Here is a 57,671-nt window from a genome sequence, read left to right as displayed (position 1 = left end):
TCGAGCCCGCCGCCGGCTTTTTCGGTGCGATACGGAACCGGAATATGTCTGCTCAGTGGAGGCTATCGTGCCGGGAAGAAATGCCGGCCTCGAGGACGAGCGGTCGCCCCCAATTTTGCCTCCGCTCCGGTTTCCTCCGCTCCAACAAAATCGGCTCCCCCACTCGCCGGCTCCGCCGGTCGCGTCCGCGCTCCTTGACCCCGTCATCTCTTCCCGCCCCGCCGTCTCGTCTTTCACGAACTCAAGGAGATGAGACGATGACCATCGAACAGCACATCGAGGAACTGCGCGCCGAATTGAGGAACGCCTGCTGCGCCGTCGAGCGGGCCCAGGTCGAAGCGGAGCTTCAGCTCGCCCTGGCCGATCTGGCCGTGGCGCTTGCCGAACAGGTCGGCACCATCGAAGCCGAGCCGCCTTTCTGAGGCGGCTCTCATTCTGCTGGAATATAAGCCTGTCGGCCGGATCGACCGGCCTCTCGGCTGTCAGGGATTTCACCCCTCAACGCTCCCCTCCGGCTCACGCCGGATACGGTCACGCCCCCTCTGGGACCGTGGGTCTCTTCTCTCTCTGACGTCCTATTTTACTCCAGCAAATCCGGCGTCAAGGACGGCGCGGTCTCCCCCAATTTTTCCGCCGCTTCGCTTCCCGGAAAAATCGGCTCCCCCGCTTGCGCGCCGCGTTCCGCGGTCCCTGACCCCTCTTTGCAACTGGAGTGGCCGATCTTCGTCATCAAGATGAAGGAGATCACACAATGACATCTGACCATAACCTTGCGCTCTACACCAAGCTTTCCGGTTTCCGGCTCGTCGTCCTGGCAAACCGCTTCGGCTGCGAAACCGAAATCTCGCGAAACCTCCATGAGCGACTGCTCGAAGGGCTCGAGGCGACTGCCGGTCGTATCCGGACCATCATGGCATTGGAGCGGAGCGTTCTTGCCGGCGACGACGACTATGCCGCATACCGGCTCGAAGGTGAGACCGAGATCTTCGGACGCTTCACCATCAATCTGCTGGATGAACTCGACATCGATTTCGACACGCACGAATACCGCGTCAATGGCGGCGATTGGTCCATTGCTTTGACGGCCGACCATACCGGCGTCGACATCGACTTTCCGGGGTTGATTGCGCTCACCGCCGACGAACTCGGCTCACTCGCGCCGATCATCAAGGATATCACGCGGGAAACCGGTATCGCGGTCAATGCTTCCCGGGTCAGCTACATCAGGTGCACAGGATCATAATCAATCCTGCGGCGGGCTCGATCATCCGGAAGGCGGCGAGAGCCGCCTTTCCATTGAGATGCCGACGAGACCATTGCGATCATGGTGAGAACGACCAGTTGAGCCTCTTCTTTTCGACCTGCCGTCATCTGTCATCGGGGATGTTGCAGCCCGTTCGTCACGACGCAACCTGCCGCCGCCAGAATTTTCCCCGCCGCTTTCTGCTGCTCCTCGCCGAACAAAATTCGGTCGCCGGCAGGTCCTCCACCCGTTCCGGCCCTTTGGGTGCGTCCCTCCTTTCCGGTCTGCCGCATATCCCCTGCGATAACCGCATTTCGAAAGGAGAAACGCCATGCAACAACTCGCCCAATTCCTCGCCGCCACCGGCCGTCGGCTCCGGACTCTCGGCAAGGTGATCAGCCACTTTTTCCGCAAGGGCAAGCTCGGCCTGAAGCTCGCGATCAAGATCCCGTTCTTCGTCGAGATCGAGGTATCGTTCGAGACCGATTGGAACCGGCGCCGATGAGGCGCCCTCTTGGCCCGCTTCGGCGGGCCTTTCTCAACTCGCCACGGAGGCGCGCGGGCGGTAACCGCGTTTTCGCTTCTGTCGGAGCAGATCGAGAAACAGTTCGACGGCCTCTTCTTCCCGTCCGAAATGATGGACCATCATCTGGCCTTTGGCTCCGATGCGGCCCCATTTACGCAGGAGACAGACGTCCCCGAACAGGTTGGGTTCGATCGAGATGGCGTAGTAGCGCGACATGTTCCTGGACGCGTCCGAGCGCTCGACATAGAGATGGTATGGTTGCGAGATCATGAGGTTAGGATCGCTGATCCCGGGAATCGCGTCCAACGACACTTATGAATCGGTCGGCACAGATCGATTCACATCGGTGATGATAGGTGAACGGTCATGACAGACTTGGGCGAGACGCCTTCGGCGCACGGCTCTACTCGCTTACGCTCCCCGAACCCGCGGGGCGGTTTCGGCCATCCGGCAACGATCCTCTCGCGGGTCCTCAACCGCACCATCCGTGTCTGGTACCGTCCCAGCGCCTGGCAAGGCCCTCGTTGACGAGAGTGTCTCCGAGCGAGTGTCCTGATCGCATTACGGTCCGGAGCTTGCGGCCATACTTGTCTTCGTCGCGCCAGCTGACCGCCAGTGAGAAGTTGCCGGCATTGAGCAGCGCCAGCAGGCGCACCTTCGCCGCCTCTCCTTTGATCCGTTCCGCCTCGCAACGCGGCGGGCTGAGCTCCGGCGTGTCGATATCCTCGATGCGGATTTTCTCGCCCTTGAACCAGAACGTGTCGCCGTCGACGACGCAATTCACATGACGGCCGTCGCCGCAGATTGAAAACGCGGCCGACGATGAGTCCGCTACCGGTGACTTGGCCACAGCCGGCAGTCCGGGGAGGTCGCCGGCGCCGCCGAAGGCGAGCCAGCCTGCCGCAGCAACGACGATAGCTGAGATGACTGCGATCAGTGATTTGCGCGGACGGTTCTGTCCCGTTCGAGGTTTTCCCTGCGGGCCACGGCGATCGATCTTGCCCCCGGATTTCCGCGACCTCCTGAGCGGAACCACATTCGATTTCACCATTTGCCCGCTCCTCTCCTGCTTTCCTCAACCTATCTCGGACTCGGTTTCATCTGCGTTTACGGATAGGCTCGGCCTCGACCTTCAGTCGGGCCGGCAGTATGGTGTGCGGGAGCGGGGCGCAGTCGGTCCCGCCTCCCCTTCGGGCCGCTATGCTGAGGCTCCTGCGGCTGCGCTATTTCCCGCTCTCGCACGACGAGAAATCCCGAAATCCCACCCCCTGGGTGGCCGCTATGCTGATTTCTCCAATACTCTTCATTGTTCCGGATCGGCCTTGCTCGCTGCGCTGCGCGCCGGCTCGATCCGAGAGGGGCCAGGCGTGTTTCCGAGCCTGTGAAACCTGTTCGTGCCAACACAAGCTTTCATATCGTCGCGCCGAAACCAGATCGCGCGGCCGCACCTGAGCGGCGCGTTGCCCGCCGTGAAGACGATCTGCTCGTCCGCGCGCATGCGCAGCACCTCATGTGGCTGGATCAACGGTCGAGCCGCGAGTTGCTTCGATCGCGTGCGCGACGATCCTCTCGCTTGGGAACTGCGGCTGATTTGGTCGATCTCGACCGTCGTCATGCCGCAGCGACGCGAGATGTAGTCCGCGGTTTCCGGATCGTTGATCGCCGCGAAACTGATCCAGCTCGCGCTCTCGAACCATTTGCTGGCGGCATCACGACCGCCATAGGTTTCGCGCATCTGCCCGATGGACTGGTAGATCATGATGAGAGTGATGCCGTACTTTCGGCCGGCGTCTCGAGCGGTTTCCAGGATCCGCATGTAGCCGAGCCTCGCCACCTCATCGAGGAGAAAGAGCGCCCTGCCCTTCATCAAGCCATCGCGATTGTAGATCGCGTTGAGGAACGAGCCGATGATGACGCGCGCCAGGCCCGCATGCGTCTCCAGTGTTTTCAGATCGATATTGATGAACACGTCCGTGTTGCCATCGGCAAGATCGCCCGTCGAAAACGTCTTGCTCGAAACCAGCGCGGCATAGTTTGGATACGACAGCCAGTGGGTTTCTTTGATCGCATTGGCGTAGACGCCGGAGAAGGTTTCCGGCGTCATGTTCACGAAAGCCGCGACATTCTCCTTCACGAAATCCGAGTCCGAATTGTCGTAGATTTCCTGCAGACGTTGGCGCAACTGCGGCTCCGGTTCAGAAAGATTGGCGCGAACCTGGCGAAGCGTCTGGCTTTCCTTCTCCGTATGGCCCGACAGGCAAACGTCGGCGATCATCGCCGTCAGCAACTGCAATGCCGAAGCCCGGAAGAAATCATCGCGCACACCGCGCGTGCCGCCGCTATCGCTCATGATCCATGAGGCGACGGACGCGATATCCTCTTCCTTGGTGCCGCCGAATTGCCCGATCCAGTCAAGCGCATTGAAGCCTGTCGCCGGGTTTTTGGGGTCAAGGACGAACAGGTCCCGGTTCGCGCTCGTCCGGTGGGCCGAGACCATCGGGGCCACTTCGTTCGACGGATCGAGCACGATCAGCGAGCCGCCCCATTTGAGCGCCGTCGGTATCGTCACCGACGTCGTTTTGAAGCCACCGGAGCCGGCGAACACAATGCCGTGCGACGAACCGAAGGATCCGTCGAAGCAAAGCAGCGGCGACTTGCCGCCGGCGCCCCATGTGTCCGGGTCGTCGGCCCGAAACGAGCGCGCCGCGGTGCTGTCCTTGTCGACGCGATATCGTTCGCCAATGACAATACCGCCGGTATCCGAAAACAGGTTTGCCGCTTCCGGCAGCTTCATCCACTCGGCCTCGCCATGCAGCGCCCGCTTGCCGCGGATGCGCTTTGGCTCGGCGCTGGCGAATGCCGCATTGCCGGCAAACGCGACACGCAGAGCAAAGCATGAAGCCATCGCCGCCGCCCCCGCTCCGATCATGGTTGCCGGATCGACATAGGAGAGAATGGACTTACCCGCCGAAACATTGTCTGCGAGTGCAGACAACCTGATCGTTTCGCGAATTGCGGCGATCAGGATCGTCGCCACACCGCCGGCGACGGCGCCCCAACCTGCTGTCTTGATTTTGATCGCGCCGGCGCTCGCAAACAGGAAGATGATCCCGGCGAGCGCCGCGGTGACATAGGGCAGAGCGATGCCGGCTCGGCCGAGCATCTGCCGTGCGGCATCCGTCTTTCCGAAACCGGACAGCCAGTGTTCGATCCCGGTCAATCCGATGGTGACCCCGATCATCAGTGCGGCTGGGGCGATGAAGAGCATGGTCCTATTCATCGGCTTTCCCGAAGGCCTCTGCGCCGATCGCCATCAGCCGCGAACGTTCCATCTCGTCGGTTCTAAGGCGCTGGCGTAACTCGATCAGCGCGCCCAGCAGAAGCGCCCGCTTCTCGAAGCGAAGACCGGCTTTGACGATCAAGCCTCCAAGCTCGATTTTCTCCCGCGTGTCCTTCTTGCGGGCATCGGATGTTGTCGCGCGCGCCATCCGTTCAAGCCTCAGCAGTCCCGCCCGCAGCAGCGCCAGACGCGTTCTGCGTGGGCGATGTGCTGCTTTCTCCCGCGTTCCCCCCCTTCTTCCCTCCGGTCGTAGCGGCCTTTCCTCCGCGAAACCGTGTCGCCAGTTCCTCGAAGGCCGCCTGCAGCTCTGTCTCGTCGACTTCAATCTCGCCGAGGCCGGCTTTGAGCGCGATCCGGCCGATGCGCTCCGCCTCACGGGTCTCGGCGGCCTTGAGCTGCTCCTGCAGCTTGGCGATTTCGTCTCGGATCTTTGAGGATGGCTTCTTCATTTCCCGATGTCTCCTTGGTGAGAATGCGCGTGATACGGAGCTCAGTCTTTCCGATCGCGGTGCGGGACGCACTAGGTGGATCATGCAATCGCCAGCGGCGATGCTTTGGTGAATGATCCCGGCCGTTCCGAAGGAGCGGATCCGAAGGGCGCAATTATACGTCGCTGACGCGACGCCCTTGCTCAAGGCCCCTGGCGGTCTGCCGCTCTCGACGAACCTGTTGATTTCGTTCGCAATCGGGAAAGAATTCCGCCGTGGCCGTCCCCCATTTCTCCGTCAGCGTCGTCGCCCGTGGCTCCGGCCGCAGCGCCGTGCTATCGGCGGCTTACCGGCACTGCGCCAAAATGGAGTTCGAGCGCGAGGCGCGGATAATCGACTACACGCGCAAGCAGGGATTGCTGCATGAAGAGTTCGTCATCCCCGCCGATGCGCCGGAATGGCTGCGCAAGATGATATCAGACCGCTCGGTTTCGGGCGTGTCCGAAGCCTTCTGGAACATGGTCGAAGATTTCGAGAAGCGCTCGGATGCGCAGCTCGCCAAGGATGTGACGATCGCCCTGCCGATCGAGTTGACCGCCGAGCAGAACATCGCGCTGGTGCGGGATTTCGTCGAGCGGCACATCACGTCGAAGGGGATGGTAGCGGACTGGGTTTATCACGACGCACCGGGCAATCCGCATGTGCATCTGATGACAACCTTGCGGCCGCTGACCGAGGACGGTTTTGGCGCCAAGAAGGTCGCGGTGCTTGGACCGGACGGCAACCTTATCCGCAACGACACCGGCAAGATCGTCTACGAGCTCTGGGCCGGCAGCATCTACGATTTCAACGCCTTTCGCGATGGCTGGTTCGCCTGCCAGAATCGGCATCTGGCGCTTGCCGGCCTCGACCTTCGCGTCGACGGACGGTCCTTCGAAAAGCAAGGGATCGATCTCGAACCGACTATCCATCTTGGTGTTGGGACCAAGGCGATCGAGCGAAAATCCGACCTTGCTTCAAAGCCGATCGAGCTCGAGCGCCTCGAATTGCAGGACGCACGAAGGGCCGAGAATGCGAGACGGATCGAGCGGAGCCCCAAACTTGTCCTAGACCTGATCATGCGCGAAAAGAGCGTCTTCGACGAGCGTGACGTCGCCAAGATCCTTCACCGCTACGTCGATGACGCGGGGCTGTTCCAAACCCTGATGGTTCGGATCATCCTCCACCCTGAAACCTTCCGCATCGAGCGCGAGCGGATCGACCTTGCCAGCGGTATCCGAGTGCCGGCCAAGTATACGACGCGCGACATGATCCGGATCGAATCCGAGATGGCCAATCGAGCGGTCTGGCTGTCCCAGCGGTCGTCACATGGCGTTCGCGACGCAGTGTTGGCCGCGACATTTGCGCGCCATGAGCGTCTGTCGGATGAGCAGAAGACGGCGATCGAGCATGTGGCCGGACCCGAGCGGATCGCCGCCGTGATCGGCCGCGCCGGCGCCGGCAAGACGACGATGATGAAGGCCGCGCGCGAGGCCTGGGAAGCGGCAGGCTATCGTGTTGTCGGTGCAGCACTTGCCGGCAAGGCCGCCGAGGGTCTGGAGAAAGAAGCGGGCATCATCTCTCGAACGCTTGCGTCCTGGGAGCTCCGATGGAACCAAGGCCGTGATCAGTTCGATAGCAAGACGGTTTTCGTCCTTGATGAAGCCGGCATGGTGTCGTCGCGGCAGATGGCGCTGTTCGTCGAAGCGGTGACGAAGGCCGGCGCCAAGCTCGTTCTCGTCGGCGATCCCGAGCAACTCCAACCGATCGAGGCAGGTGCTGCCTTCCGCGCCATTGCCGATCGCATCGGCTATGCGGAGCTCGAAACCATCTATCGCCAGCGCCAGCAATGGATGCGCGATGCCTCGCTCGATCTCGCGCGTGGCAAGGTCGGCAGGGCGGTCGATGCCTACCGCGCCAACGGCAAGATAATAGGATCGGATCTCAAGGCCGAGGCCGTCGACAACCTGATCACCGCCTGGGACCGCGATTACGATCCGGCGAAGACGTCGCTGATCCTCGCTCATCTGCGCCGGGACGTGCGCATGCTCAACCAGATGGCGCGCATCAAACTCATTGAACGCGGGGTTCTCGATCAGGGAACCATGTTCAAGACCGCGGACGGTGAACGCAACTTCGCCGTCGGCGACCAGATCATTTTCCTCAAGAACGAGGGATCACTGGGCGTCAAGAACGGCATGCTGGCCAAGGTCGTCGAAGCGAAGCCGGGACGGATCACCGCGCTGATCGGCGATGGGGAGAATGTCCGCCAGGTGCTGGTCGAACAGCGCTTCTACAACAACCTCGACCACGGTTATGCCACGACCATCCACAAGAGCCAGGGCGCGACCGTCGACCGGGTGAAAGTGCTCGCTTCGCTTTCGCTGGACCGCCATCTCACCTATGTCGCCATGACCCGTCATCGTGAGGACTTGGCCGTCTATTACGGTCGCAGATCCTTCGCCAAGAACGGCGGGTTGATCCCGATCCTGTCGCGGCGGAACGCGAAGGAAACGACTCTCGATTACAAGAAAAGTGACTTCTACCGTCAGGCGCTTCGTTTTGCCGAAGCCCGCGGTCTCAATCTCGTCAACGTCGCCCGAACTCTGCTTCGCGACCGGCTGGAATGGGTCGTCAGCCAAAAGCAAAAACTTGCCAATCTCGGCGCCCGCCTCGCCGCCGTCGCCGGCAAGCTCGGGCTCGTCCGCGGCGCCGCGCAGTCCCCAACCCAAAACAGTACCAAGGAGGCAAAGCCGATGGTCTCGGGCATCACAACCTTCGCCAAATCGGTCGACCAGGCGATCGAGGACAAGGTCGCCGCCGATCCAGGCTTGAAGAAGCAATGGGAGGAGGTCTCGACCCGCTTCCACATCGTCTACGCGCAGCCGGAAAGCGCCTTCAAGGCAATCAATGTCGACGCGATGCTGAAGGACGAGACCGTTGCGAAATCCACGTTGACCAAGCTCGGGTCGGAGCCCGAAAGCTTCGGCGCGCTCAAGGGCAAGACCGGGATCCTCGCCAGCCGCTCTCACAAGCAGGAGCGAGAAAAGGCACAAACGAATGCGCCGGCGCTTGCCCGCAACTTGGAGCGCTATCTGCGCCAGCGGGCGGAGGCGGAACGTAAGTTCGAGGTCGAAGAACGTGCTGCCCGCTTGAAGGTCTCGATCGACATTCCCGCACTGTCGCCAAACGCAAAACAAACATTGGAACGCGTTCGCGACGCGATCGACCGGAACGATCTGCCCGCCGGCCTCGAATTTGCGCTCGCCGACAAAATGGTGAAGGCGGAACTGGAAGGTTTCGCCAAGGCCGTATCGGAGCGGTTCGGCGAGCGAACCTTCCTGTCGCTTGCTGCGAAGGACCCGAGTGGGCAGACCTTCAACACCGTCACTTCGGGAATGACGGCCGTACAGAAAGCGGAGGTGCAATCGGCGTGGAATTCGATGCGGACGGTGCAGCAACTCGTCGCGCGCGAGCGCACGACCGAGGCGCTGAAGCAAGCGGAGACGCTGCGTCAGGCCAAGAGCCAGGGGCTCTCGCTCAAATGAAGACATCCGCGTTTGCGTTTGGGACGCGCCGCGCTCAAAGGGCGCATGCTGTCGTGCTCTTAGCCTTGGCGGCGTCCATCGTTGGCGGCGGCGTTGCTGCCGCAATCGTGGGCGGATATCGCATCAACCTGACACCGAGTGAACCGATCGGCCTCTGGCGTATCGTGGCGCTTGACCGGCCGGCGTCGACCGGCGATCTCGTGTTCATCTGCCCTCCGCAAACGCCTGTCATGCGCGAGGCGCGAGAGCGCGGCTATCTCCGTGTCGGCACCTGCCCTGGCGGCGTCGCGCCTCTCATCAAAACGGTCATTGCCATCGCCGGCCAGAGTGTTGAAATCGGCGCCCACGTGACGGTCGACGGGCGAAAGCTTCCCTTTTCGAGGCTGGCAGAGTGGGACGGCAAAGGTCGGCCAATGACGCCGTTTGCCGGCGGCGTCGTGCCGGCGGGAAGCCTCTTTCTCCACTCACCATTCGCTGGCTCCTATGACTCCCGCTATTTCGGTCCCCTGCCCGCTTCCGGTATCCTCGGTCTTGCGCAAGAGGTTCTCACCTATGCGCCATGACAAGGTGCGGGCAACGCTGTTGATTGCCGCATCCATCGTCGCCGGAACACTTGCGTGGAGTGGCTACATACTCCTTCTTCCGGTCGCTTTCACATTTCCGGTCCTCTGGGCGTTTGCGCGAACGAGGCTGACAGCCGCGGTTGTCTCAGCCGGCTATTTCCTGGCCGCTTCCCGGGGATTGCCGCAGGGCGTTGCGACCTTCTATTCCTCCGACCTCTGGCCGGGATTATTGCTTTGGCTCTGTGCGTCCGCCGGCTTCGTCATCGTGCATACCGTCCTCTGGACGAAGAAGACGGGTGCTCGTCCGCGCCGCTATCTCCTGGCAGCGGTTCTGATGGCCGTTCCGCCATTCGGCATCACCGGCTGGGCTCATCCGATCACCGCCGCGGGCGTGCTGTTTCCGGGATGGGGATGGTGGGGGCTGGTTGCTGCGACAGCCGGGATCATGGGCCTCGTAACCCGCATGTGGCCGGCTGTCGCGATTGTCCTGGTAGGCTTTTGGATGTGGTCCGCCGCAACTTGGGACGAACCGAACCTACCGGAATCCTGGCAAGGGGTCGACCTCCAAATGGGCGCGTCGCTGGGGCGCGACGCCAGCATTGAGCGTCACCGTGATCTGATTGCCACGGTGACGGATCGGGCATCCGGCGGCACCCGCACCATTGTTCTTCCCGAAAGCGCTCTGGGCTTCTGGACTCCGACCGTCGGGCGGCTCTGGGTAAAGTCTCTGCAGGGCACTGACATCTCCATTATCGCCGGCGCCGCAGTTGTCGGTGCGGGCGGATACGATAACGTTCTGATCGCCATCTCAGGCGACGGGGCTCGGCTCCTTTATCGCGAGCGCATGCCTGTGCCAGGCTCGATGTGGCAACCTTGGCGTCCCTTGCTTGGTGAGAGCGGCGGCGCGGGGGCGCACTTCTTCGCCAATCCGGTCGTGGCCGTTGCCGACAGTCGGGCAGCACCCCTTATCTGCTACGAGCAACTGATTGTCTGGCCCATTCTCCAATCCATGCTGCACGGTCCGGACGTCATCGTCGCCGTCGGCAATGGCTGGTGGACCAAGGGCACATCCATCGTGGCTATCCAGCGCGCGAGCACGCAAGCCTGGGCGCGTCTGTTCGACAAACCCATCATTTTTTCCTTCAACACATGAGTTCCAAGGAGCCCGCAATGCTCGATGCTGCTCTAATTCAACAATGCGCCGACCATTCGCTGAAGCCCGCGATCGTAGCGCAGTTCGTGACCGCTGCAGGCTCGAATGACCCACTTGCCGTCACTGTCAAATCGGGTGGCCGCTTGATCCTCGTCCCGAAGGCGACATCGCCTGACGAGGCAATGGCGATCATCCGGCAGTATGTCGGCCAGGCAGTGGTGCGTGTCGGCCTGACGCAGTTTCCGGCTGGCGTCGGCGTGAAGGACGCGGCTGATCTGAAGCCAGATCTCGTCGATGCTTGCGAAAACCTCCGCAAGGGGACGGCCATGTTTGCCAAAGTCTTGCGGATTGTCGCCAAGTGGTACGGCAATCCGAAGAGCGACGATGTCTTCCCCCAGATCTTCGAGGATGCCGTCTATGCCTGGAAGACCGGCGAGTTCGAGGGCGTGAGTGTCTTTCAGGCGGAGGATCCGGGCGGCGCTATCGCAAATCAGCGCGATCGGACCGTCGGCAAGGAGACCGATACTGTGAATGTGGAAGAGCCTCCACCGATCGATGCCGAACCCCTGGACGGGAGGGAAGTCGGTGCCGCAGGGATGCGGATCGATCTGTCGCGGATCGGTGGGCAAAAATAGGCGCACTGCGCTGGGTGAAACGGCTTTCTTCAAGAGGAAGAGCGCCATCGGAAAGTGGTATCCTCGTCCATGGGTCCGCAGTTCCTATATCTTTCGTAATGATTGCATGATCATATCAATCCGAGTATCGCCTGCTTCGAACAGGGGAAAAGAGTGCCTAAGGTCAATCCATCGATCCTTCGTTGGGCCCGCGAAACCGCGGGACTCAATCTCGAGGATGCCGCTGAGAAAGTCGGTCTTGGCGAGGCTCGCGGTGTAGCGGGCAGCGATCGCCTGGCCATGCTTGAGGCGGGGGATAGCGAGCCGACGCGGCCGATGCTTTTGAAAATGGCTGCGCAATATCGCAGGCCCCTGTTGACCTTCTATTTGGCAGAGCCGCCTTCGGTGGCCGCGCGCGGCGAGGATTTTCGCACCTTGCCGGCCGAGTTTGCAAAGCGCGATGCGGCATTGGTCGATACGCTGCTGCGTGAAGTTCGCGCACGTCAGGAAATGGTCAGAGCCGTGCTCGAAACCGAGGACGAGGCCACCCCACTCGATTTCGTTGGCTCGTTCGACCAAGGGCAAGGGGCCGAGGCTTTGGCAACGGCGATCCGGACGCGCCTGGCGTTCGACTTGCAGACGTTCCGGCACGGTAACGGCCGGGGAACGCCCAAAGGGTTCGCCTATCTTCGCGAACGCGCTGAAGCGGCTGGCGTCTTCGTGCTCCTTATCGGCAATCTCGGCAGTCATCACAGCACGCTGAATGTCGAACTCTTCAGGGGGTTTGCGTTCGCCGATCCTATTGCCCCTTTCGTCGTGATTAACGATCAGGACAGCGAGCAGGCGTGGTCATTCACGCTTCTGCACGAGCTCGCACATATCTGGCTGGGCCAAACCGGCGTCAGCGGCGGACGGCCGGCGAGCGCGATCGAGACGTTCTGCAACGATGTTGCCGGGCGCATCCTACTGCCTACGGCAGAAATTGCGCAGGAGCCTTCCCTCTTCGGTGCGTCGCAGGAGCAGGTTATGGGGCGGATTTCCGCGATCGCGGAAGCTCGCCAAGTCAGCCATTCCATGGTCGCCTACAAACTCTATCGCGAAGGCATCATCGACCAGGAAACCTGGTCCACGGTGACGACGCTGTTCCGCCAGCAGTGGCTGAGAAACCGAGCCGCGCAGCGCGATCGCGCCCGGGAAAACGAGGGCGGGCCAAGTTACTATACGGTCAAGCGCCACAAGCTCGGCAATCGGCTCGTCGAACTCTCCAAGCGAATGCTGGCGGAGGGCGCGTTGTCTCCTTCCAAGGCAGCTGCGATCCTCGGTGTCAGGGCCAGCAACGTTTATTCCCTTACAGATAGCGCGGCGTAAGGAGAAGCCGTGCATCTCCTCGACGCGAACGTTCTCATCACCGCCCACAATCTGTACTACCCGATCGGCCGGTTTCCGGAATTCTGGGATTGGCTGGTTCATATGGGGAATACCGGCCAGATCAAAATTCCCGTCGAGATCCTCGAGGAAATCACCGAGGGTTCGGAGATCGGTCGATGGTTGGGCGAGGGTGACAACTACGACAGCCTCAGGCTCGATGAAGATGTCGATCCGGCGCTGGTGCAGGCCGTCATCGAAAAATACGCGCCGGATTTGAACGACGCGGAAGTCATCGAGATCGGTCGGGATCCCTTTCTGATTGCCTATGCGATGGCGCAGCCTGCTGATCGAACCGTCGTGACGGTCGAGGCGTCGAAGCCGAGCGCGAAGCGCGCAAATCGCCGCATTCCCGACGTTTGCAAGGATCTCGGTGTTCAGTGGTGCAACAGTTTCGAGATGATGAATGCGCTAAACTTTACGACGGGTTGGCGATCCGGAATCTGATAAGCGTCGATACCGTCAGGTCGGGCTTGTTTTCGCCAGGAACTCCCTTGGGTCGACATCTAGCGCTTCAGAGATCTGGCCAAGAACCGTGAGGGTCGCCGACATCTCGGCGCGCTCGATGGCGCCGATATGGCGTGTGCTTAGGCCTGTGCGATGGGCCAGCTCCTCCTGCGTCAGTTTCTTGCCATGACGTATTCGACGCAAATTGCTCGCCATGACCTCGTTGAGATCCATGACGTCAGCGGAACCAGAATCGGAACTATTGTTCTAGGAACTATAGTTCCGATTCGTCCAAGCCTGTGATATTGCCGGATGATCAGATGTTTACTCTTCAAGAGGATCGTCTGACATAGGAGACAAGAGACGCGAACGCGAATATGGAGCGGTCGTGCCAATCCATCGATCTGGGAAGGAAAAGAAATGCAAGATGCGGGCTCCTCGCAAGCCGAAGGAGATCAGACGAAACCTCGATACGATTTGATGGATAAGGCGGAGTTGGAGGAACTCACCGTGTCCGCCATTCGCGAACATCGCCGTCTCCTCGCTGCCGACCAGGAGGTTTACGAGGAATGGATACGCGCAAGCGAGGATCCTTCAATCGCCAACTCGGTCTTGGTGACCCTTCAGGAAGAGCATTTCGCGCGCCAGAAAAGGGCCGCAGCTCAGCAGGATGAGCTTTCGGATATGCTCGACGCACTTGGTTTCGTGCCGGACGTACCGGTCGATGATGAAGGCTAGCTAGGAGGCAGCAAACCCCGATCCTTGGCGATCGCCACGAGTTGTGGCACCGACTCAGCGCCGAGTTTCCCACGGGCTTTATCGAGATGATGCTGGACAGTTCGGAAGGCAATGCCGACCAGATTGGCTGTTGTGAGTGTATTCTTCCCCTTGGCCGCCCAGATCAAGCAGTCCATTTCACGAGGCGACAACGCCTGCTTTGGATTGAGTGCGGTCTTGCCTCCGATCATCTTTAGCCGGTAGTGGATCATCATCACCAATTGCACTGCCCTCTTCGGGTCAAAGGCAACCGGTTGGTCCACTTTTCTTTCGGAGGACGCGAAGGTCAGCATCATTGAAGTGCCGTAGCTGCCTTCCACTGGAATAGTCACACCGCAACGGATCCCATGCTCGATGGACCCATCGCGGAACCTTCTGAGCTCAGACGAGCCGCGTGGTCTCCAATCGTCCGCCGTCCAAAAAAATATATCGCCTTTCCGTTTCGCCTGCGTCACCACTGGATCGATATTGGAGTAGTCGGCCGAGAGATAGATGCGTTCCCAAGGCTTTGGATAGGTGTTGAAGGTCTTGATCTGGGCGCCTTCCTTTTGAAGATAGGCAAACCGTTCGTAGCCGCAGGACCGTGCGAAGCGCTTCATGGCACCTTTGATCGTGAGCTCGTCCTGCGCAGCTTCCAACATGTCGACGAGCGAGCGAAATTCTCCATCCACCAGCGTTTCTCCTGTCTTATCGACCTGTCGGTCGGTCATGATCTGGCACATCGAGACGCTCGAACGGCCTCGCCGCCCGGCGGCCAGGTCATAGCCATAATCAGCCACAGGCATCTCGATGCAACCCACGATACGGGAGAGCCAGGAAGCAGTCCCTTTAGCCGTGTACGTCTAGCACTACCTGCGAAAAGGCAAGTTTCAAGTCCCTTTGAACTAAAAAGATGACAATTGTAGGAAAGTTATTGCGGGGATTGCAATGTTGCACCGGCATGGGGGGCATGCCAGCGGGTGAAATGGCGGCGAAGCTGTCGGACTATGTTCGTCAGTTTCTGCTTTAGGCCGACGGAAATATAATATCCTGGTCAACGAGCACATTGAACTTGTAGCCGGGGCGGATCTGGATGGTCGGCTGCACATTCAGGTTTTTCGAGATGGTTTGCTCGGCGACCCTCCCAAAGGATTCCGCGAAGTTGCGGCGAGCCGCATCCGAGGCGGTCTCCTGTGTTGCGAGCGTCGAGCTTTGCGGCATCGACATGTCGATCCCTGTTCCAATCAATGCGATGAGCGCGGCCGAACTCCATGTGCGCCAGAAATGGCGATCGACCTTGTCCTTGAAGCCGCCATAGCCTTCGGCATCCGTGCCAGCCATGCCGCCGATTTGCAGCGTCGATCCATTCGGGAAAATGAGATCGGTCCAGACCACGAGGACGCGTTCCTGACCGAAGGAAACCTTGGAATCGTAGCGGCCGAACAGTTTTGCCCCCTGCGGGATCAGAAGGCGGTAACCGGTGGCGCTGTCGTAGACGTTCTGGCTCACCTGCGCCGTGAGCCGTCCGGGAAGGTCGGAGTTGAGACCGGTGATCAAGGTCGCTGGAATGACGGAGCCGCGCTTGAGCTCGTAGGCGGACATCTGCGGCACGACCCGGTTCGGTAGATAACCAAGATCCTTGATGTCCTGATTGAAGAAATCCTCCTTCGAGGTCTGCGCGTTAGGATCGACGTTCTCTCCCATCAGACCGGACTTCATCGCAGTGGCATAGAGGTCCGAGGCGCTGTTGGCAGTCGTCGTCTGTCGGTTCGTGTCTGTGGAGGCATTGGCGGCCTTCTCGACATCGGAAATATCCACCTTCAACGGCGAGTCCAAGGCTGTCGCCCGCGCCTGCAGCCGGGCCATGCGCTGGCGTTGCGCTTCACGGATATACTGTTCATCCTGCTCCCGTTTCAGCCGCGCTTTCCATTCCGCCTCCGATTCAAGTCTCGGGCGCCGCTCCTCTCGCTGTGTCGGCGTGGGGTCGGCAACGGCGGTTTCCTTCTTGACCTTCTGTTCGACGGCAGGTGTCGGCTGGAACACTTCGCGTTGTTCCGGATCGCCAATGATGCCGTCGGTGACACCACGCTTGAGTTGGTCGCCGAAGTTCGTCGCGGGAGTATTCGAGGCACTGTCGAGGTCATTGTTGCGATTGAAAGGAAGCCCGCGCCACGAAAGCCCGATGACGACGACGCCGACGAAGAGCGCGACGATGACGATGGCGATGATGATCGGCAGCCGATTGAGGCGGCGCATACCCTTCTGATCTTCGGCCTGGCTGGAGGTGCCCAGTTGCAGAGATTGGACCATGCTCGCCTCCCCTCAATTGCGCTGCATGATCGAGAGCGGGCTTGCCGGCACGGCACCCGCAGGCGTCGCCGTATAGGCCCGGCCAAGCGCGATGGATGGCGTCGAGAGCCTTGCAAGCACTTGGCCGTCGACGCCGTCGATCGAATAAGCGAGCTCGACGGGTTTCACGTCCTGTCCGGCCTTGCCGTCAGTGATCACCGCATAGCCCCATCCTTTCAGCGCCGCCTCGAGTGCCGCCGCAAAGTCCGATGAGTCCTTCTCCATCTTGATGGTTGTCGTGCCTGAAGGACCGATCTGCTCGGCAAGCCGGCTTGCCATGTCGCCAGCAATCGCGCTTGCGGCCGGTCCTGTCAGGGTGGTGGGCGTCGAGCTCGTGGTCAGCCCGTCCTCGGCCGTCTGGCAGCCGGAAAGCATGGCGGTGGCGATGATGATGGCGATACGCTTGCGCATGGGTCAGCCTCCCCGCCGAATGGTGATTTTCTGCTGGCGCCAGCCGACGCCGGAGACGAGGATTGCTTTGTCGACCGCATAGTCGACGATCATCATGTCGTTCTTCATCCGGTAATTAACGATGCGGTTCTGGCCGCCGCTGACGACGAAAAGAACCGGCGCATCCTGGCTGGAGATCGACCTTGAGAACTGGATGTAGGTCTTGGTGCCATCCGAATAGACCCTCTTCGGCTTCCAGGGGGCACTGCCGCTTATGGAGTAAGAAAAGTTCAGCCTGTCGGGTGCGGCGCCAGGAATGCCTCCGGTCTCCAGTCGCGAGTTGATATCGGCAAGCTTGGTTGACACGTCCTCGGGATACTCGAAACCGATACGGGCCATGTACTGGCTCGGATGCGATTTCAGCTGGATGTGATAGGTGCGCCGTGAAGTCGTGACCACCATCGAAGTGACGAGACCAGCCTCCGACGGCTTGACGATCAGGTGGATAGCCTGCCCGCCAGTGGCGCCTGATGTCGCCGGCTCGACCTTCCAGCGCACGGTATCGCCTACCAGAACATCGCGAACGATTTCGCCCCCCTGGAGCTCGATGTCGCAAACTTGCAGCGGCGAGCAGACGACCGACGGCTGCGTCTCGCCGAAGAGGAAGATGACCTTGCCGTCCGGGCCGGTCGTGACCAAGCCGGGTGTACCGCGCCACTTCCTTGAAATGTTCGTACCCTTCACCTCGTTGTTCGTCATGCTCTGTGCTTGCGCGCCGCTCACGAAGACGAGTGCGCCTAGGCAGCCAGCGGCCGCGAATAATTTTGTCCTGTGCATTGAGAAACCCCTGCCCTTAAAGCTGTGCTGTCCAGTCGAAATCCCGGACATACAGACCGATGGGATTGAACCGGATGGTCGCCTCGTCCTGCGGTGCGGTAATCGTCACCGTTGCGATCCCGCGAAACCGGCGAGTGCCGATTTCCTTGCCCTTGCGATCGCGTTCGTATTCGGTCCAGTCGATCTGATAAGTCTGGTTTGAGAGCGCGACGATGTTGTTGACCTCGATCGCAACGGTCGAGGACTTCGCCTTTTCAAATGGCGAGTTACCGCGGAACCAGGCGTTGATCTTCTCTGTCGAGGGGTCCGATGTCCGAAGAAGTGCGTAGGTTCGATCGATATATTGCTTTTGCACGACGGCATCCGGCGTGATCGAACGGAAGCTGGTGACGAAATTGCCGAGCGTGGCGCGCACCACCCGAACGTCGGCATATTCGATCTGCTGAGGATAGCCGGCGGTCACCGCGGTCCCGAGTTTATCGACCTCGACAATATAGGGAACCAGCTTTACCTGGGTGCTGAGATACATCGCGTACCCGAAGCCGATCACCGCCATAGTCAGGCCGAGGATGCCGACGATGCGCCATCCCGCGGCCGCCTGCACATAGGAGCCGTATCGCTCGTTCCATTCCTGGCGCGCGGCAAGATAGGGGTTTTCGGGGGCGCGGTTCGCTGCCATCGATCGATCACTTTCTGATTACTGTTAGTCTTTGCGTTCGGGAGGCGGTTTTGGTCCGCTGTGCCCACTGCGCGCCTGATCAAGCTTGGAATTGGCAAGACCGAGGATCGACCCGGCGTAGGCGCCGGGAGAGCCGATCGCCTTCTCCTTGGCAGCCGAGCCCGCCGCTTTTCCTGCTGACCCGATCCCTGCACCAAATCCTCGAAGCATGGCACCTGCAACGGATGACCCCGCGGCCCGCGCGGTTTGGGCCGCCGCAAATCCCGCACCGGCAGCGCCAGCCGCGAGGAACCCTGCTCCCGTCGCAAACGATGCGGCCTGACCACCATGCCTGATCGCCTCCATCCCGCCCGAGACGGACGCCCCCTGAACAACACCCTGCATGATGTTCGGAACGTAGATGGCGATAATGAAGACCACAACGGCGATACCGGCGATCGCAAGGGCAGTCTGGAACTGGTCTCCAATGTCAGGTTGGTTTGCAAGTCCTATGAGAACTTCTGATCCGATACGAGAAATCATGACGAGCGCCATGAGTTTCATCCCCACCGAAAAGGCATAAATCAGATATCGGATCGCGAAGTCCTTCGTGTAGGACGAGCCGCCAAGCCCCAGCATGATCATTCCGGCGAGCAGGCCGATATACATTTCGACCATGACGGAAACGAAGATCGCAGCAACGAGTGAGAACGAAATGACCACGACGACCATGGCAAAAGCGGCCGAGATCGCCAACGCATTGTCCTCGAAAAGACCGAACTGAATCTTTCCGGACATCTTTGTTGCAACCGCGAGTCCGGCATTGAAAACGTCGGCCGGCGAGGCAGTTCCCCCACCGGCGCCAATCTGAAACAGACTATCGACCACCGCCTTCGCGAAGGTAGGGCCTTGTGCCAACACGAAGGCGAAGAAACCAACGAACATGATCCGGCGGACAAGCTCGGCGAACCAACTGTCGAGCGATGCGGCCTGAATTGCCAGCCAGACGGCGGCGATGCCGATCTCGATCGTCGCCAGGATCCAGAACAGGGATTTGGCCGCATCCATGACGGTCGTTTCCCACCCCTTTGCAGCCGTCGTGATCTGGCTCTGCAATGATGTCAGCACCGAACCTTCCTGGGCAAGCGCCGGCTGGGCTGCCAGCACGCAGAGGGTCGTAAGTAGCATCGCTCCCCTGAGCCGCTGAAATGATATCACCGTCATCTGCTCACCACTCGACCTTCATCTTTTCGCCGCCAGAGGTCGGATACTTCGTGGAGGTGCCGAAGAACTGTTCATGGCGCTGCTGTGCAGCCAGCTTTTCGGAGATGAGGAACCAGATGCCGGCACTGCCGGCCGCCACGAACGCTGCGATCGCGAGGAGGATCAATTTCGTTCTCACCATTCCACCTTCATCTTTTCGCCGCCTGACGTGGAAGGCGCAGTCCCGCTGAAGAATTTCTCGCGCCGCGCCTGGGCAAGATCCTTGTCGGTTTGCTCGGTCTGCAGCCAGGTTCCCATCATCGTCATCTGTTGGGAGACAAGGCCGCGAAGTTTCTGCATCTGCGCGACTTGTTGCGCAGCGATTTCGTGTCCGACCTGCAGAGCTTTCATCTGCCCGTCGGCGGTCTCGGACATCGACCGCAGTGAGGACATCGTGCCCTCCTCGCTATCGAACTGCTCGGACGTCAGGCTTGCCGCCTTCAGTGTGCTGGCGATCGTGTCCCGGTTGGTGTCCGACCAGGACTGATATGTCGTCGAAAAAGAAGCATTGTCTGGCAGGTTGGTTTTGAGGCTTGAGTAGCTTTGGAAGCGCTGCTGCAGCACGTCATCGGCATTGCCCATGGAAAACGAGATGCTCTGGCCCTGGTCGACGATGCTGCGCAACCGATTGAGGTCGCTTTCGACCTGCCCCCACATGTGCGACGGAAGGGTAGCGGTGTTCTGCAGCAGGTTCTGGTAGATATTCAGCTGCGTTTCGATCTGTTGCGCGAGCTGGCTGATCTGGGTGAGTTGGTTCTGGATTTGCTCGCCGGATTGGCCAACAAGCGATACGAGCTCGCCATTGTTGAGGACCTGCGTCCATTCTGTCGCCGCCCCGGTGGCCGTGCCGGCGTCCGCGGGCATGACAGCGCCGATCGTCAAGACGACCGCCGCCATACCAGCGACCAATCTATTCGAAGTTGAGCAGCGATGCGGCATCGTGAACTCCTCTCATTTCAAGCCAAAGATGCGGCCAGTCGCGGCCATGTTCGGAACTGAGCGTGCGGATACGCTTCAAATCTTCCTTGCCGGAGGCGCCGACGAAGCTGAGCGCCACGGGGCCGAGTGCCATATCGAACAGCCGCCGGCCCTCAGGCGTGACGACGTAATATTCCCGCTTGGGGATTGCATTCGAAACGATCTCGATCTGCCGCTCGTTGAAGCCGATCCGTTCGTAGAACTCGCGGGTTCCGGGTTCCCGGGCGGCGCCATTCGGGAGGCAGATTTTCGTCGGGCAGGATTCCTTCAGCACGTCGATAATTCCGGAGCGCTCGGCGTCTGAGATGGATTGCGTGGCAAGCACGACGGCGCAGTTGGCCTTGCGCAGCACCTTCAGCCATTCGCGGATCTTGCTGCGAAACACCGGATGTCCCAGCATCAGCCAGGCTTCGTCGAGAACGATCAGGCTCGGGGAACCGTCGAGTCGTTTTTCGATGCGCCGAAACAGGTAGGTAAGCACCGGCACAAGATTGCGCTCGCCCATGTTCATCAGGTGCTCGATCTCGAAAGTCTGGAGCGCGCCGAGCGACAGGCCGTCCTGTTCCGCGTCGAGAAGCTGACCCATCGGGCCGTCGACCGTGTAGTGATGAAGCGCGTCCTTGATCTCGCGCATCTGCACGCCACTGACGAAGTCCGATAGCGACCGTCCGGCTGCGCTGGCCATCAATCCGATCTGGCGCGAGATCGCGTTGCGATGATCGGGGGTGATGGTAACACCCTGCAGGGCGACCAGCATTTCTATCCATTCGGTAGCCCATGCCCGATCTGCATCGCTGGTGAGGTCCGATAACGGGCAGAAGGCTAGCGCCTTTACCTCCTCTTGAGCGTCGCCACCGATCTCATAGTGATCGCCGCCTGCGGCGAGCGTGAGCGGCAGGAGCGAGTTCCCCTTGTCGAAGGCGAAGATCTGGGCCCGTTCGTAGCGTCGGAACTGCGCGGCGATCAGCGCCAGCAGCGTCGACTTGCCCGAGCCGGTTGGCCCAAAAATCAGCGTGTGACCGACATCGTCGACATGCAAATTCAGCCGGAACGGGGTTGAACCGCTCGCCACCTGCATTAGCGGTGGCGAATTCGGCGGATAGAATGGGCATGGGGCGACCGGGTTGCCCGACCAGACCGAGTTGAGCGGGATGAGATCGGCAAGATTGCTGGTGTTGATCAGCGGTTCGCGGATGTTGCAGTACCAGTTGCCCGGGAGGCTGCCGAGAAAAGCGTCGGTCGCGTTGAGCGTTTCGATCCGCGCCCCGAAGCCTTCCGCCTGGATCAGCCGGCGGATGGCCTCTGCCTTTTCCTGCAGTGCTTCTCGATCGTGATCGAAGAGAACGATGACGGGCGTGTAGTAGCCGTAGGCGACCAACTGCGACGAAGCCTGCGCGATGGCGTCTTCGGTCTCGGCCACCATGGTCATGGCATCCTGGTCGACCGAACGGCTTTGCGTCTGAAAGAGCTGGTCGAAGAATGGCCGCACCTTTTGCTGCCATTTCTTGCGGGTACGCTCCAGTTTCTGTCTGGCCTCCTGTGCGTCGAGGAAAATGAAGCGCGAAGACCAGCGATAGGTGAGCGGCATGAGATCGAGGCTGTTCAGGATCCCCGGCCAGCTCTCAGCCGGCAGGCCGTCGATCGCGACGACGCCGAGGAAGCGGCTTTCAACCTTTGGGGTCAGGCCATGCTCGAGCTCAGCCGTCGCGATCCAATCGAGGTACATGGGCGCTTCCGGGAGGCGGACCGGATGATTCTCGCCAGTGATGCAGAATCGAACGAATTGCAGCAGTTCGTCGTAACGTGCGACCCGCTCCCCTCCCCTCTCTAAGACCTCCCGCGTTTCCATCCGCCTGATCGAAAGCGTGTTGCCAAGGTACTGCTCGATCTCGCGGACCGCGTTCCTGAAGATGAAGAGCACCGTATCGGCATAGGTCTTCTTACGGCTCTCCTCGTCCGAGTAGATGTATTTGCTGAGCGCCGTTTTCTTGGACTCGAGCGGCCGATAAGTGAGGACGAGCGCGTGCTTGCTTTCGAAATGCCCCTGCTCGCGCGCGAAATGTGCCCGTCGCTCGGCGTCGATCGCACGCGTAATCGGATCGGGGAAATGGCATCGATCATCCGACGGATAGTCGAATGTCGGAATGCGTACCGCCTCGACCTGGATCATCCAGCCGCTCCCGAGCCGCGACAGGATTGTATTGATCTGCCGCGACAGGTCGTTGCGCTCCCAGTCGGTCGCGCTTTCGGAATCCGGCCCGGCAAAGTACCAGCCGGCCGTCAGGCTTCCGTCTTTCAGCAGAAGGATGCCATTGTCCACCAGACCGGCATAGGGGACGAGATCCGCAAAGGATGGGCCGGTAGCCCGGAAACGTTTGAGAGCGACCATCTCTCCTCCTTAATTCCGGCGCCACGGCGAGGAGGTCGCCCTGTAGTAATGCCGGTATGAGATATGGCGGACGTAGACCTGTCGCATCAGCGGGTCTGCCTTTGCCATCATTCTCAAAAGCTCGACGATGACGATCCAGACGGCAACGCCGAAGAGGGCGGAATATGCCGTCAGCACCACGAAAATCAGAATGACGGCAGCAAGCCCGGTGAGCAGCACCAGTTCCCGGTCCGCACCCATCAGAAGGTTCGGGCGCGACAGGGCACGGTGAATGCGGTTGCGTTGCAGTCCGGATAAGGACTCAGCCATTATCCCCCTCCCCTTCTCCGCTTGGATCGATGGAGGTGGCTCGCACGTCGGAGAGCCCGATCGAGGCGCCGGTGGCGCCGAAAAGACCGACGATGTTGGTCGCGCCGAGCAGAATGCCGGCGACGAGCACGACGTAGACGAGCCGCCGAGCGAAATCGTTGAGTTCGCCCCCAAATATCAGCATGCCGCCGGCGATCGCCACTGCCGCAAGCGCAATGGCGCCGGCGACTGGTCCGGTAATCGATTCCTGGATTTGTTGCAGCGGACCTTCCCACGGGAGGCCGCCGCCGGAACTCGCGAGAGCCGGGGCCACTGACGTTAAGATGATGGGCGCTGCAAGGAGTGCTGCGGCGATAACAGCGTTTTTACGCGACATGGCGCGCCTCCTGTTCTTCCGTGAGCTCATCGGATTCTATTTCGTATTCGCCGTGGGCGTAGCGCTCGACCTGGATGACGTCGCGAACGCGCCGACCCCTTGCCGTTCGCTCGATCGAGATGATGAGATCGACCGCTTCTCCAATCACATCTTGCATCGGCTGCTGGCTGGCCTCAGCAGTCAGTTGCTCGAGACGACGAAGCGCCGACATGGCGGTGTTCGAGTGAATTGTGGCAACGCCCCCCGGATGGCCAGTATTCCAGGCCTTGAGCAGCGTAAGCGCAGCGCCGTCACGGACCTCGCCCACGACGATGCGGTCGGGACGCAAGCGCATCGTGCTTTTCAACAGCCGCGCCATATCGACAGTATCGCTTGTGTGGAGAAGGACGGCGTTCTCGGCTGTGCACTGGATCTCGGCTGTGTCCTCGAGGATGACGAGGCGGTCGTCAGGCGCCGACTTGACGATTTCGTTGATGACGGCGTTCGCGAGCGTCGTCTTGCCGGAGCCGGTCCCGCCGGAGATGATGATGTTGAGCCGGGACGAAATTGCGCTGCGGATCGTCAACGCTTGCTGTTCGCTCATCACGCCGGAACGCACATAATCCTCAAGTGGGATCAAGCGCGAGGCGCGACGGCGAATGGTGAAAGCCGGCTTCGAGACGACGGGCGGCAAAAGACCCTCGAAGCGATGGCCTCCGATCGGCAACTCGCCTGAGACGATCGGCTGCTCGGTATCGACCTCGGATTGGAGCGCATGCGCCACCGCTCCAATCACCATTTCCGCCGCTGCAGACGACATTTCTCCTGCAGGTGCCACGCCATGGCCAAGCCTTTCGATGAATAGTTTGCCGTCTGGATTGAGCATGATTTCGACCACGGTCGAATCATCGAGAGCGACGCAGAGCTGATCGCCGAGCGCCTCCTGAAGCTTGCGGACAAGTCGAGGATGAGAGCGAAGCTGGTTCACGGCTTTCTCCTTAAGCTGCCTGGCCCAGAGGGCCGGTGATTTGAGATCGATAGCTGGACGGGCGCAGCCTCTGAAACGCTTCCGTGTTCGCCTGTAGGACTCCAGCGACAGCTATGGTCACTCCGATACGGCTCGGCTCGCCAATGCGCCGAAGCGGCCAGCCGACACGGCTGAGAATGCGTTCGAACCGCAGGTCGGTCACGGTAACGATCTCGGTGATGGCGTTCACGAGGCACCACTCGATGATGCCCGCAAACATGGTCAGCGTTACCTCATGCACCGAGCCCGATCCCCTGCCCTCCTCAAGGGTGGTATCAACGCAGAAGCGGGAGCTCTCGATCATTGCGGGATGGGCGTTCAGTCCGCCCTTCGGTAGAAGCGATGGAAAGACGTTCGTCACCATCGTCGGGCCAGTGGCCGGCAGGAGCCGTGCGCAACCACTCACATCGCCGGCGTTGGAGACGGCCAGCACGTAGGTTGGACCAATAGTGTCGAACCCATCCGATTCCTGGCCGTCTACAACCTCGACCTCCCAGCCCAGCCGCTCCGCGAAAACGCGAGCGCGTAGCTGGTGATGTTGCTGGATGAGTCGAGCTTCGTGAACATTCCGCGGTTTGGTGAGCGCGAAAACCTGCATGAATTTCTCCGTCGTCGTTGATTGGCGGAGAAGTCAGCATGGAACGGAATCGAGCGGTAGTTGGAGGATCCTGCAATGTTTGGCGAGTGAGTCGCACCGCGGTTATCGCCGAGTTTAGGGAGATCAGGTCATTTCACGCCCAACGCGGCCAGATCGGTTTGCAGGATTCACAGATAAACAGATCGAGAACGCAGCAGAACCTCTGGCTTGTTAACTCTCGATTATTAAAGAAAAATCGAGCGGGATAGCATTTTCCCGCGCGATGGCGTTAACCTCTTGTTAATCTTAAATGTCTTGCGGCTCGGAGGGAATCGGGAGATAGTTTCGCAAATGATGGCATTCCAGCCATTTTTTCGAAAGTGAAGACCTCCGGGGAAATAGTTCGCGAAATGACCAGTATGTTGCCCAACAGATTTGATATTGAGATCGCCCAACAAGGGGCGAAGATCTCAAGTGCGTTGCACATGTTGCGCAGCCAGCAGTATCCGCCGGACGCCCGCAAGGGACTGCGCAAGTTTCAGCTTGCGGAGGTTGCCGACTTCATGGGCGTAACCCAGACTCATCTCAGGCAGATCCATGCCGATGGCAAGGGGCCTGAAATAGAATCGGTTGGCGGACGCCGCTATTATACGGCCGATCAGATGCTTGAGCTTCGTGATTATCTTGAGGCCAACAAGAAATCCGACAAGCGGTATTACGTCCCCAGACGGCGGGAAGGCGAACCGATGCAGGTCGTCTCTGTCGTAAACTTCAAGGGCGGAAGCGGCAAGACCACCACTGCCGCACACCTTGCTCAGTATCTTGCCCTCACCGGCCATCGTGTGCTGGCGGTCGACCTTGACCCGCAGGCATCCCTGACTTCCTTGTTCGGGATACAGCCGGAGCTTGATGATACAGCGTCTCTTTATGAGGCTCTTCGCTTTGACGACGAGCGCAAGTCGATCGCCGATGTCATCCAGCAGACCAATATTCCCGGACTGGATGTCGTGCCAGCAAACCTGGTTCTTCAGGAATACGAGTATGACGTGCCGCTGGCGATATCTTCCAAGAAAGGTGAGGACGGCCGGCTGTTCTACATGCGGATCGCCAGCGCTCTGAAGCAGGTCGATGACAAGTACGACGTGGTCGTCATCGATTGCCCACCTCAGCTCGGTTATCTGACCATTACCGCGCTCATGGCGTCGACCGGGATCCTCATCACCATTCATCCTCAGATGCTGGACATCATGTCGATGAGCCAGTTTCTGATGATGCTCGGCGGGATCATGGGGCCTGTCGCCGAGGCCGGCGCCGAAATGCGTGTTCAGTGGTTCCGGTACCTCATCACGCGATTTGAACCCACGGACATCCCGCAGGCTCAGATGGTCGGGTTCATGCAGTCGATGTTTGCACAGCAGATGCTGAGAAACCACGTGCTGAAGTCCACCGCGATTTCCGATGCGTCGATTAAGAAGCAAACTCTGTATGAGGTCGAGCGGGGCGAGTTCGTCAGAGCGACCTATGACCGCGCCATCGAGAGCCTGAATGCAGCCAATGCGGAAATCGTCGAGCTTATCCACGGCGTCTGGGGGCGAAAATGAGATACTTGTCAGCCGTTTTTTTCAACGTTTTGCTGAGCGTCTTCAACAGCTTGTCGGCGTTGACAGCAGGTTCGGAGGGTGCTGATGTCCCGTGAAAATCCGTTTGCGAAGCTGGATATGGCGTCGATCGCGGCAAACCAGACCCCAACGAAACCGGGTTACGGCATGACAGGAGCTGCCAAGACGGTTGTCCGCTCCATCGAGGACATGGCCGAGAACACCAAGAAGCTTATGGAAGGCGAGGTGATCGTGGATCTTGATCCGCGATTGATCGATGTCTCTTTCGTTGCCGACCGTCTGTCTGACGATGGGGAAGAATTCCAAGAACTGCTCCAGGCGATCAAGGAATCAGGACAGACGACCCCTATCCTCGTTCGTCCCAGCTCAACAGATGCCAAACGATACATGGTTGTGTTCGGGCATCGTCGCCTGAGGGTCGCACGCGAGCTCGGAGTCCCCGTCAAGGCAATCGTGAAGAAGCTCGACGACGCGACTTCGGCGATCGTGCAGGGACAGGAGAACGCGGCCCGTTCGAACCTGTCGTTCATAGAACGTGCATACTTCGCTCAGAACCTGGTCGCGTCAGGAATGACGAAGGAAGTGGTCCGATCGTCGCTGGCCATCGACGAGGCTATGCTCTCGAAGATGCTGGCCGTTGTCGAGGCAGTGCCGGCATCAGTTATCACGGCACTGGGAGCGTCCAAGAAAATCGGGCGGGACCGGTGGCTGAGCCTTCGCCAACTCGTGCTTGCCCCTGCCCTGTCAAAGGCCGCCGTGGAGTATTCGGAATCCGCCGAACTCCACAAGCTTCCTGAAAACGAACGTTTCGATGCGCTCCATGACTACTTGAAGCGATACAAGGCGAAGTCAGCCGCGAAGAAGCCGAAGCCAGAAGTCCCTGTCCGGGACTGGACCTCGACCGATCGCGCACTGAACGTGGCGATAAATTCGAAGGCAAAGAAAGTTGCCATCGAGCTTACGAATGTTGAAGCCCGGCCTTTCGGCGAATGGCTGTCTTCTCACATGGGTCGTTTGTACGAAGAGTACAAAGGATCGAAAACTGAAACAAACGGAGACTGAACCGCAAAAGAAAAAGGCCCCCAAACGGCGAACCGTGGAAGCCTCTCTCGTCATCTCTAGCAGGATCGAGAATCGCATTTCCCGGAATCACAGTCAAGAGTCTTGGCGCCGATTTGGTGAGCGGATTTCCTTTGCCTGAAGCAAGGTGAGTGAAAAATGCAGACGGGACATGTGACGACGCCCTTTGGGCGGCGGCCGATGTCGCTTGCCCTGGTCAGAGGCCAGATGGCGATCGAAAATCCGCAGCCAGACACGCGTATCGAAAAGTGGAAAGTGTTTCGTGACGTGTGCGAGGCACGGGAACGCCTGGGAATCCAGGACCGGGCACTTGCCGTCCTTGATGCCCTCCTGACGTTTCATCCTCACGCGGAGCTCGATCCGAGCCAGGGGTTGGTCGTTTTCCCATCCAACGCCCAGTTGTCCGTGCGGGCTCACGGCATCACCGAGACGACACTGCGCCGACAACTCGCGGCACTTGTCGATGCCGGCCTTATTCTGCGGCGCGATAGCCCGAACGGTAAACGTTATGCGCACCGCAACCGCGATGGCGAGGTCGAGCAGGCCTACGGGTTTGACCTGACACCGCTGCTGGCTCGTGCCACGGAGCTCGCCCTGATGGCGCAGGACGTCGCCGCCGAACGCGCTCGTTTCCGCCGTGCAAAGGAAGCCCTCACGATCTGCCGTCGCGATGTGCGCAAGCTGGTCTCGGCTGCCGTGGAAGAGGGCGCTACAGGGAACTGGGAACGGGTGGAATCTGAGTATGTCAGTATTCTCGCCCGCCTCCCGCGCCATCCGAACCGTGCACAGGTCGAGATTACGCTCGACGAGATGGAGCTCTTGCGAGAAGAGGTTCTCAACATCCTGGAAACACAGCTGAAAACTGAAGATATGCATGGCAATGCCATTCACAATGCCTGCCACATACAGAATTCAAATACCGAATCCATAAATGAACTTGAACCTAGCTCTGGAAAAGAGCAGGGCGAAAGCTTGGCGGATGAACCTCTGACGAAGAATGGGCCGAACGGACGACCGAAGACGAAACCTGAGCCGATCAAGGCATTCCCGCTCGGAATGGTCCTTCGTGCCTGCCCGCAGATCGCTGATTACGGACCCGGCGGGCGCATTGAGCACTGGCGCGAGCTGATGAAAGCGGCCGTCGTCGTGCGATCAATGCTCGGCGTCAGCCCCTCAGCCTACGAGGAGGCCTGCAATGCCATGGGGCCGGAGAATGCGGCAGTTGCGGTGGCCTGCATTCTGGAGCGGTCGAATTTCATAACATCTGCCGGCGGATATCTGCGGGATCTGACCAGGCGCTCGGAGCGCGGGGAGTTTTCGTTGGGGCCGATGTTGATGGCACTGTTGAAGGCGAGCGGAGAGGGATCTCGAAAAGCGGGCTGACGGCAGAGAGATCCTCACGGTTGGTGGTTGGGGCCCCTTGATCTCCCGAGTGTCAAATCTTCGGGTTCCTGCGACGCCACGACCTTGTCAGCCGTTCTTTTTCGGCGTTTTCTCATAAGATACAAGGATTTATGGAGGTTGAACGGTTGAAAGGCACCCAAACAAAAACGAAGCAGATTTTGGAAATGCCACCAGTTTCATAAAGGAGATCTTTGACATTGCTCCTTATCGATATCGACAGACCGCAAGAGGCAGGGCCTCGTTTGGCAGGTCGAAGCAGCTTTGTATCGGATCGGTAAATTATGACCGTAGTAGCGTTTTTTGAAGAACTTCAGTTAGCCATCGCCGACGTGCTTATGTCAGCGGACTATTCTAATGCCCCACTGCATGTGCCGGTGCCCATATCGTTGCCGTCAACGCCAGCCGGGTATCCATTGAACATAAACGCGGTACCGGTGAGCCTTGCAAGGAAGATCTTGCGGGTGAAGAGTGACGTCTCGGATGCCGCCTTTTTGACCGCCGGAACGGTTTCACACATCAAGGACGTGGCACGCAACGCCCGACAACTCCGGGGCGGCCCACTCATGCCTTCGACTTCCTTGCCTCCGATTGATACACGAAGGGTGCAAAGCGTCCTCGAGCACGCTATGGATATCAGCGAGCAAAAGGCGCGTGGTGATTTTGAGATCATCGGTGTTTGCGACGGCGCATGGTTTAGCAGAGCGAAGAATTTTGGAACCTCCGATGAGATCCCATACTTCGGCAGGGTCACTCTTGCCGGGAGTGGAGCGCCTGCTTTGAGAGATTGGCTATTTGAACGAGGCAAACAGTACTCTGAGCTGAAGATCGGCAATGAGCCCTTCTATCACAGAAGGCACAGAACCGGTGGCTGGCTCCTCTCTCGCTTGCTTGAAGAAGACGTTCTTCCGCAGTCCCGTACTCTGAAAGCCGGAGTTGGAGGATATTACGAGCTTTATGAATATGATCCGAGTGGAATGTCGGTGGTAGACGGCGCTCTTATAGCTTTCATGAGCATTGATGAGCTTGAAAAAGGAAAACTGGTTTTCGAGCGTGTTTTCTTCCACACGTACATCGACGACTGCCTCTGCATCTTGGCTCTTAACAAGCCTAGTTCCCCGTTCTTAGCTGGGGACCGTGTTCGAATACCGCTTTCAAGTTTCTCGGTTCACGTACTGCCGACCATCGAGCGGGACTCGCCCTTGCCGCATGTTACGTCAGAGCTCTTGGTCGGTATGGTGGGAGGTGCGAACTTTTTCAGTTTAGCCCTCTCGCGAGCTCAGGGCGAAAGCTTCTATCATCAAACGAAGAGATTCATTGATACGGAGCATAAGCTTATGCGTCCTTCCGTCGCGGGCGGTTATGTTCATCTCAATCTCGACCAATCGCTCTTGAATGGGTTTATCGCCAAATTTCCAAAGCGACCGGCTCACGGGACCGATGTCGTTTATTCTAGCTGAAGCCATCACCACTAACCGTGCCCTCAATGGCGGATGAGACCAAACCGGTGGGCTTCGTCCAGCAAGTCCCGGACGGAGGATGGCTGCCACTTTTTGCCGCCGCGTGCGGGCCGTTCACCCATCTGGTCGAGTTGAGCGCCGATGTCTCGAAGAGATAGATTCGGATCGGCAATGGTGATTGCTGCTACCAGCTTCATCAGATGGTCCCCGGGCGCGCGGCGAGGGGACCGGGCCAAAAGTTCTTTTTCCGCGAGCTTTTCGCGAACCATGCGATGAACGGCTCGACGAAGGCGCTCAACGGTCCAGTCGTGGCCGCGGCGATTGAGCACCCGCACGACATTGTCCCAACTGTGTTGCGGACGGAGTTGCCGCACCATTGGCAGCCACGTCTGCGCGGACGCCACGAGCTCGTCGATATAGAGTTTTTCGCGTGCTTTTGACACTGCTTTGATTGCTTCCGGTCGTCGTTCTCGCAGGCCCGGGTTTCCAGGAAGCTTGCCTCGGGCCTTCGCCGCCTTGATGCCGGCTTTGGTGCGTTCGGCGATCAGCGCCCGCTCGAGCTGCGCGACCGCGCCAAGAACTTGTAGGGAGAACATACCCTGCGGCGTGGACGTGTCGATCGGATCGCGGATTGATCTGAAATGAACGCCGCGCTGCTCAAGATCCTCGATCACCTGCAACAGATGACTGACGGAGCGGGCGAGGCGATCCAGGCGCACAACGACAAGCACATCGCCGGCGGCGAGCTCGCCAAGCAGTCTCGTCAAAACTGGTCGCGCCCGTGAAGCGCCCGATCCGTGCTCCTGAAAAATCCGCTCGCAGCCGGCGGCGCGCAACTCGTCCATCTGCGCATCATGGAGCTGATCGTCGGTTGAGACGCGTGCATAGCCGATAAGCCGTTTGGGGGCGGGCCTTGGATTGGCGCTTGGCCGCTTTACCATGATTTTCTCGCGCGGTTTCAGATGCTTTGTACAAATAAGGAATGCGCGAGAAAATGGTCAGTTGCAAGCGTGTTTTAGGCATCGAATAGCAGGCCACCGGACTCGAAATGCCGCCGCTGACGAGCAACGGGGCGTCCGCATAGGCAAATGCTCGCCAGCGGGCTTCTATGGCGGAAATGCCGTAAAAACAGTGGGTTCGGAAATGGCTGCGAGACCGAGAGCCTGCTGAAAGGCGCGGGAGCTCAATCCTGGAAGAGAGGACGGGCCATGTGCGCCGCCGCGGGACGTCGAATTCTGTTTCGGGGAGTCCGGTCATCCCAGGCGAAATCGCCCCAGAAGCCCGGAAAACCAAGCATATCCGGTGATCCAGGACGACTGACATCGTGATGTGCGCGGCGAAATCAATTACCACCGATAAGCAGTACTTATCGGAAGTGAGACATCGTCACGGCGAGACCAACCTGTGACGGACACTAAGTGCGATATAGTGTCCGTTTAGCAAATCGTTTACAATGAATTCAATGCGTTATGATTTGTCTCAATTGCCCATTACCAGCCTCCAAAGGCGTGTTTCTGACGCGACCGCTATTCTGGTGCGTCTCGACGAGCGAGTTGCGCGATCGCCGGTCGGCGACGGCTGGATCGAGCGCGCCCATTTCGCCGACGCCTGCGCCTCGCTGTGGATCGACGGCGAACTCGTCCATCTCGAGGACCTGGTGCTGCACGACGCCCGCCTCGACGTCCGCACCCCGACCCACGAGTTAGCCATTGCCCGTGACGTTTTGAAGACGCGCCGGCGGATCGCGGCGCAGCCACCCGGCTGGGCGCTGAGCAACGAAGGCCTCCGTACGCTCCGCGGCGCTGGCGCCGAGAGCACCAGCGCTGAAGACACGATTCATGGGAACGGAGTCCATGCTCCGCCGCCGGCCACAACCTTTGCAGACGCGGTCGGGGAAGGGGAGGGGCCTGACGTTTCCGATCCCCTCGCGGCGGAGTTAGCGGCGATCGACGCGGTACTCGCCCGTTCCGACGCCGCTATTGCCGAGGCCAAGGCGCCCCGACGCGGCGGGGGAAGAGAAAAAGATCCGCTGGTCTACGATCTCGATTGGGACGAGGATGAACGCCTCGTCGAGTGGCGCGCCGTCGTCATTGAGACCGATGGCTTGCCACCGATATTGCAGGCGATCATCATCCTCGATGCCTGGAACGATCTGCAGGTGCTGCAGCACGCGCCCTGGCTCGGCCGGCTGCTCGCCGCCGAAATGCTGCGGCAGGGTGGCGTCGCGACCGGCGCCCACCTGGTGGCGATCAATGTTGGTCTGAAGACCATCGGCGTTGATCGGCGTCGGCATCGCGCACGTGACACGCGGCTGCTGGCGATCGTCAATGGCATCATTGCGGCCGCCGAGCTCGGCCTCAAGGAGCACGACCGGCTGATACTGGCGAAGCAAATGATGGAGCGGAAGCTGGCCAGCCGGCGGTCGTCGTCAAATCTGCCAGGCTTGATCGAACTGGTGATGGCGCGGCCGCTGGTCTCGGCCGGCATGGTTGCCGAGGCGCTGAAGGTGACGCCGCGGGCGGCGCTGAGGATTGTTGGTGAACTGGGGCTCAGGGAGATGACGGGGAGGGGGAGGTTTCGGGCGTGGGGGGCACTTTGAGGTGTCGAGTGTCACCGTCAACTTGATCAAATTTCTGATCGTGAAGATCTGCACTGAACTTTATTTGCTGAATTGTGGGAAAACAACGAAAAGCCTGGCCATAGTATGTTGTACCCCGCGGCCATGAGCCGTGAAACAGGAGTAGAGACATATGACCATGACCGATATGATACCGAATGATACGAGCGATCGCCTGCTAACCGAGGTCGAACGCCAACAGAAATATCTCGACCGGCTTCCGGACAACTACGCTTTTCCTCTTTTCAACGCCTCCCAAGCCTTGGAATCGCAGCGCCGTAGCGGATACCGTAACTCTGCCGCCGCAGCTCGCGAAATTGTCGATAACGCGATGGAAGCGGGTGCAACGCGAGTTGACGTTTGCTTTGAGCGTCCGAAACAGCTCAAGGCGCACCAGCGCACAGAATCGATCAATGCAATAGCCTTCATTGATAATGGATCTGGGATGATCCCACGGATGGCGCAGTACGCACTTTCCTGGGGATCTGGTACCCATTTTGATGAGCCAGACTTTATCGGCAAGTTTGGTTTCGGCCTTCCGAACGCTTCTATCAATCAGACACGGCTTGTGGAGGTCTACACCAAGGTCGCGGGCGCACCGGTTGTCACCAAAGCGTGGTTGGATGCGCGTCATGTCAAATCCCACGGACTCCAGACTATTCCCGAGCCCGTAGAGGCAGAACTTCCCAGTTTTGTACAAGTCTATCTCGACAAAAACGGTTTGGCCTTCGACCATGGTACCGTCGTACTCTGGGTCGAACCCGACCGTATCTCGTATCGTAAGCCGGCATTGATGAAGGAGCATCTCGTTGACGACTTCGGCGTCACATACCGCTATCTTCTTTCGAAAGTCAGCCTTTACGTGGATGGGGCCAAGGTCGAGCCAGTCGATCCGCTCTTCCTGACCCCGGAGGCCCGCTATTTCCGCCCTGAGGACAAGGGCGGGGCGATTATGAGCCAAGACTGGAACATTCCGGTCAAATATGCGCGGGACGAGGATGGTGTGCTATCGCTCACCAAGGTCGAAAGTATCAACGAACTCGATGCAAACGATCCGTCGCTGGAAGCCGCCGGTGCGATCTACGTTCGCGTTGCACGTTTCCCTTATGGTTTTGCCGAGCATTCAAAGGCGAAAATTGAAACCGACAGTCACCGTCGCTTCGAAATCAGGAAGAGCCGGCGCGGAATGTCGTTTGTTCGCGCGGGCCGCGAGATCGAGACTGTCGACGTTTTTCCGAAGTCGATGAAAGATCTTTCCAAGGGCCTTGGTAAATGGCCACTTCTTCAGTCCTATGCGTATCACTGGGGTGTAGAAGTCCGTTTCGATCCTCACCTGGACGAGATTTTCGGTATCACCAACGACAAACAAACCGTCCGTCCGTTGGAGGACTTGTGGCGCCTTTTCGCCGCTGAGGGTATCGATGCCGCCCTAAATCGCGAAAACAATCACCAAAGCAAGATGCGAAGTGAAGAGAAGGAACGTCAGCGCCAGCGTGAGGCCAGGAAAGCCGCGACCGCGACTGTGGCTGAGAGGGTCTCGGCTCAGGCGGATTCAATTGCCGGGCAAAAACCGCGTATTACCGAACGCGACAAAGCCAAAGTCAGGGAAGAGGCTGAGCAGGAAGCCAAACGTCGTGCAAAGATAGACCAGACGTCGATCGCTCAGGCACGTCAGGCGGTTGAAGAGGAAGCCAAGCGGCGGCCGTATGTCATCGACTTTTTCGACGAAGCCAGGGGGCCCTTTTACAAACCCCAATGGGCGAATGGGGGCCAAATCGCTGTTATGATCAATCGCCAGCACCCATTCTTTCAAGCCTTTTATGCTCCGCTCCTGGACTTGGAGGGCGGCGGTCATGCAAAGCAGGCCCTTGACGTTCTGCTAATTGCACTGGCCCGGGCGGAACTCGGCATCGAGGATGAAACCTGCGCTGCGTGGTACGAGGCACAGCGAGAGCGTGCTTGGAGCACATTCTTGTTCGATGCCTACAAGATGCTCCAGCAGACATCGGCACCGAACGACGAGGAAACGGCGGAAGGCGCCATGGAGGGTGATGTTGCGGCGGAAACCACTGAGGATGCTGAGGTGGCAGCAGCAGAATAATTGACATTGCAGGGCGCGTCTTCCGCGCCTTGCTTTCCATCTAGCTTGGCAAACGCCAAGCTGTTATCTTGATTATTAGTAAGAGTACCAGCTCGAAACCAGTGTAGGCGCGGCCATGAGCCGCCATGTCCCCCGGACGCTGCAACGGCCTTCAAGCTGAATTTTGAAGGCAACAGCAGCGAAAGGAGGACTCCGTGAAGAACGGTGTCACACAGGTAACTCTTGATGTTTTGATCGAGGCCGCACTCACAAATAAACCCTATAGTCCGCAGAGACTTAGCAACCAAGCTCGCCTTTATGCGCGGCGTCTGTCGAAATCTTACGCCAAAGATTTCCCAGACGATCTTCATGATGAAGTTTTTGGTCAGGCATTCGTCGAACTGTTCACCGTCGGCGCTGCCGGCCTTTCCAATCGCGGCGGCAAGGCGCTTTTTCGTCGTGCGGTATTGTCTGCGATCCGCGCTGTTCGCACTAGCTATGCACCTCCCGGCCGCCGCACGCGGCCGAGCGCCAAGGAGATCAGCAACACTGTCGCGGCGGAGGATGTGGGCCGCATTGCCACCAAGAGTGTAGAACATTGCACCGTTACGGGTGATAACGGCATCCCGTATGTCGATTTCGATCGGTTTAGCGATCCGTTGGCCCTAGCCAGTCAATTCAACGTGGAAGATCGGCTTGAGGTCGAGAAGATCCTGCTTCACGCTCCGGATGACGTAGGAGGTGCGCTTCGTCTCATCTATCTGGATGACAGACCCGTCAAAGCGGTGGTGGCCGATCTAGGGATGACGCGAACCACATTCGATCGACATATCGAGCGATTTTGCTCGCAGTGGCGTTTGGCGGCGTAAATCATGACCGTCCAACAGCATTCCCTACGCGGAGTGGGGTTTGGCCCACTCCTTACTGCTCAACGAGCATATGCGCAGCGCAGCGGCACAAGGTCGAAATTTGGGCTGATGGTGCCAGAGGCTTTCGTTCGTGGCATTCGCGATCTCGGTTATCGCAGCAACGGCGATGCCGTTGCCGAACTGATCGACAATTCTGTCCAGGCCTATGCCGATCGCGTTGATGTGCTTTTCGGCTACGATGGTACCTCCTCGAACAAAAAGCCCGCTCAACTCGCCATCGTAGACAACGGCCACGGAATGGAACCGGATATGATCCGGATGGCTGTGATGTGGGGCGGCACCCATCGGGAGAATGATCGGAGCGGCCTCGGCCGTTATGGATATGGTCTGCCATGCTCGTCTGTGAGCCTGGGTAGGCGCTTTACGGTTTTTTCCCAAGTCGGCGGCAGCGGCCTTTATAGTGTTTGCCTCGACCTAGACGGGATCACCGCCGGCGAATACACCGACTCCCAAGGCGAGATCGTCGTTCCAGAACCGAGACCTGCGACGCTCCCAGTGTTCGTCGCCGAACATATTGCCGAATGCTATCCAAAAGGTTGGGTATCAGGCACTGTAATTCTGATCGACAAATTGGACCGGCTGGAGTGGTCGACAACGCAAGGTCTGCGCGATAATCTCTGCCGTCAGTTCGGTGTTACCTACCACAAGCTTCGTGGCGAAGCTGCCATTTTCGTCGATGGAATTTACGTCGATCCTATCGACCCACTATTTCTGACGCCCGGTTTTCATCTTCATGATCTTGACAACGAGCGCGCGCACCCATTTGATCCTGTTCGAATAGAGGTGCGCGAGCCAGAGAGCGGAACTTATCAAGGCGCAATTGTGTTGCGCTATGCTTGGCTGCCGCCAAGTTTCGGTTCTGTCGACAAAGAACGGGATGCCGTTGGTCTCAACGCGAACGCCCGTTTTTCTATACTGAAGGAATATCATGGGCTGCTTTTCAGCCGCAATGGCCGGCTGATTGACGTTCAGACCCGAACGCCATGGACGACTTTCATCAACAACGACCGCTACATCAAGGTCGAGGTTGAGTTTTCCGCGACATTGGATGAGATGTTCGGCGTCACGACATCCAAACAGCAGGTAACCATATCCGCGTGTATCTGGGATTTGCTTCGCCAGGCCGGTCTGCCCAAGGCAATCGAGCAGCTTCGGAGCAAAGTCAAGGACGCCAAGGTCGCACGGCGTCTCGAGGCCCTGACGCCACGCGAAGGGAGGCAGCGTCTATCCGAACGCGCCATGAGTGTCGCCAGCGCCATGGCCGAACCTGGTTCGAACCCCCAATGGGATTTTGCGCTGCGGGTTTCCCCATACCGAGTCGAGTTCGAAAAGGCGCCGCGTCATCCCTTCTTCCGTGTCACTCGGCACGCTGGCGCGCGGGTTCTATACCTGAACACCGCTCACCGCTTCTACGAAGAGCTATACGATGGGCCGGTATCCACGCCCGAATTGAGGTCTTCGCTGGAAATCCTATTGTTTTCCTTGGGCGATGTTATGTTGGCCGAACCGGAAGACGCCAGGGAAAGAAGTCGCCAGCAACTTGTTTCCTGGTCGAACCGGCTTGAAGCTGCGCTAGGAATGCTCGCAACACATTTGAGAGTTGGGGAGGAGCAGGATGTGGGACAACTCGACTGGACCGATGAAACGAGCTAGCCTCAGATCGATTTTTTTGAGATAGCTAACGGGCCGCAGCAACGCGGCCTGCATGATTCTGGGGTGACAGTGAGTACCGACGACGAGCTATTTGGTCCTGGCCGATCACGGGCGTTTTCCCCCTTCCTCGCTGCAGGCGAACGCAAGCAACTTCATGACTTGCTGAACCTCGGATCCGGTATGCCGCGGAGCTTTGCCGACGAACTGCGCTCGCTCGCGCGCAGATATGTCGACGACGGCGACAGCATAAAGCTACGGGCAATTTGCCTTCTCGTCGCGGATTTGTGCGAGCAGGGTTGGCGCGTGTCGGTCGATTCCGATCGTATCACCTTCGAGCCGCCAGGAATCTCGCGGAGCGGTCACCAAAGCATCGAAGACGTTAAGGAACGGGTGCGGGGTGCGCTTCAGACAGCACGCATGCGCCAGTTGCAAGAACCGTCGGTCGTGCAGTTCCTGGGCCGGATGGAGCGCCGAGCCCACCGCGGCGGTATAAAGAGTTGCGTGGCGGATCTGATCGATGATGGCGCCGCGCTCGCGCGCGAACTCAAGGCTATCGAGAAACTTGCGGACGGCGAGCGAGAAGCCGCTTTGAAACGCATCATCGATCCAGTTGTCGAAATCGCGGAAGCCGGAGCCAAATGTCCAGATACCGGCCTGGCTCTGATCGATATCTGGCGGTATTTCCGACATACATGGGCGCACGAATACAGGGCGATACCAGGGCGACAAATGCTCGTTCTCATTCGCAATGCGGCTCGACCCCGTCGACCAATCATGGGCATAGCCATGCTTGCCAGCCCTGTCATGCGGCTCACTGCCCGGGATCAATGGATCGGATGGCTCCGCGATTCCGCCGAGGAGAGGGTACGATCGGGCATTTGGAAGCCGTCAGATTTCGCGGCTGCGCTAATCCACCGCATCGACGCGTCGATCTCTTCCGTTCGCTGGGACGACCTTGCAACCACGGAAGAAATTGCGGATCCCACCGAGACCGTTGCCCTCAGGCTTGAGCAGAGGGCGGCCGGCGCGGCGTTCGCGCGAGACCAGCAGTTGCGCGAGCATTACGAATCCCACAGGGAAGCGGGCGGGCAGGTGCGCCCACATCGCGGCACTCTCAAGAGCGCACATCCGGATTCAGATTGGCGCGCCGCCTCAGAGGACCTTCTCTTCGTCCGCAAACGCGCTGAGACGTTGGCCCAATTGCTGTTCGCCAAGGGCATGTTCCGCGGTGCGGGGCTTTCCCGGAATCCGGAGACAGCGCTCGACCAACTGTTCTCAACACGAAGCGGGCAAAAAGCGATCGACATTGCTCTGGCCGAGTTCCGCAAAGCCGGGCTCTCGAGTGAGGTGTCCGATGTCAGCATCTGCGGCGCAGTCCATCCCTATAATGAATTGCTTGGCGGAAAACTGGTAGCGCTCGTCCTGACGTCCAAGGAAATCAGAGACGCTTATCAGAGACGTTACAGCGGTCAGACCAGTGTCATCGCTTCACAAATGGCCGGCAGAGTTATTTCAAAACCGGCCGACCTGCGCATTCTTACAACGACAAGCCTCTATGGCGTTGGTTCGAGCCAGTACAATCGGCTGGCTCTTCGGGCTCAAGATCACCCAGGCTTGCCACATGACCTTAAATGGGGCGCGATCGGTAAGAGCTTGACGGGCGGATTCGGGACGTTGCATTTGGGAGGGGAAACCGCGCAGGCGCTGCGCAGCATGGCTCTCGCGCGTCACGACGCTCGTCGGGTCAACAATCGCTTCGGTGAAGGCACCAGTCCGAGGCTCCGTCAGATTCGCGAGGGGCTCGATGCTCTGGGACTGAAGAGCGATGCCATTCTTCATCACGCGACACCAAGGATTTTTTACGGCTGCGAACTCAGTCCAGGAGCCCGGTCGGCCCTGCTCGGTGTCGGGCCATCACATTTCGAAGCCCCAACCTGTGAGACGATCGGGGACGCCTGGCGTCGGCGATGGGTCAGCAAACGAGCGCTGCGTCGCGAGACGCTTGACGCATTGGCTAGTCTCGGGCCGTCAAGCGTCCGAGCCAGCCTTTACGCGGACGCGGACGGACAACTACCCCTATTTGTGGGCTTAAACACTGAATAGAGCTTTAGCCACTTGGCGCAAGGCCGAAGTACCACTATTGATTGACCAACTTATACACGCGGGGTGACTGTATTCAGATCGGCCGGGGATGTTTGATCTAGGGGAGATCGACGGCTTCGAGCGTCAGTTGAAGGCTGCGATCGTTGCTTTGAACAAGAAGAAGGTCGCAAGCGTCGCGCTGGTTGAGGCGGTCGACGATGTGGGGCTTTGGCCCGATGCTTTTGAAAGCCTATTTCCGATCGCAGCCTCGCTCGATCTGGATGAACTCATCAAACGTGCGCCGCTGTTCATCTGCGCGGTCGCTGTCGAAATCGGCTTTCGCTTCGAAGGCGTTGGAACGGTGTTCTGGGCGAAGTTGAGCGACGCTCTCGGTCTTCCAATCACGATGGCGCAACGTCAACGTATCGGCGATGCGTTCAAGGCTGAAGCCTTGCGCTACGACCTTTCGAGACCGACCGACAGTGCTTTTACCATGCACTTCTCCATTATCGCCTGGCCGATCGCAAATGCCTTGCTGCCGATCGATCTCGTCGGCCCGGTCAGCAGACTGATCGCGCGCGCACCCGTTGCGGCCCTTCCAGGGCAGGGACGGAGTGTCAACTTTCCGACGCTGCGCGCCTGGGCTGGTGCCGCAGAGGGCGCTCGCCTTTCGGACTGGTTGCGGTTCGAGGCTCCGACCGCACGCGTGCTCACCGCCTTGCTGACTGAAAACCGAGGATTGACCGTACCGCAGCGAAGCTACACGCGGCTCCGCGACGCGATGGCCGTTGATCCAGAGACGTTCTTCGCCGCAAGAGCGGCGCGCTTGCGCGCGAGAGCCGCCAAACCTGCCATGAGCGGTGACTCAACTTTCGGCCGGCTTTCGCTGTCGCGCGACGCGGCGGGTCTTCGTCTTTTCGCGAGTTGGCCGCCATTGCCGCAGGCCCTATATGATGACGCGCGAAGCATCGCCCGATCTGCAGGCTGGCGCCCCAGGCTTTGGGGTGCTGGAAACTTCCTGCACCCTGACAACGCTCTGAGCGGGGGCCCATTTGCAATATCCACTTCGACAGTCCCTAGCAGCGAAGATCCCGCCTATCCCGAGGCGTCTGAAATCTTCGGTGCGGGCAGTGATATTGCGCTCGCACTTGCCGGTCGCTCTATCGACTGGGGCGCCAATCTACTGTTTGACGTCGATGACGAGCAAAAGTCTGCCGAACAGCACTTTGGAACGTTGAGAGGCAATACGGGCCTGGTGTGGGTCGGCACCAAGGCCGACGGTGGGTCGCATCTTGGGTTGAAGACAATCGGGACGACGGCTGGCTATCACTTCTTCGAAGCAGATCTTGCCGATGCAGATGTCCGCTCGATTTTGACCCGCGAAGGGCTCTTCTCGTCGCAGAGCAGGGCGGATCTCGCACGTCATCCGAGTGACGCAATCTTCGCCCCACAGGGGGTCGTGCGGGCGGACCGACCATTTCTTTTCTATCGACAGGGCGAGGTTGCGGAGGCGGTTCCGCAGAGCCTGCCTGCAAAGGGCTGGATCTCCGCAGTGTCTGGAGAAGCAGGCCGCCCTGCAGTGAGGACAGAGGCGTCTCCGCCGATGGAAAGCGACGTCCTCGATGTGGTGCTGTTCGAACGCGATAGTGCCTTTGAAGCGTTGATAGAACAGCGCCTGCAATTGCGGGTCGAGAGTCGCCTGCCGCTTGTCGACGTCAAGATCAGCGTCGACCTTGAGATTGATGGCCGCCTTATCGCGCGAGGGCGAGATGTCGTTCCTTTTCTGCCGCTGACGCTGCCGGCAACATCGAAAATCTTAAGCACGCTTTATGCCGACAAAGTCAGGACCGCGCTGCTCGAGACAGGTCGAGGACTGCTGAGAATCCAGATCGGCCGAACGCAGATCATTGACATTAAACTTGCCCGTCCAGCCGCGGCGGTTGTGTGGGATAACGAGACGCCGAGACTTGTCGGCGCTCAGACCGAGACATCGCTTGTCGAAGCAAGCGCCCAGGCGCCTCATCGCTTCTCGACAGCGTCTTCCGTTTCGGTCCCAGGTCGGGGGGTGAAAGCCTATGGCCTTCTGTTCTCAGATGGCCGAATCGCCGACCCGGTGCGCCTCTTCATGTCCGATGTTTTCGACTACGGCGATGTCGCCGCAAACTTTGGCGACGACATCGGGTCGCGCCGCATGTTTGATCGTGGAAGAGGGGTCTGTGATATCGCCAGAGCCCGTGTAGCCTGGGCGAGAGCGCTTTGCACAACCTTGCCCGCGATCGGAGCAAAGGGTAGCATCGTCCGTCAGTTCGAGGAGCCGCTTGTTATCGACTTGTGTGGCCGTGCGTGGTCTTTGGCCGAGCAGGCGAGCAGGAGGAGCCCGACTGATCCTCACGAAGCACTTTGGCTATCTCTGCTGGACTGCGGCCTCGCATTAGTACCAAGCCAAGCGACCGCTCAGCAGGTCGCAATCTTCGCCGAGGCATTCGTCAAACACGCACGCGATCTCGACCCGGATTGGCCAATCGGCAGCATGGTGCCGCGCGATGGTGCAATGGACGACGCCTTGAATCTCGCTTTCTCGGAAGCAATCACCGTCTTGCATTCCGCCGGTGCATTGCTCGACGTGGAAGATGATTTCGACTTTGGCGCGCCGCCCGAGGATTGGGAAAAGGCGGCCAACACAGCGCTGCGTACGATCCGTCGAACTGCTCTGGCGCGCCAAATCGCGCCGAGCGAAGGCGGCCGCGCGCTCAGCCGCAGAAATTATGCCAATTTGAGTATTAGTGAACTCGCCGAAGATCTCGCCGCTTGGACCAAGAATTTTGCGTTACCACGGGGACAGTTGTCACCCGAAGTCGCGGCCGGAGCGCTTCAACTTTGGCTTTCGCCTGCCGCATGCGATGATGTCGATACCGCCATCCGTATCCTTGCCAATGATCCCTTCGTCTCGCGTGCGACACGTTATGCGGCACTGCGCGTTGGACCGACCTTGGCGACGGGGATCCCATGAGCGATTTTCACCGCGTTCTTCTAGGCCTGCAGGCCGAAGCTCGACGCATAGACCGAGACCAGGCATTGCTAGGGGCACTCGGGGTTGGTGCCTTCGCCTACACTCACCAGATTGACAGCGTGCATAGGATGGTAACAGGCACCGCTTGCCGTTGGCTACTCGCGGACGAAGTCGGCCTCGGCAAGACCATTCAGGCGATTATGGTGATGCGCGCTCTTGCGGCGCAAAGCCCCCGCCGCCTCAACGCCGCGCTGGTGGTGCCCGACGATCTCGTGTCGCAGTGGGAAGAGGAACTGCTCAGCCGAGGTCATGTCCTAGCGCTTGAAAGCGGCGACGACGAAGCAAGCCACGGCAATCTTGTGTTGCGACTCATCCGTCCGAGCCGGATTGTCGCGGGCGGACGCATCGTCGCCGATCGCATCGACCTCCTGCTGGTCGACGAATTCACGAGACTTCAGGTGCAAGTACGCGAGGCGCTGATCGCTGCGGCTCGGACCATTCCAAACGTTATCGCCATGACCGCGACACCGGCCCTGCATCAGGCCCGCACCCGCCGTGAACTGATGGCGCTCCTCGAACCGGAGGCGGAGCGCATAGCCCGTGCCGAGGACACTGACATCTTGAAGGTCCTGACGGAGCGCGAGACAAAGGCGACCCACCGCTTCAGCCATGATCTCCAAGAGGCAAGCAAACGACGCGCGGTGGAAGAGAGCTTCGGCCTATATCGCCGACTGATCCGCACCGCGCGAACCGACTATCCCAACGCTCTTCCAAAGCGGAATTACCAACCGATCAGGCTCTCGCCAACCGACGGCGATATAGAGCGGGCTCGCGCAACGCGAGCCTACCTCGAGGCGGCCCGAACCAGCAATTTGGACATTCGACGTGAGGCGCTTTTGCAAGTCGCTGGGCGGAGTCCCCAATCTCTTCGCGAACGCTTGAGTACCTTGCGGCGAAGCACACCCGAACTTCGGGCGGCCTGGAGCCAAATCGACGGCTGCTTGCGAAGTGAACCCGGGGACTCAAAGCTCGACGCACTCATTGATCACTTGCGCATTTTCCACGCCAAGAACAGCAAAGGCCGCGCTGTTGTGGTCGCAGAGGATAATCCGACCACAGACTATCTCCGCGATGCGATAGAAAAGCTCACCGACATGAGGGTTGCCAAGAAGCGGCGTAGTGTCGGCGCGGCGGAAGAATTGGAGATGCAGGTTGCGTTCCTCAAGGAAGCGCTCGATGACTTCATCGGCGGCGAGGCCAAGATCCTTGTCGCCGCGGACGCTGCACGTGAAGGCCACAATCTGCAGTTCGCCGACGAGATCATCTTTTTTGCTCTGCCTTGGTCACCCCCCGACATTCAGCAATGGATCGGTCGCATCGATCGGCTCGGTACGAAAGGGCTTCCGGCCAATCGTCGAATTGCGATAACGCCGATCGTTGTCGAGAACTCGATCGAATGCAATATTCTGACCGTACTGGAGGGAACCGGCGTATTTCTGCGCAGCGAGGTCTTTGACGAATCCGAATGGGAGGAGATCAGCGGCGCAATTGCCGCGGCAGCTGCCGGGGTCGCCGGCGCCAGCTGGGGCGATGCAGCCAAACAAGCCAGATCACTTGGCGCAGCTTATGACGAATGGCTGGAAGCGACGTCCTTGCCACCTTCGCCACGAACCGAGATCGCTGCCCGATGCGAAGCACGGTTTCGCGAAAGAGGCTATGCGGGACCGATCGTATCGGGCGACGGCGATCGCTGGAACTGGTTCGAAGCCAGGGAGAGAGCCGCAGAAGCGATGATCAAGCTTTCACGCGAAGATTTCCTAGACGTTCGCAGTGGCCAAGACGGCGAGCAGCGCTTCAAGACGATGTGGTACAAGTCGAGGCCTAGTGTGGATACTGTCACCATACCGGACCTCGACACACGCAACAGTTGGCATCGCCAAGCCTTCATCACCCGGCGAACGGCGATCGAATGCCCGCCCCGCACCAATGTCACCCAAAGCGACAACGCTAAACGTCGGCTCCACTTCTTCGATCACGGCTGCGGTCTCCACGACGGCACAATAACTGCGTTCGAAAAGCAGGCGCCGGTGACCGATATCAGCACCGAATTCGTTGTAGAGTATCCGGCCGGCCATCCAATACTGCAGTGGGCTGATCGCAGGTTGCTCGTCGCGACCAGTGAGCTTGACCTGCGTGATGCGCTGGGCTTCGATGCAAAGGCGATTGTCGGCGGCTCCGACGATCAGGCATCAAAACCGGAACAGGACGCGCGCGAAGCCTGCACGAAGACCGCGCTCGCTCAGTTTCAGGCCGATCGGCGCTGGATGATCGATCTTGCCCCACCCGAAATGTTTTTCGTGACGTTGGCCGATGCCGGTAATGACATGGTCACCGCCGAGGCTGGTCCAGCGGTTTTCGATCCGACCCATGACGGAAAATGTGCACGCCAGCTTGCCAAGCGACGATCAAACCTGCCAGACGTCAAACTGCGCGCTGCCCGTACAGCCGCGTTGAATGAACTTAACAAGCGTGCCAGCGCCAGCCTTGGCCATGCCACGCTGGCGATCCGACGAGCGGTTGAAAAACGTATCTTCGCAGCCAAAGCCGATGCCGAGAATTTGGCAGAAGCGGCGCGCGCTGAAATAAAAGCGGCCTCAGCGCTCGACGCCAAGCTTGAGTTCAACAGAGCGGCAGTGCGCGGTGCCGAGTTGGCCCTGGCTCTCGCTGACCGTGCTTGGCAGGAGCGGCTTTCTCGACTTCAATCCATTGAAGGATCTTTGCGGGGAGTGGCGAAACTCACGAATATGAAGCTTTTCTGGGTGTTTCCGAAAGCGCCTATTTTGGAGAGCCCATAATCGCAGCTAACTCAGCGAAGGCGGTTGGTTCCAGTTTCCATGACCAGGTTCCTTCCTGCCGCCCGGTGATCAGAGCAACGCGTTCAGCCTGTTTAGGCGGGGGCGTTAGAAAGTCGAGGATTTGCCTCGACGGATCGTAGCGAAACACCGGATCACCAAGGGCGAGAGTTTGTCCAACAACGATCCACCGCCATACATCGCGAGACGGTGGTTGCCAGAGCCGCGTATCGACGCCGGCGATGTTGAGAACAACGCTCTTGTGCGAGTAGCCGCTGCGGATTGCTGCGGGGAAGCAACCTTTTCTATCAACGCGCTGCCAACGCCCAGACGGTGCCGGGTCGGCTCGACCGAAAAACTCTCCGCGTCCGCTGACGACCGCAACGGCATTCGGCTCGTCGAGCGAGTAACGTTCTCCACTTGCGGACAAGGCCTGTGCGTAGAAATACAGAGCGCGGGCATCGTCATCGGGAGCATCCATACCACCCAACTCGACCAGAGCATTTCGCCATTCGGGCCGGCCCAGTTCGTCGGACAGGGAAATCTTTACTGCCGTCTCTCCGTCTGGTGCGTCGGCAGGCAGATGTCGAACCACGCCCGAACCGTGCGTGTTAACGCCCAGAAGTGCAGCCGTCTCGCCGCCCCAATGCACCAGACGAGGTGGCGTTCCACCATAACCACGGCCGGCGCCAGTGGAAAATTCATCGACGTCACCACTCGCGAGCAGCAAGTTCAACGCTGCATCTATTCGGTCTCGCAGCAAAGATTCATTCACCTCAAGCGGACGATAGGCTTCCCTCAGCCCGGTTGTGATTCGGCTTCGGCTGATAAAACCTGCCTCGAAGATAGCGTCGCGGACATGGGCAACAATGGTATCGAGCGTCGGGCTGCCGTCACTGTCGGCGGCAAATGCGATCGCGCGCGCCCATGCTTCACCCCCACTCATTCCTGCTCACCGACGGCGACCGCAACTGCCAGTGCAGCATCGAGGCTCTCTTTTGCCGCACGATCATGGGCAACAATAATCAGGTGCGACCGGGCACGCGTCAGGGCAACATAAAGATCGCTGACCGTGAATAAATTGCCGAGTCCGGAAAAATCGCAGAGAATGACCACGTCCGCTTCAAGGCCTTTGAAGCTGCGCGCGGTCGTCACCAGCACACCCTTTCCTTCACGCCATGCGCTGGCATCATCGACCAACGGGGATCCGTCAATCGCTGCAACGTTGGCCAGCGGCCCCTTGCTTTTGCTCGTCGGGCCCAGGATTGCGATCTGTCGCGGCTCCAGCCGTTGGTCGGTGAGCAGTGAGCGCAGTTCTTGCTGGACCAGGCCGCTGATCGCTGCGGGCGACTGTGGGACAATGAGCTTCGGCGGTCGCCCGAGTGGCGCGAGGTCGAAAGGCTCGCTGTCGATGTTGGTTGCGCTGTTGGCACAGGCGACGATACGTCGAGTATTGCGGCAGTTGACATCAAGCGTGACACGAAATGCACCTTCAAGCGGTGGCTCGACCGGCTCGCGTCGCAGGCTCTGCGCCTTGTCGAGAAAAGCCCAGACTGGATCTCCGCGATCGCAAAGATAGTCCAGTGCGTCCCACCACCCAGGGGAAAAATCTTGCGCTTCATCGACCACAAGGGCGTCGAACGGCGGACCGTCGCCATAGAGTTCCATGGCGGCTTCCGCTAGGAGGTCGGGCGCTTTCTCGTCCCACCATCGTGCGGGATCGGCAGCATTTGCGATGAACTCGATGTCGGCCTGTTTGCATAGGTCGGAGGCAAGCCGATGAAAATTCTGGACGGTGATCTTGCCACCGTTTTCGACCAGATCGTCGCCCATTTCCTCCCGGATCCATTTGGCGAGTTCGCTGTTAAAACATGTGAACAGCACAGCCTTGCGGACTTTCGCGAACGATCTTGCGCGTTGCATGGCCAGCAATGTTTTGCCCGAACCCGCCACGCCTTCGACGATCGAACGTGGATTGGCATCGAATGCGCGCAACACCTGCAACTGCTGCCGGGTCAACCGGGCCAAAGTCTCGGCGGCGTTGTCGACGCTGACACGCAGCGGCTCGTAGACCCGGAATTCAGGGGCGAGCGCCCGTCGCACCGCATCGAACTCCTGCACCGACAACTCGTGTTTGCCGCCGCCGCCAGCTTTGTAGGCCCGAACGACCGCGGGCTCGAGGTTCGGAAGGTCGTCCATTGTGAGGATAGCTTCCGGCGGAAGATCGCTTGGAGGGTGATCCTTGTACAAGCAATGCGGAAAGGCCACCCCGACGGAGATCACCGTGCGATCGGCGACGGCTTTGCCGCATATCAGGGTAAGGCGTTTTTTGAGCGCCCAGAGGCTTCGGCGTGCCTGCCTGACGGGGTCCTTGATCTCCTTTGGACCGGTTTTGACCCAACGGACCCAGGTTCGCCCCTTCAGGGCGATCTCACCGCCCTTTACTTCCAGTATCAACAATCCGAACTGGCGGTGAAGGATGAGAAAATCCGCCTCGCCCTCACGTGCCGGCGCGTCGATATCGTCGCGAGCCGGAAACACCCAAGGAAGGGAATGCATGACCAGATAGCCCGGCCCAAGTTGGTTGAGCATCGCGCGTGCGAGGTCTGCCTCAGATCCGAACTCCATTGTCTCGGGGTCAATCGCCGGGATAAATTGCGCCATCAGGTCACCGCCTTAACGAACAGGGCCACGGGTACTACCTTGTCCGCAGGCTGGACCAGTTCGCTGGCGCATTCCATGAACTGCGAGGCAGGGCGATAACGAATTCGGGTGCCGTCGCCGGACACCGACTGCAAGAGCCCGACTGTCCAAGCCTCGCCGGTTGCCCCGAAGACCTTTCCATCGGTGCGCCTAAGCAGGAAGACGTCGGTTTTTTCGGTGGTCTTGTCGGCGACGCCGCCATGCGGCCGGAACAGGCACATTGCTCCCTTTGACACGGGGGCATTGCCGTCACCCTTTTTACCGCTCAACACGTTGGCGTTGAGTCGAAACAGGAAGTCGCCGGCCTCGCTGCCGCTCACGGCAAACCGTGCCGCCGTTTGGGTTGGCGTGACGTCGCCCACGCTTGCAGCTTGGGCGGATATCTCCGGAACGCCCGCGGGATCTGGTCTGAGGCCCGCATTGCGATCGACGTTCGGGACGGCGAGCGCGACGCTTGTCGCGATCGGCAATGCGCGCAGCACCAACAATATGTCGACTGCGATCGCATCCTTATCATTTGAAAGCGCCCTGCCTCTTGTTGAACCGGGCTGTTTCTCGACAAAGGGATGGGCAAGGCAAATGACCTCGCCACTGTCTCTGATTAGCCCTCCGCTGGTGCGTGTTATCGTGGCACCGCTTTCCGTCAAATCTGCCTCGAGACGGTCGAGCGCGAGATCTTCGCGGTCGGGATCGATTGAGAGCGGAGCGCCCTTGAAGGCGGCGCGAAGGAGGTCGGCGCCGATCCGCCGATCAAACAGGTCGTGTTCGTAGCGGTTCTTGTACGATCGCAGGCACTGGTAACAGCTGTCGTCGCAGTTGCAACTGTCCAGCAATTGAAGTGCCTCCTTGACGAGGCGTTGGGGATCGCGCGACGCCGCTTTGACGAAACCGGCGCCGCCTGCAGCCTGGTCATAGAGATAGAGGTCGATATATTGGCGTGCACTGTCACCCGGCGCGAAACGGAAATCACCGTCGATATCATTTGGCTCGAGGTCCTCCAATCTGCACGCGGCGCGCCGCAGTGCCTCGACGGCGGACCGCGCTGCGATCGTGGTCGACGGTCGATCTGGCTGAAGAGCCCAATCTAATGGGAGCCCCAATCGAAAAACGGCGACATCAGTATCGTATTCGTTTCCGAGCACGATTTTCGTGGGGTTGCCGTCGCACTCGACGCTTTCCTTGGAGCGGTTGGGCCGAGGGCGCGGATGCGATTGGCCACTGCGCAGGCGGCGTAGTGCCGGATCGAAATCGGCAGGTTCTATGCGGCCGCATTTGTTGCAGTAATTGAAGCCGTAATCTGTCGCACTCAGCGTTCCACGATTGGTGACGACAAGGGTTTTGCTATCGCCCCAGGCCTCCCAGCCGGTTCCGATTGGCCAGATTTCACCGCCAATGCGTGCTTCGGGTGCAAATTGAAGCGAATCGAGAGTCGCGCGCGTGGGGCGAAGCCGGGTGCCGGCATCAAAATCGGGTGGAAGCGCCGTGATTGTCGGGGGGTGCGAAAAACCCGTCGGACGCACCCAGCGACGAGCTGGCCCAAGCGCTCCCCGGCTTGCGCAAGCCGGGCAGTCCCGGGTCTCGTCAACATAGCCCGCCTTGGGATCCCTCAAATCAGCATAGTTGCAGACCCGGCATTGATAATAGAGGCGGCGGTTTCGGTACGCTTCAAAACGATCATCTTCATACTCGGAATAGAGACCAAGCGAGATATAACGCTGACTGTCGACATAGACCTCATGTCCGGGCGCATATTGACTGAGTGCTGCGTTAAGACCGAGTTGGGGTGAGTACCGCCGCTTCGGGTTCCACGGATCGGTGTCGTTTTCAAAGACACTGAAGGTCGCCACGTCAGTGGGGAATGCATATTTGGGAAGAAGGCCTACATCGAACAGACGATCGAGCAGTTTTCCACTATCGACAACACCGTGCTCCTCATCGTCGGCATCTTCTATGACCTCATCCTCAACATCATCAGCGTCACTTGGCTTTTTGGCCTGTGCCGGGGGTTCTGCGTCCTTTGGTTGGGTGAGTGCATGCTTGAGCGAACCGGCGAAACCGTCCAGCAGGTCATCGGTATCGAGGGCTGGGCAGTTGACCGTAAACATTCGCTCGATATCACTTCGAAGTTCATCGCGGCATTCGACGAGCCATTCTTCGAAGCCCGCGAGCGAGAAGACGTCAGCGGCGCCATTCATGAAGTCGGAGACGCTACCCAGGGACGAGAAGACGTCGGCACTTCCACCGACGCTGTCGATACGCTCCTGTTGGAAGCGGCCGATCAGATAGGCGAGAGCTTGTCGTCGGGCGATGACCGGATTGTCGAGATTGAGAATTGGATCGGGGGCCGGGCCGGCAACGATTGGGGCCGGGTCACGAAAGAAGCTCTGGTCGTGGCTGTCGGCGCCGCAGAACATGACGACCGTCGACAGACCAGCACCACGACGGCCGGCTCGGCCGGCACGTTGCTGATAATTGGCCCGCCCCGGCGGGACGTTACGCAAGGCAACGGCAGTCAAGCCGCCAATGTCGATACCGACCTCCATCGTCGTCGTGCAACTCAAGATATCGATCGGCGAGCCGATTCTGCCGTCCTGCTCGATGGGTATGTCCTGGAAGCGCAGTTCATACGCTTCATTGCGTGACAAGGCATTGGCCAGTCCACTGTCGTTCAGCGCGGCCGAATGCTCCTCAGCAATCAACTGATGGGGCACATAGGTATCGTTTGGATCGGTGAGCCGTTCCCATAAGTTCCGATAAAAAGCCTTGCGACTACGGAAAACGGGATCGTGCAACGGGTCGATAGGTTTGGCAATACCGCCGCAATATCCGCACGCCGGCCCCAACAAGGCATTTCCGGGTGACACTTTCGTACAACGTTCACAGCGAAGCCATTGCGCGCTATCGCCGGGTTCGAGTGCCACTCTGTTGCCATGCACATGAAAATCGCCCGTCTCACCTGGGCTAAAGACTCCACGAAGGACGGGCTCGCACCCTGTCAGAAAATCACTCTTGACCCAGGCCTTGAGTCCGCGGTTCTCGAGCGCTTTGGAAACAACCTGGCTGAACTTGCCGTTCCAAAGCCGGATTCCCTGCGATCCCTTCGCGGCATCGATATTGGAGGGTGTGGCCTGGAGTTTGATCGCGTGCTTTCGCATCGCTTGCCACAACCACAGTTCAATTAATGACGACCTTACCTCGTCTGGGGCCAAACCAGCAACAACAGGCAGTTTGAGCTCGTCCGTCAGTTTCTGCTGTTCGGTCTTGGTAAGCTTGGGACGCAGGGTCGCAAGGGCGAGCGGGAAGAGACCGGTATGATCATCCTGCAGGACCGCGTATATGCTCTGAAACACCGACAGCGGCGCGCCTTCAGACGTCTGTGCCGTGAGGCCGCGGAAGTCGTCACTTTCCGCATCCGGGTTGTTGATGAGATCGATAGCCATTTGACCGGCACGATCCATAAGACCTTCATCGTCGCCAAGAGGTCGCAGCCGCACACCGAATTTTGCGGCGCCGAGCGCGACTGCAAGCGGCGCGTCATTCAGGGAGGGGCGGTAGATGGGATGTCGCAAGGCACTCATTCCAACGAGCAAAAGCGGCCGCAAGCTGTCACGGAATGAGAAAGTCTTCATGTCTCCGGCGAGCCGCGACGCCGTCTGCCGCCCATCGGAGAAGACGAGCGCCTTGCGACCCTTTAGCGGAGCATGACTTTCTGGCCGAGGAGGCTGTTCAAGCACCTGAACGGTCACCAATTCCTTAAATGGCTGCTCACCCTTGGTCTGTAGATTCGATATGCCACCGGGCGCGGTATCGCCGCAGGCAGCTTCGCACCTTGGGCATTCGTCAAACAGGGTCGCGCTTTTCAGGGGAGGCAGCCAGACTTCGCGACAAAAGATACCCCTTCCATCGATGCGCCCAGATGCCAGATCCAAGTAGACTGGCCGAACCATTCCGGGCTTTTGCGGAAGCGGATCCTCAAGGCACATATGGATGGGTTGTATAGCGTCAGTGTCGCCAGCATAGGCGCGGCCATTATCCTGCCAGAGATGCTCGATTCCGGTCGGCGCTCCAATGTTTGCCCGCGCGACCGCCAAGCCGCAATCTCGGCAACTATGGAGTTCGTAGACCTGCGAGCCACAGCCACAGTTCTGGCGGGCCTCGGCATAAAGCGCGCCGGTGGGCCCACCACGTTCATCCGCTGAAATCTGGTCGCAATCGGGGTTGGCGCATGCCCACAACCCGGGCAGACCTCTAAATAGCATATGGACTCGGGCCGGAAGCAGTGGTGCGGCTTTCGGCGTCGTTTTGGCGATTGACGCCAGTTCCAATAACGCGTCGACTGCGGATGTGGCAGTATCGAGTGAAACAGACGGGAATAGCGCATTGGGTAGAGCGGTGAATGCCCAGGCTGCTCCGGGGGATTCGATCGGATCGGTGGGCGACGACGCACCTGATGTGATGTTGCGAAGACGCGCCAACGCTTGTGATCCATCCAGAATTGCGGCAAGCGCGGCGGGCAGGTCATCTTCGACCCAGTCGCATTTGTCAGACGTCGCACTGCCAAGGCTGTAGGCGCGCGCAAAGTATACGCTTCCAGCATCCGTGCGGACATCATCGACGATGCGGAACCTCTGACGGGTCGCAACAGTGGCGCCGCTCTGCACGACAACTCGCTCTTCCGCTTCGGCGCCAGAGTCATCAAGCCCGTGTACTGTCACAGTAATATCGGTGGAACCGTTGTCTTTTCGGGTCAGTGTTACGGGGTGTGTCTCCGGGGCCTTGCTACGAGCCGCAAGCGGGACGAGCACCCGTGAACGATCAGTTGGAGACGAAGACTGGAGCAGAGTGAGAGGGACGGCGGCGAGGGCGGTCGCGAATTCGATCGAGCCGTCGCCGGCCGGCTCGAACGGACGCTTGTCGCCGCGAAGGGTTTGAATGCGATCCTTCTCAAGCCCGGAAAGACCGGCGACGAACTCGGCCGCGGCTTCGCCATCGGAGAACGAAGCACTTGTCGCGATGAACACCACACGGGAGGCCGGCAGTCCGAGGCGATCGAGCAAGCGGCGGATCAGGTAAGCGACCTCCGTGCCGTTCGCACCGCGATAGAGATGTGCCTCGTCGAGGATGAGAAAGAATTTCTCATCCGGATGGGTTTCGAAAAAGGCGCGCGTATCGGTAAAGATCTTTCGCTCGATTGGACGCAGAAGCATGTACTCCAGCATCGAATAGTTGGTGATCAGGAGGTCGGGACTGGATTCTTGGATCTCGTGCCGGGTCAGTAGTTCTGGATCTGCGGTTCGCTCGTTGGCGCGCAGGGGATCGCCGCTTTTGGTCTCCCAGTGGTCACCCGACTTGCCGTACCATTTGCGCAGGCCATCGAATGCCCCGAGGAAACTGTCCGGCTTGGCCGGCCATCGCCCCTTCTCTTTGAGCACGTTCACGAGAGCTTGGTCTTTGGTGTTGCCTGCGCGGGCCCCGTCCTCGATCTTCAAATAGTATTCGAGCGTCTTCAACCGTTTGCGATCGCGATCACCGTCGCGAGTACCGGGGTAGAGCGTACGGCCAGTGTAGCGCCCAAACTTTGCCGGGCGGCCGGCGACGTCAGTAAACCATTTTTGCACCGCACTTGAGCCGAACAGCGTGCGCAGCCGCCCTAGCTGGTCATTGACCAGCGCGTTCATCGGATAGAGCAGCAGTGCGCGCACGGCGCGCGTCGAGAAATGATCGCTTCTATGGATAGCCTCGTCGGCGAGCCTCGCTAGAACCGGCAGCAAGAAGCTTTCGGTCTTGCCAGAGCCCGTGCCGGTCGTCACAACGATCCCGGTGCCGCCAGCGTTTGCGGACATTGCCTTTTCAAGCGCCTGTGCCTGATGTTCATAGGGTGGATCAAAAAGAACTTGATCGGACTCTTTTGCCGCCATCCTTGTTAGAAATGCGCGGACACCGGCATTGAGGTCGAGCGTCTCAAAGGCTCGTTCGCCAACATAGGCGGGGGTGCTCTCTATATACGGCGTCTGGGCGATGCCGCCCTTCAGCAAAATCTTCCGGCGAAGATTGACGACTTTTGGATTCGAGAGGTGGTAGGTCGCTTCGATGTAGGACGCCAGAGCTTCCCGCATATGTTCGATTTCAGTTCGCATGTCGCCTCCAGAGCCCCCTGCCATGATCCGAGAAGAATCACCGCAGAATACAGCTTTAGCGACAGGAGACGGTTTCGCAAATCTCCATCCGCGATCAGAGCAGCGTCATCCTGCTTTCTTGTGCCGAACTACCTGGCGACATCCACCGCATCGAAGGAATTGGTGTGTCCGACACTGATCCCCGATCGATCGCAGCGGCTCGAGATGAGCAGACCTCTCGACCGAGCACCAGCCTTCCCCCCCGGGTGTCGCGAGGCATTATTCTTTACTATGGCAATTCGTTCGGCTTGTCTGATTTGGGGTGCCGATGACTCCACTGTCGGTGTCGCCCGGAATGTGGCAGTCGTTATGGTCATCCTCCAACCATCTCTGATGTGGCGCGCTCGTGGCGGCCTCTGCATTGGCTGATCTAGTCGAAGATCGGTCCCCTCGACCGCCTGTGCCGCAATGGCGCGGACCAACTTTCTTCCCCTGGGCTTTGCCCATTCCTCGCGAGGCAAGAAATTTGGTCTCGCGCCATCCTCCGCTGCGCTACGGCCCGCAAGCGGGTGCGTCGGCAGTCGCCTTCGACTGGTCGATCGCCATCGAGGCTGCAACGATGCGGCCTGAGAGAGACGAAAGGGGGAATGACCATGACGACCATTGGCAAATTCAAGAAGAACGACAAGAACGAGTATGTAGGCGCGATCTTCACGACAGACCTCCAATCGTATGAAGTGCGCATCGTTCCTTGGAGTACACCCGCGAATGCCAACGCTCCGACACATCGTGTCATAGTTGGTGAAGTCGAGATTGGCGTAGCCTGGACGAAAATCGTCCCTGGGAACGGCCAATACCTCCGTCTGGATCTCGATGAACCGAGCTTCGCCGCACCTATATATGCTGACCTCGTCAAAGATCGCACCGGGGACGGCTTCACCCTGGTACTCGCTCGCGATGATACTCCAAGGGGAGGGGGCTGACGCCCGCGATTGACCTATTCTGTCGTGCCGTGCTTATTCGCGCGCTCCTGAATGAGCGCGCATCGCTCGATGAGTTGCTCAAACGGTTCAGAATCTCCAAGCAGAAGGCCGTCCTCGACCATTTTTGCATAGTCCTCACTGAGCGCGCGGAGACCATCTCCGGACGGTGTCAGAACCAGATTGCCGTTGACGGCGGCCGCATAGTCGATCGGTGAGCGGTCGGCCGCCTTTTCCGCAAAGAACATGGATTTGTGTTTCGCCACCGCATGGGCAAGCTGCCGGTCGGCAAAAGCCTTGTCGGCAAAACCGGCATCGTCCAGCCGGACGACGTCATGCCAGTGGCGCGCGAACCGATCGCCACGGAGGCGCTCCTGCAGGCAGAAGACGTGGATCGCCGTTGCCTTCTCCCAGAATGTTCGCTCGGCATGCATGACGCGGGGGCTTGCCTTCGGGAATTCAACACCATCGACATAACCCGCGGCATCGCAGCCCACATCGCGGATGCTGGCGGGCTCACCGGTCGATCGTGCTCCGAATTCCAGCATGACGCTCGGTGCGACATAACCTGATCCGCTGCTCACGGCTTCGTAGTCGAGATAGAGCGTATCGCCCTCGATGCGGATCCGTGCGGGAAGGGATTGATCGCGCACTGCCCCGGCAATGACCGGCTCCAACGACTCGCCCACCCAGACAGGAAGGCGCTTTCGCACTTCGCTGGTCCAGCGCTTCTCCTCGTTGCGGGTTTTCGGCAGTGCCTCGTCATTGTCACCGACGAGATCGGGAGCCAAAGCCCGGATATCGTAAGTCAGATCGATGTCTTCCGAAAACCGTCGAATGGCGCCATAGGCTTTCGAGGGCGAGGTGCCGCCCTTGAACACCAGGTGCTCGCCAAGTTTTGACGAGTAGAGCGTCTCGAGGGTCCAGACGACCCAGACATCCTTTTCCAGCAGATGAATGGGCCGTCCAGTGCGGGCGGCTGCGACAGCCAAGGCCTCACGGCTGTCGTCCTTTGACAGTGCCAGAAAACGGTCAGCCATGCGCAGCCCTGCCCACGCTTCTTGCGAGCCATGTCGGGAACTGCGGTGCTGCGGCCACCAACTCGCCAAACTCGGCCGGCGGGAGCTTTCGCTTGATCCTCGATAGTGCCTCCTCGGCCTTCTCGGGTCCAAGCCATGCAAGCGCCCGGACCGCCACGCCCGCCGGCCGGTCGGCCAGAGCCAGCTGCCAGCGAGGCACGTGCTTGAGCTCGACACTCTGCTTTCCAAGATTCATGGTCCGGCTGCGGCCGGATGTCAGGTAGACGGAGCGGACCGGAACCTGTGTCGTCAATCCCAGGGCATTCGCCGCCGCGGCGCCATGGGAAACGATGACCTCGCCGCGCTGCTGCGCAATCGCCTCGACCGCCTGTTCGACCGTCGGCGGCCGGCTGCCAAAGCGACTTTTGACGGGCCGCATATAGATGCCACGACCAGCCCGGACGAGCTCTCCGCGCTCGGTCAACCGCGAAAGGGCCTGGTCGACCGCAGCACGATTTCCGAGATGCAAAAGGCTCTTTGCCGAAAGCGGTGAGCCTTCCGGCATTTGTTCGGCATAGCCCAGAATCTGAGACGTCAGGTTTTGCATGGCATCACTCCTGTCAGAAATATATGCGAGTTTCTGACAGATTGCAATGAAAGGGCGGCGGACCCGGAGAGGCCACGTTCACTGTGCGGGTATCTGATGACCGGGACCGGTCAAAGGCGCCTCAAAACAGCATCGGTTGAGTAACCGGCTCGCCGGTACTGTAACGTTAACCGCGAAGCGAAGAAGATGTGGGATCTGTCGGCATTCTGCACGTGATCCTCTCTATCGTCGCCACCGGTTTCCAGCGGA

The 57,671-nt window shown here is 59.4% G+C and carries 47 protein-coding genes; 22 read left to right on the top strand and 25 right to left on the bottom strand.

Annotation, left to right across the window (positions count from 1 at the left end; genetic code table 11):
• Nucleotides 1–257 precede the first annotated feature (257 nt).
• The 3 genes from FHT69_RS31670 (at nucleotide 258) to FHT69_RS31660 (ending at nucleotide 1,748) form a co-directional block, all read left to right on the top strand.
• Complete coding sequence (locus tag FHT69_RS31670; RefSeq protein WP_183845368.1) at nucleotides 258–422, top strand: hypothetical protein; 165 nt, start codon at nucleotides 258–260, stop codon at nucleotides 420–422.
• Nucleotides 423–751: 329 nt separating this feature from the next.
• Entirely contained in the window at nucleotides 752–1,243 is a 492-nt protein-coding gene (locus FHT69_RS31665) for a hypothetical protein (RefSeq protein WP_183845369.1), read from the top strand.
• 331 nt (nucleotides 1,244–1,574) lie between these two features.
• Nucleotides 1,575–1,748, top strand: coding sequence for a hypothetical protein (locus tag FHT69_RS31660; RefSeq protein ID WP_183845370.1), 174 nt, complete (start codon nucleotides 1,575–1,577; stop codon nucleotides 1,746–1,748).
• A gap of 33 nt (nucleotides 1,749–1,781) precedes the next feature.
• On the opposite strand, the gene FHT69_RS31655 is transcribed toward FHT69_RS31660, so the two are convergent.
• The 5 genes from FHT69_RS31655 to traC form a co-directional block, all read right to left on the bottom strand.
• Entirely contained in the window at nucleotides 1,782–2,039 is a 258-nt protein-coding gene (locus FHT69_RS31655; RefSeq protein WP_183845371.1) for a WGR domain-containing protein, read from the bottom strand.
• Nucleotides 2,040–2,241: 202 nt separating this feature from the next.
• The gene (locus tag FHT69_RS31650; RefSeq protein WP_409527372.1) at nucleotides 2,242–2,703 is read right to left on the bottom strand and encodes a thermonuclease family protein; all 462 of its coding nucleotides are present in this window, start codon (nucleotides 2,701–2,703) and stop codon (nucleotides 2,242–2,244) included.
• A gap of 369 nt (nucleotides 2,704–3,072) precedes the next feature.
• Nucleotides 3,073–5,049: a Ti-type conjugative transfer system protein TraG gene (gene traG / locus FHT69_RS31645; RefSeq protein WP_183845372.1), complete on the bottom strand. Its 1,977-nt coding sequence runs from the start codon at nucleotides 5,047–5,049 to the stop codon at nucleotides 3,073–3,075.
• Entirely contained in the window at nucleotides 5,042–5,257 is a 216-nt protein-coding gene (gene traD / locus FHT69_RS31640) for a type IV conjugative transfer system coupling protein TraD (RefSeq protein WP_183845373.1), read from the bottom strand. Before traD ends, traG begins: the two co-directional genes overlap by 8 nt.
• Before the next feature lie 4 nt (nucleotides 5,258–5,261).
• On the bottom strand, nucleotides 5,262–5,558 hold the full coding sequence (gene traC / locus FHT69_RS31635; RefSeq protein ID WP_183845374.1) for a conjugal transfer protein TraC: 297 nt from the start codon (nucleotides 5,556–5,558) through the stop codon (nucleotides 5,262–5,264).
• A 254-nt stretch (nucleotides 5,559–5,812) separates the two neighbouring features.
• Between traC and traA the strand changes: the two genes are divergently transcribed.
• From traA to FHT69_RS31605, 6 genes are all read left to right on the top strand, one after another.
• The gene (traA, locus tag FHT69_RS31630; protein ID WP_183845375.1) at nucleotides 5,813–9,124 is read left to right on the top strand and encodes a Ti-type conjugative transfer relaxase TraA; all 3,312 of its coding nucleotides are present in this window, start codon (nucleotides 5,813–5,815) and stop codon (nucleotides 9,122–9,124) included.
• On the top strand, nucleotides 9,121–9,687 hold the full coding sequence (gene traF / locus FHT69_RS31625; protein ID WP_183845376.1) for a conjugative transfer signal peptidase TraF: 567 nt from the start codon (nucleotides 9,121–9,123) through the stop codon (nucleotides 9,685–9,687). Before traA ends, traF begins: the two co-directional genes overlap by 4 nt.
• Entirely contained in the window at nucleotides 9,677–10,840 is a 1,164-nt protein-coding gene (locus FHT69_RS31620; RefSeq protein ID WP_183845377.1) for a conjugal transfer protein TraB, read from the top strand. The genes traF and FHT69_RS31620 overlap by 11 nt, the downstream gene beginning before the upstream one ends.
• A gap of 17 nt (nucleotides 10,841–10,857) precedes the next feature.
• The gene (locus FHT69_RS31615; RefSeq protein WP_183845378.1) at nucleotides 10,858–11,475 is read left to right on the top strand and encodes a TraH family protein; all 618 of its coding nucleotides are present in this window, start codon (nucleotides 10,858–10,860) and stop codon (nucleotides 11,473–11,475) included.
• A gap of 153 nt (nucleotides 11,476–11,628) precedes the next feature.
• Nucleotides 11,629–12,822: an ImmA/IrrE family metallo-endopeptidase gene (locus tag FHT69_RS31610; protein WP_183845379.1), complete on the top strand. Its 1,194-nt coding sequence runs from the start codon at nucleotides 11,629–11,631 to the stop codon at nucleotides 12,820–12,822.
• Nucleotides 12,823–12,831: 9 nt separating this feature from the next.
• On the top strand, nucleotides 12,832–13,326 hold the full coding sequence (locus FHT69_RS31605; RefSeq protein ID WP_183845380.1) for a DUF4411 family protein: 495 nt from the start codon (nucleotides 12,832–12,834) through the stop codon (nucleotides 13,324–13,326).
• 15 nt (nucleotides 13,327–13,341) lie between these two features.
• Here FHT69_RS31605 and FHT69_RS31600 read toward each other — a convergent pair whose 3' ends face one another.
• Nucleotides 13,342–13,560, bottom strand: coding sequence for a helix-turn-helix domain-containing protein (locus FHT69_RS31600; RefSeq protein ID WP_025582042.1), 219 nt, complete (start codon nucleotides 13,558–13,560; stop codon nucleotides 13,342–13,344).
• A gap of 186 nt (nucleotides 13,561–13,746) precedes the next feature.
• Between FHT69_RS31600 and FHT69_RS31595 the strand changes: the two genes are divergently transcribed.
• Nucleotides 13,747–14,064, top strand: a complete 318-nt coding sequence (locus FHT69_RS31595; RefSeq protein ID WP_183845381.1) for a transcriptional repressor TraM — start codon at nucleotides 13,747–13,749, stop codon at nucleotides 14,062–14,064.
• Here FHT69_RS31595 and FHT69_RS31590 read toward each other — a convergent pair.
• From FHT69_RS31590 to traI, 13 genes are all read right to left on the bottom strand, one after another.
• Nucleotides 14,061–14,774 (bottom strand): autoinducer binding domain-containing protein, encoded by a 714-nt coding sequence (locus tag FHT69_RS31590; RefSeq protein WP_183845418.1) that lies wholly within the window; start codon nucleotides 14,772–14,774, stop codon nucleotides 14,061–14,063. The two genes, FHT69_RS31595 and FHT69_RS31590, sit on opposite strands and share 4 nt — an antisense overlap.
• A gap of 334 nt (nucleotides 14,775–15,108) precedes the next feature.
• Complete coding sequence (gene trbI, locus FHT69_RS31585; RefSeq protein ID WP_183845382.1) at nucleotides 15,109–16,392, bottom strand: IncP-type conjugal transfer protein TrbI; 1,284 nt, start codon at nucleotides 16,390–16,392, stop codon at nucleotides 15,109–15,111.
• 12 nt (nucleotides 16,393–16,404) lie between these two features.
• Entirely contained in the window at nucleotides 16,405–16,842 is a 438-nt protein-coding gene (trbH, locus tag FHT69_RS31580) for a conjugal transfer protein TrbH (RefSeq protein WP_183845383.1), read from the bottom strand.
• Between the two features lie 3 nt (nucleotides 16,843–16,845).
• Nucleotides 16,846–17,658, bottom strand: a complete 813-nt coding sequence (gene trbG / locus FHT69_RS31575; RefSeq protein WP_183845384.1) for a P-type conjugative transfer protein TrbG — start codon at nucleotides 17,656–17,658, stop codon at nucleotides 16,846–16,848.
• A 16-nt stretch (nucleotides 17,659–17,674) separates the two neighbouring features.
• The gene (locus tag FHT69_RS31570; RefSeq protein ID WP_113334000.1) at nucleotides 17,675–18,337 is read right to left on the bottom strand and encodes a conjugal transfer protein TrbF; all 663 of its coding nucleotides are present in this window, start codon (nucleotides 18,335–18,337) and stop codon (nucleotides 17,675–17,677) included.
• A 24-nt stretch (nucleotides 18,338–18,361) separates the two neighbouring features.
• Entirely contained in the window at nucleotides 18,362–19,540 is a 1,179-nt protein-coding gene (trbL, locus tag FHT69_RS31565) for a P-type conjugative transfer protein TrbL (protein ID WP_183845385.1), read from the bottom strand.
• Between the two features lie 4 nt (nucleotides 19,541–19,544).
• Nucleotides 19,545–19,721, bottom strand: coding sequence for an entry exclusion protein TrbK (gene trbK / locus FHT69_RS31560; protein ID WP_113334002.1), 177 nt, complete (start codon nucleotides 19,719–19,721; stop codon nucleotides 19,545–19,547).
• Nucleotides 19,715–20,518: a P-type conjugative transfer protein TrbJ gene (gene trbJ / locus FHT69_RS31555; RefSeq protein ID WP_183845386.1), complete on the bottom strand. Its 804-nt coding sequence runs from the start codon at nucleotides 20,516–20,518 to the stop codon at nucleotides 19,715–19,717. Before trbJ ends, trbK begins: the two co-directional genes overlap by 7 nt.
• The gene (locus FHT69_RS31550; RefSeq protein ID WP_183845387.1) at nucleotides 20,490–22,946 is read right to left on the bottom strand and encodes a conjugal transfer protein TrbE; all 2,457 of its coding nucleotides are present in this window, start codon (nucleotides 22,944–22,946) and stop codon (nucleotides 20,490–20,492) included. The genes trbJ and FHT69_RS31550 overlap by 29 nt, the downstream gene beginning before the upstream one ends.
• Nucleotides 22,947–22,955: 9 nt before the next feature.
• Nucleotides 22,956–23,255, bottom strand: coding sequence for a conjugal transfer protein TrbD (locus FHT69_RS31545; RefSeq protein ID WP_183845388.1), 300 nt, complete (start codon nucleotides 23,253–23,255; stop codon nucleotides 22,956–22,958).
• Complete coding sequence (locus tag FHT69_RS31540) at nucleotides 23,248–23,631, bottom strand: TrbC/VirB2 family protein (protein ID WP_183845389.1); 384 nt, start codon at nucleotides 23,629–23,631, stop codon at nucleotides 23,248–23,250. The genes FHT69_RS31545 and FHT69_RS31540 overlap by 8 nt, the downstream gene beginning before the upstream one ends.
• On the bottom strand, nucleotides 23,621–24,598 hold the full coding sequence (gene trbB, locus FHT69_RS31535) for a P-type conjugative transfer ATPase TrbB (protein WP_183845390.1): 978 nt from the start codon (nucleotides 24,596–24,598) through the stop codon (nucleotides 23,621–23,623). The genes FHT69_RS31540 and trbB overlap by 11 nt, the downstream gene beginning before the upstream one ends.
• Before the next feature lie 10 nt (nucleotides 24,599–24,608).
• Nucleotides 24,609–25,235, bottom strand: coding sequence for an acyl-homoserine-lactone synthase TraI (gene traI / locus FHT69_RS31530; RefSeq protein WP_183845391.1), 627 nt, complete (start codon nucleotides 25,233–25,235; stop codon nucleotides 24,609–24,611).
• Nucleotides 25,236–25,624: 389 nt separating this feature from the next.
• On the opposite strand from traI, the gene repA reads away from it, so the two are divergent.
• The 4 genes from repA to FHT69_RS31510 all read left to right on the top strand — a co-directional run bounded on the left by repA (nucleotide 25,625) and on the right by FHT69_RS31510 (nucleotide 30,774).
• Nucleotides 25,625–26,815, top strand: a complete 1,191-nt coding sequence (repA, locus tag FHT69_RS31525) for a plasmid partitioning protein RepA (protein ID WP_183845392.1) — start codon at nucleotides 25,625–25,627, stop codon at nucleotides 26,813–26,815.
• 84 nt (nucleotides 26,816–26,899) lie between these two features.
• Nucleotides 26,900–27,895 carry a plasmid partitioning protein RepB gene (gene repB, locus FHT69_RS31520; RefSeq protein WP_183845393.1) on the top strand — a complete coding sequence of 332 codons (996 nt, stop codon included), beginning with the start codon at nucleotides 26,900–26,902 and terminating at the stop codon, nucleotides 27,893–27,895.
• Between the two features lie 156 nt (nucleotides 27,896–28,051).
• A complete protein-coding gene (gene repC / locus FHT69_RS31515; protein ID WP_183845394.1) occupies nucleotides 28,052–29,296 on the top strand; it encodes a plasmid replication protein RepC in 1,245 nt (414 codons plus the stop codon).
• A 302-nt stretch (nucleotides 29,297–29,598) separates the two neighbouring features.
• Nucleotides 29,599–30,774, top strand: coding sequence for a hypothetical protein (locus FHT69_RS31510; RefSeq protein ID WP_183845395.1), 1,176 nt, complete (start codon nucleotides 29,599–29,601; stop codon nucleotides 30,772–30,774).
• A gap of 23 nt (nucleotides 30,775–30,797) precedes the next feature.
• Here the strand turns inward: FHT69_RS31510 and FHT69_RS31505 are convergent, their stop codons facing one another.
• Complete coding sequence (locus FHT69_RS31505; RefSeq protein ID WP_183845396.1) at nucleotides 30,798–31,715, bottom strand: recombinase family protein; 918 nt, start codon at nucleotides 31,713–31,715, stop codon at nucleotides 30,798–30,800.
• Nucleotides 31,716–32,236: 521 nt separating this feature from the next.
• Between FHT69_RS31505 and FHT69_RS31500 the strand changes: the two genes are divergently transcribed.
• From FHT69_RS31500 to FHT69_RS31470, 7 genes are all read left to right on the top strand, one after another.
• Nucleotides 32,237–33,373, top strand: a complete 1,137-nt coding sequence (locus tag FHT69_RS31500; RefSeq protein ID WP_183845397.1) for an RHE_PE00001 family protein — start codon at nucleotides 32,237–32,239, stop codon at nucleotides 33,371–33,373.
• A 151-nt stretch (nucleotides 33,374–33,524) separates the two neighbouring features.
• Nucleotides 33,525–35,492, top strand: a complete 1,968-nt coding sequence (locus tag FHT69_RS31495; RefSeq protein WP_183845398.1) for an ATP-binding protein — start codon at nucleotides 33,525–33,527, stop codon at nucleotides 35,490–35,492.
• 194 nt (nucleotides 35,493–35,686) lie between these two features.
• Entirely contained in the window at nucleotides 35,687–36,340 is a 654-nt protein-coding gene (locus tag FHT69_RS31490; protein ID WP_183845399.1) for a hypothetical protein, read from the top strand.
• A 3-nt stretch (nucleotides 36,341–36,343) separates the two neighbouring features.
• Nucleotides 36,344–38,053 (top strand): ATP-binding protein, encoded by a 1,710-nt coding sequence (locus FHT69_RS31485; protein WP_183845400.1) that lies wholly within the window; start codon nucleotides 36,344–36,346, stop codon nucleotides 38,051–38,053.
• Nucleotides 38,054–38,122: 69 nt separating this feature from the next.
• Nucleotides 38,123–40,156: a Druantia anti-phage system protein DruA gene (locus tag FHT69_RS31480; protein ID WP_312865389.1), complete on the top strand. Its 2,034-nt coding sequence runs from the start codon at nucleotides 38,123–38,125 to the stop codon at nucleotides 40,154–40,156.
• 88 nt (nucleotides 40,157–40,244) lie between these two features.
• Nucleotides 40,245–43,145, top strand: a complete 2,901-nt coding sequence (locus tag FHT69_RS31475) for a hypothetical protein (protein ID WP_183906454.1) — start codon at nucleotides 40,245–40,247, stop codon at nucleotides 43,143–43,145.
• Nucleotides 43,142–46,000: a helicase-related protein gene (locus tag FHT69_RS31470; RefSeq protein WP_183906452.1), complete on the top strand. Its 2,859-nt coding sequence runs from the start codon at nucleotides 43,142–43,144 to the stop codon at nucleotides 45,998–46,000. Before FHT69_RS31475 ends, FHT69_RS31470 begins: the two co-directional genes overlap by 4 nt.
• On the opposite strand, the gene FHT69_RS31465 is transcribed toward FHT69_RS31470, so the two are convergent.
• Genes FHT69_RS31465 through FHT69_RS31455 form a run of 3 tightly spaced genes read right to left on the bottom strand, consistent with a single transcriptional unit; the run spans nucleotide 45,981 to nucleotide 54,837 of the window.
• Nucleotides 45,981–46,943 (bottom strand): hypothetical protein, encoded by a 963-nt coding sequence (locus FHT69_RS31465; protein WP_183845403.1) that lies wholly within the window; start codon nucleotides 46,941–46,943, stop codon nucleotides 45,981–45,983. The genes FHT69_RS31470 and FHT69_RS31465 overlap by 20 nt on opposite strands.
• The gene (locus FHT69_RS31460; RefSeq protein ID WP_183906450.1) at nucleotides 46,940–48,661 is read right to left on the bottom strand and encodes a nuclease-related domain-containing DEAD/DEAH box helicase; all 1,722 of its coding nucleotides are present in this window, start codon (nucleotides 48,659–48,661) and stop codon (nucleotides 46,940–46,942) included. Before FHT69_RS31460 ends, FHT69_RS31465 begins: the two co-directional genes overlap by 4 nt.
• Entirely contained in the window at nucleotides 48,661–54,837 is a 6,177-nt protein-coding gene (locus FHT69_RS31455) for a DEAD/DEAH box helicase (protein WP_183845405.1), read from the bottom strand. The genes FHT69_RS31460 and FHT69_RS31455 overlap by 1 nt, the downstream gene beginning before the upstream one ends.
• A gap of 626 nt (nucleotides 54,838–55,463) precedes the next feature.
• Here FHT69_RS31455 and FHT69_RS31450 point away from each other — a divergent pair.
• On the top strand, nucleotides 55,464–55,799 hold the full coding sequence (locus FHT69_RS31450) for a DUF736 domain-containing protein (RefSeq protein WP_312865390.1): 336 nt from the start codon (nucleotides 55,464–55,466) through the stop codon (nucleotides 55,797–55,799).
• Between the two features lie 14 nt (nucleotides 55,800–55,813).
• On the opposite strand, the gene FHT69_RS31445 is transcribed toward FHT69_RS31450, so the two are convergent.
• A complete protein-coding gene (locus FHT69_RS31445; protein WP_183845406.1) occupies nucleotides 55,814–56,836 on the bottom strand; it encodes a nucleotidyl transferase AbiEii/AbiGii toxin family protein in 1,023 nt (340 codons plus the stop codon).
• A complete protein-coding gene (locus FHT69_RS31440) occupies nucleotides 56,829–57,422 on the bottom strand; it encodes a DUF6088 family protein (RefSeq protein ID WP_183845407.1) in 594 nt (197 codons plus the stop codon). The genes FHT69_RS31445 and FHT69_RS31440 overlap by 8 nt, the downstream gene beginning before the upstream one ends.
• Between the last annotated feature and the right edge of the window lie 249 nt (nucleotides 57,423–57,671).

Origin of the sequence: Rhizobium sp. BK008 (genome assembly GCF_014197345.1) — a bacterium.
GTDB lineage: Bacteria > Pseudomonadota > Alphaproteobacteria > Rhizobiales > Rhizobiaceae > Rhizobium > Rhizobium anhuiense.
This window is presented reverse-complemented; position numbering and strand designations above follow the sequence as displayed.

Coding starts and splice junctions, on each gene's coding strand:
- FHT69_RS31620 (WP_183845377.1), top strand. CDS start 9,677: ATGCGCCATGACAAGGTGCGGGCAACGCTGTTGATTGCCGCATCCATC.
- FHT69_RS31545 (WP_183845388.1), bottom strand. CDS start 23,255: ATGGCTGAGTCCTTATCCGGACTGCAACGCAACCGCATTCACCGTGCC.
- FHT69_RS31570 (WP_113334000.1), bottom strand. CDS start 18,337: ATGGCAGCGAACCGCGCCCCCGAAAACCCCTATCTTGCCGCGCGCCAG.
- trbJ (WP_183845386.1), bottom strand. CDS start 20,518: ATGCCGCATCGCTGCTCAACTTCGAATAGATTGGTCGCTGGTATGGCG.
- traG (WP_183845372.1), bottom strand. CDS start 5,049: ATGAATAGGACCATGCTCTTCATCGCCCCAGCCGCACTGATGATCGGG.
- FHT69_RS31595 (WP_183845381.1), top strand. CDS start 13,747: ATGCAAGATGCGGGCTCCTCGCAAGCCGAAGGAGATCAGACGAAACCT.
- repA (WP_183845392.1), top strand. CDS start 25,625: ATGACCAGTATGTTGCCCAACAGATTTGATATTGAGATCGCCCAACAA.
- FHT69_RS31440 (WP_183845407.1), bottom strand. CDS start 57,422: ATGCAAAACCTGACGTCTCAGATTCTGGGCTATGCCGAACAAATGCCG.
- FHT69_RS31655 (WP_183845371.1), bottom strand. CDS start 2,039: ATGATCTCGCAACCATACCATCTCTATGTCGAGCGCTCGGACGCGTCC.
- FHT69_RS31445 (WP_183845406.1), bottom strand. CDS start 56,836: ATGGCTGACCGTTTTCTGGCACTGTCAAAGGACGACAGCCGTGAGGCC.
- FHT69_RS31615 (WP_183845378.1), top strand. CDS start 10,858: ATGCTCGATGCTGCTCTAATTCAACAATGCGCCGACCATTCGCTGAAG.
- trbK (WP_113334002.1), bottom strand. CDS start 19,721: ATGGTGAGAACGAAATTGATCCTCCTCGCGATCGCAGCGTTCGTGGCG.
- trbG (WP_183845384.1), bottom strand. CDS start 17,658: ATGCACAGGACAAAATTATTCGCGGCCGCTGGCTGCCTAGGCGCACTC.
- FHT69_RS31495 (WP_183845398.1), top strand. CDS start 33,525: ATGACCATGACCGATATGATACCGAATGATACGAGCGATCGCCTGCTA.
- FHT69_RS31510 (WP_183845395.1), top strand. CDS start 29,599: ATGACCGTAGTAGCGTTTTTTGAAGAACTTCAGTTAGCCATCGCCGAC.
- FHT69_RS31665 (WP_183845369.1), top strand. CDS start 752: ATGACATCTGACCATAACCTTGCGCTCTACACCAAGCTTTCCGGTTTC.
- FHT69_RS31485 (WP_183845400.1), top strand. CDS start 36,344: ATGACCGTCCAACAGCATTCCCTACGCGGAGTGGGGTTTGGCCCACTC.
- FHT69_RS31465 (WP_183845403.1), bottom strand. CDS start 46,943: ATGAGTGGGGGTGAAGCATGGGCGCGCGCGATCGCATTTGCCGCCGAC.
- repC (WP_183845394.1), top strand. CDS start 28,052: ATGCAGACGGGACATGTGACGACGCCCTTTGGGCGGCGGCCGATGTCG.
- FHT69_RS31475 (WP_183906454.1), top strand. CDS start 40,245: ATGTTTGATCTAGGGGAGATCGACGGCTTCGAGCGTCAGTTGAAGGCT.
- FHT69_RS31505 (WP_183845396.1), bottom strand. CDS start 31,715: ATGGTAAAGCGGCCAAGCGCCAATCCAAGGCCCGCCCCCAAACGGCTT.
- FHT69_RS31540 (WP_183845389.1), bottom strand. CDS start 23,631: ATGTCGCGTAAAAACGCTGTTATCGCCGCAGCACTCCTTGCAGCGCCC.
- FHT69_RS31455 (WP_183845405.1), bottom strand. CDS start 54,837: ATGCGAACTGAAATCGAACATATGCGGGAAGCTCTGGCGTCCTACATC.
- traD (WP_183845373.1), bottom strand. CDS start 5,257: ATGGCGCGCGCGACAACATCCGATGCCCGCAAGAAGGACACGCGGGAG.
- traC (WP_183845374.1), bottom strand. CDS start 5,558: ATGAAGAAGCCATCCTCAAAGATCCGAGACGAAATCGCCAAGCTGCAG.
- traI (WP_183845391.1), bottom strand. CDS start 25,235: ATGCAGGTTTTCGCGCTCACCAAACCGCGGAATGTTCACGAAGCTCGA.
- FHT69_RS31600 (WP_025582042.1), bottom strand. CDS start 13,560: ATGGATCTCAACGAGGTCATGGCGAGCAATTTGCGTCGAATACGTCAT.
- trbH (WP_183845383.1), bottom strand. CDS start 16,842: ATGCGCAAGCGTATCGCCATCATCATCGCCACCGCCATGCTTTCCGGC.
- repB (WP_183845393.1), top strand. CDS start 26,900: ATGTCCCGTGAAAATCCGTTTGCGAAGCTGGATATGGCGTCGATCGCG.
- FHT69_RS31660 (WP_183845370.1), top strand. CDS start 1,575: ATGCAACAACTCGCCCAATTCCTCGCCGCCACCGGCCGTCGGCTCCGG.
- FHT69_RS31670 (WP_183845368.1), top strand. CDS start 258: ATGACCATCGAACAGCACATCGAGGAACTGCGCGCCGAATTGAGGAAC.
- FHT69_RS31500 (WP_183845397.1), top strand. CDS start 32,237: ATGCGTTATGATTTGTCTCAATTGCCCATTACCAGCCTCCAAAGGCGT.
- trbI (WP_183845382.1), bottom strand. CDS start 16,392: ATGGTCCAATCTCTGCAACTGGGCACCTCCAGCCAGGCCGAAGATCAG.
- FHT69_RS31550 (WP_183845387.1), bottom strand. CDS start 22,946: ATGGTCGCTCTCAAACGTTTCCGGGCTACCGGCCCATCCTTTGCGGAT.
- FHT69_RS31470 (WP_183906452.1), top strand. CDS start 43,142: ATGAGCGATTTTCACCGCGTTCTTCTAGGCCTGCAGGCCGAAGCTCGA.
- FHT69_RS31450 (WP_312865390.1), top strand. CDS start 55,464: ATGACCATGACGACCATTGGCAAATTCAAGAAGAACGACAAGAACGAG.
- trbL (WP_183845385.1), bottom strand. CDS start 19,540: ATGACGGTGATATCATTTCAGCGGCTCAGGGGAGCGATGCTACTTACG.
- FHT69_RS31460 (WP_183906450.1), bottom strand. CDS start 48,661: ATGGCGCAATTTATCCCGGCGATTGACCCCGAGACAATGGAGTTCGGA.
- traF (WP_183845376.1), top strand. CDS start 9,121: ATGAAGACATCCGCGTTTGCGTTTGGGACGCGCCGCGCTCAAAGGGCG.